Source organism: Deinococcus roseus (genome assembly GCF_014646895.1).
Lineage (GTDB): Bacteria > Deinococcota > Deinococci > Deinococcales > Deinococcaceae > Deinococcus_C > Deinococcus_C roseus.
This window is the reverse complement of record NZ_BMOD01000032.1, coordinates 1-45,980: the sequence shown is the minus strand read 5'-3', so window position 1 is coordinate 45,980 and position 45,980 is coordinate 1. Positions and strand designations below refer to the sequence as shown.

Genomic DNA, 45,980 nt, shown 5'->3' with positions numbered 1-45,980 from the left:
GGCAATGGCAGCCTGGTAGGTCTCAGCAGTGATGTCTTGACCTTCGATGAAAGCGTACCGACTGCCCGAGGAAGGGTGCTTGACCACTTCGACCTTCCAGGAGGTCTTTTGCAGGACCCAGTCTTGAAATTTTTCTCCGTTGTAGCCGTTGTCCACGAAGATGGTCTCTAGCCGGGGACATTTTTCTTTGGCGGCTTCGAGCAGGACTTTTCCCCCATCTCGTTCCTGGGTACTGGCAGCACAGACCATCACATGCAGGATATTTCCTAGCGTGTCACACAGCAAGAAACGCTTGCGGCCTTTGACCTTCTTGCCTGCATCAAAGCCTCTCTCTAGCCCCCTTTTTGAGTGGTTTTCACACTCTGAGAGTCCAGAACAGCGGCACTGGGGTCTTCATTTCGTCCATCCAAGCTGCGATAGGTCCTCACCAGTTTCTGGCTGGCCTTCTCCCACACGCCGGTTTTCTTCCAGAGTCGGAAGTACTCATAGACGGTCTTCCAGTGGGGAAAGTCGTGGGGTAAGGCCCGCCAGGAGGTGCCCTGACAGAGCACGTAGAGCAGAGCATTGACGATTTCTCGTCTGGGAATGCTTGCAGGCCGACCACCGGGTTTGGTGGAGGGAATGAGGGGTTCGAGCAGTGCCCATTCACGGTCAGTGAGGTCACTGGGGTAAGGCTTTCTCGTCACAGACAGCATTTTATCAATTCAATGCTGTTTTGTCATGCTCAGACGGTTTTCGGACGGTCTCTCAGAATGGAATGCAGAAGACCTCAAAATGTTTCAACAGTGGCAGGACTTCAGAAGAAACCGGGCCTCACGTTGGCAAGGTGTCGTGCACCAGCTGGAAAACCAGTTGCAGGTGACCCAGCTTCAGGCGGAGAAAGCCGAAAAGGTGGCAGAACTCTCTGGCCGCATCGGTGCCCTGACCCAGGGCATCGACAACCTTGCGTTGCACCTGATGCAAAATCCATCCCTCGGCGCAGAGCTCGCAGGGCTCTTCAGGGACCTCCAGACCAGTCAACAGGACCTTGAAGAAGCCCGCAGGGTGCCCATCTACCCGGCCTTGAGCCTGCATGAGGACGTCACAGTGCGGGATTTGCAGGACCTGTTGTTTTTGCTCACCGGCACAGCGTCCCAGGGCACCACAGACACCTCAGCCGAGTCAAGCGGCATCACCCGAGAGGTGGAAGTGTCTGAAAGGCAGGACCCCGAAATGGCAGACCCCTCCCTGCCTGCCGCTCCAGACGAGGGGCACACTGCGTCCACCTGGAGCGAACCTGCACCTGAAACCCCGGTGGAGCCCAATCAAAAAGATGAACCTGAACCTGCTCTCCCAGAAATCCCCGAGCAGCAGGTCGACCTGCAACACGCAGCCCTCCCCACCCCATCTTTGCAAGGGGAGGTGCAACGCCTGCTCGAAGCCTTGCTCCCCCAGCCCAGAAGTGAACTCCTTGCCCTGATGCCCAGAACAGCAGCAGACTGGGAGCAGGTGGACACCCACTTCAAACTGCGCACCCTGCTCAGCAAACTCCGGCTGGAACAACCCGATGAAGAAGCCACCGCCGGGCTCACCCGCTGGTACGCATCGTTCCGGCACCGTGACCTGCAGGTGCTGGAGCTCATCGACCCCGACCTGGGAAGTGAAAAAGAACTGGCCTGGCTGGTCCTGGCCGCTTTCCTGCACTCTTTGCACCGCTGGGAGTTGCCTGCAGGGACAGGCCGGTACCGGGTGTACTTCAAGAATCCCCGCACGTGTGAACGCATTGAGCAATTTCTCAAGCACGCCAGCACACCGGTGACGGTCCAGGAGCTCAACCGGGTTCTGATGCTCAGAGAAGACCAGCTGGAAGCGGCCCTCTTGGTGTTGCCTTTTGCGAAGCGGTTGGAGGATGGACGGTTCGTGCACCAGGACCATGTGGCCCCCATCTCGGAGACACCCTCCTTGACCGTAGCTCTGCCTGCCGCACCGATCCGGGACCCCAATTGGGACCTGATTCTGGAGGTGCTGGACCCCCGCTGGAACGTGCTGGCGGAATCCCTGGCCAGTGCAGGTCTCCCTGCCCCCGACGATTGCCATGTGGATTTGCATGACGGGGTGCAGGTGACCGGCAACCAGGCCCTGTTGCTGTGGACCGCACAGAAAGTGGCCGTGGTGGAAAATTCTGAGGTGACCTCTTCCGGCCACCAGACCTTTTCTGTGCAACTTCCAGACCTCGCAGGACACCTGCAAAAGGCCCTGCACGGATGAGCTACCAGTTCGTGGTGACCTCCACCTACTACCAGGCCCTGCAACACCTCGATCACCAGTCCCAGAAAATTGTGGGGCTGAGTGTGCAGGACTTCCAGAAGGACCTGATGCTTTTGAGCAGCAGCAAAAGCGGGGACCGGCTGCACCCCCTCAAACACACCCACACCCCCAATCTGTTCTCGATTTCCTGCAACATGGACCTCAGGGTGATCTTGCTGCGAGACAGCAACACCTTCGTTTACCTGCATGTGGGGCACCATGACGCGGCCTACCAGTGGGCGAAAAACAAGAAGTTCAAACTGGACTTTCAGCAGGGCAAGGTGCAGATGTTCACGGTGCAGGAAAAAGCACCTGACCCTGATGTGATGCAGAAGCCTCACACCCTTCCCGCAGAGGGTCCCAGGCCATTTGAATGGATCGACGACAAAACCCTGCAGGACCTGGGCATCCCGGAGGAACTGTGGCCTTTTGTGCGCAGCCTGCCAGAATCCCGGCTGCCAGAAATCATCGACCACCTGTCTGAAGATGCGGCAGATGCCTTGATTCGCATTCACTCCGGTGAAAAACTGCCGGACCTGAAAACCCTGGTCGGGATGCCCATCAAAGTTGCCGATGGTCAGATTGAAGGGGCACTGGGAAGTGACTTTCAGACCTGGATGGTGTTTTTGCACCCGGCTCAGGAAAGGCTGGCCCGTTCGACCCCATCTTCTTCCATGCGCATCACCGGGGGTCCCGGCACCGGCAAGACCGTGGTGGCCCTGCACTGGGCGGCGTTCCTCGCCCGCGAACACCCCGAGAAGTGTGTCCTGCTGACCTGTTTCAGCAAAACCCTGGCGGAGCGCCTCGAGCAGCAGCTTCCATTCGTGGTCCCCAGAAACGACCCGGCCTTCAAAAACATCGAGGTCATGAACCTGCACAAGGTCGCCCGGGAACTGTACAAGGGGAGTGAAAAAGGGACGGATTCCAGCCTGATCTATCCCCTGCTCGCAGAGGTGTACCACGAGCACGGCAGCACGTTTGATTTTCCTTTTGTGCTCAGCGAATGGCAACAGGTGGTTGAAGCGCAGGGCCTGTGGACCTTTGAAGCCTACCGCGGTGCCAGCCGCACCGGACGGGGCACCCCGCTCGGGGCCATGCAAAGAAAACACCTCTGGAGCCTTTTTGAACGGGTGCTCAAAAAACTCGAGCAGCAGGAAAAAATCAGCCACACGCACCTCTTGACCCGCACCGCAAGGCAGATCGCCGAGACAGGCAAGAGCGTTTATGACTTTGTGATCGCCGATGAAGCCCAGGACCTCGGACCCGCCGAGCTCGAATTCATCCGGGCCCTGGTGAAGAGAGGCCCCTCGGACATCACCCTGGTGGGAGACCCCCAGCAGCGCATCTTCAAAGCGGTGGGCACCTGGCTCTCACACTGCATCGACATCCGCAACAACACCTCAAAACTGAAAGTCAATTACCGCACCACCCGCCAGATCCAGCAGTTTGCCGAGCAGGCCATGGGCATGAGTGGAGAGATCACCCTCTCCAGCCTGCAAGGACCGGAACCCAGGGTGGTGCAGTGCATGGGGGATCAGGACCAGGTGGAGACCATTGCCCACTTTGTGCGGTCCCTGCTCAAAAAAGGCCACCATCCCTCCGATGTGGCGATCCTGGAACGCAACGCCCACCTCGCCATCGCCTCCAGGGTGGCCAGAGAGCTGGGCCTGGAAGTCTTTGACCTCAAGCAGCAGGGGAACGTGCCCAGAAACCGCCTGCCTGCAGGGTCCCTGCACCGGGCCAAGGGACTGGAATTCCGTGCGGTGGTGATCGCCTCCGCGGGAAAAAACCACCTGCCTTTGCCGGTGGCCATGAAAGAAGCCCAGGATGAAGCGGACCGCAACCGCATCCGTGACCTGGAACGTCAACTGCTGTACGTCGGCATCACCCGGGCCAGGGAACAACTCCTGATCACCCACACCGGGCAAGTCTCTCCCTTCCTGTCATTTGCTGTCGCACCCTGAACCTACACTGGAGGAACCATGCCTGAGCGCACCCTGCTGATCCACCGGGACGTCACCGCCCTCGCCGACTTTGTGCGGGAACACCACACCCACTTCCCCACGGTGGTCGCCACCAACCTGCTGTCCATGCGTTTTGTGCGCAAAACCTCCGGGACGGGCCTGCGCACCACCACCCTCAAGCAGCTGTCCCAGCGCATGCTGTCCCGGCAGGGGGTGCGGGTGATGTCCGAATTCGAACGCCGCAAAGTCCTGCAGCAGGTGGTGGAGGGGGTGCACCTGCATTACCTGCCGCTCAGTCGACCCACCTTCCGGCAGCTCATGAGGATCTTCTCGGAACTCATGCACGCCGCCACCCCCGCCGAGAAACCCGAACTCGTGGCCCGCACCGCACGGGAAAAAGATGTGGCCCATTGTTATGCAGCCTACCTCTCTCACCTCACCACCCACAAACTGGCGGACCCTTCTGCAGTGGAATTCTTTGCCCCTGAGCAGGGCAAATACCTGGTGTACGGCTACCCTTACTTCGACCAGGCGCAGGTGGAACTGCTGGGCAAGGTGTGTGAGCCGGGCAGTGTGGTCACCCTGACCAGCGAAGGGCACCGCACCTTCAGCCGGGCCAGAAAAGCCCAGTCTGCCCTGGAAAGTCAGGGCTGGAAGGTGCAGATGGCCCCTGACTCCGTGAGGGAAACGGTGGGCACCCGGGCGGTGGATCACCTGCTGGCCGGGACTGGCCCCGTTCCGGAACACATCACCCACACCCCACTTCCCGGCCCGGAGGCCGAGGTCCGTCACACCCTGGGCCACATCCACCACCTGCTGAAAGGGGGCGTCCCGCCTGAAGATGTGGTGGTGGTGGTGCGGGACCAGGACACCTACCTGCCCCTGATCCGGGAGGCCAGCAGACGCTACCAGTTGCCGATCCTGTGCGGACAGATGCTGCCGCTGATTTACACCCACCCGGCGAAACTGGTGCTGTCCCTGGTCCGGGCCAGCCAGAAAGGGTGGGAGCACCACATGGCCCTGGAGGTCTTGCAGCATCCCCTGAGCCGTTTTGTGGACGAAATCAGCCTGAAGCGCAAAACCCTCTCCCCACCCCCCCAGAAACTCAGCGACTGGAAACTCGGGGGGGAAGCAGGTGTGCTGGAACTGCCCCTGCAGGCAATCGGTGAGGTGTACGGGGCAAGGCTCCGGGAAGCCCTGGGTTTTCTGGGCCTCAGCCGCACGGTGCGCGGCACCCACCAGACGGCCGTGGCGGTCAGTCGGGTGCTGGACATTCTGGAGTCGCTTTCCATGATGGGCAACCTCACCCTGGAAGATTTGCGTCTGGAACTGATTGAGGACTTCATGGACATCGGTGTTCCCACCGTGTACTCCCGGCGGGGGGTGCGGATTGCCAGTCCCCTGGCCCTCAGTGGACGCAAGTACCCCATGTGTTCGTGCTGGGCCTCAGTGACACCCTCTTCCCCCAGCGCCCTTCTGCAGATGTGCTGCTGGACGACCACATCCGGGAACGCTGGGAGCGCTCCGGGGTGGCCCTGGTCCGTCAGGGAGAACGCATGCACACCGAACGGGCCTACCTGCACGCCTGCCTGAACGCGGCAGGCAGCCAGTTGCACCTTTCCCGGCCCCTGTTTGACCTGAAAGGAAAATCCCTGGAAGGCTCACCCCTCAGCCGGATGTTCCAGTCGGCACCGGCCCTCCCCCCACCCCTCCCGGTCACCGAAGTGGAAGCTGGACTCACAGGAGAGGTGGGAGAACACGTGCAAATGCGGGCCAGCCTGGAGCTTTCCCGACAAAAACTGCAGGTCTCCGGTCACCACGGACAGGTGCAGGTGAAGGTGCCCCAGAACCATTTGTGGAGCCCTTCACAACTGGTCAAATTTGGCAGCTGCCGGTTCCACTGGATGGCCGAGAAGGTCTTAAAACTCCTGCCTTTCCCCGAGGTGGAAAAAACCCTGCAGCGCGCCACCGAAGGGACCTTCTACCACAAGGTGCTGGAAGAACTGCTGCGGCCCCACCTGGGCATCCGACCCAACCCCAGAACCCTGCTGCTTGAACTGCCAGGAGCCTTCGAGCGGGCCGAAAACGTGCTGCTGGAAAATGGCGAGTTGCCTCCCCTCCCCCACTGGCCTTTCCAGCACCATGAGTTGCTGGAGAACCTGAAGAACTTCGTGAAAAGCCATTACTTCATGCTGCAAGGCACCCTCCCCCAGCAACTCGAAGTTCCCATTGAGCACACCCTGCAGCTGAAAAACGGGCCTTTTTCCTACCGGGGCATCGTGGACCGCATCGAACAGACCAAACACGGCACCACCGTGATCGATTACAAGAGCCGCAATTACATCAGTGAGCTGCGCAGACCGGACGGCAGCAAACTGGAACTGCAACTCCCCCTGTACCTGATGGCCGTGGGTGGCCAATTGGGACGCTACCTGAGCATCCTGAACCGCGAAAAACACCTGCTCAGAACGGTGGGACCCGCCCACACCGACAAAGGTTACGTGTGGGAAGACCACAAAAAAGAAGTGATGGATTTTCTGGAGGACACGGTGGAACAGCTCTCCCAGGGGAATTTTCAACCCACGCCCAGCGAGTCGGCCTGCAAGTACTGCGATTACGGATCCCTGTGCCGGGTCAGGGCAGGTCAGGCATGACCAACCTCACCCCCAGACAGCGCATGGCTGTCACTGCGCCCGGCAACGTGGTGATTCAGGCCGGGGCCGGCTCTGGCAAGACCCACGTGCTCGCCGAGCGCATCATTCACCTGCTTGAGCAGGGACTCAAACCCCGTGAACTGTGCGCGGTGACTTTCACCGAAGCTGCGGCCAGTGAACTGCGCAGCCGGGTGGAAACCTACCTGGAAAGAAAACTCCCCGAGAACGAAGGGTACTGGGGGGAGGTGCTTGACGATTTTCCGGAAGCGCAGATCTCCACCATTCACAGCCTGTGTGGCCGGATTGCCCGGGAGCACCCGCTGGAAAGCGACGCCAGTTTCAACATGCAGGTGCTGGAAGAGGGTGCGTTTCAGGCCTGGCTGGATGAGGTGTTCCCGGAAATCCTCACGGTGCTGCCCAGGGCCATTCACCGGGATCTGCCTTACTCCCTGCTTTCCCAGGCCCTGCGCCTCCTGCTGGGCGACCCCCTGACCGCAGAGCTTGCCCTGGGCAAGGTGGAGACCGTCACCCCGGAAGAAATTGAAAAGCTGCATGTGAAACGGCTTCAGGACCTGTGGGAAACCCACCTGGAATACCGACTGGGCCGACTGGAATTGCTGAGGTCGGCCAGCTGCAAGGACCTCACAGATCCCCTATACCCGATGTACAGCCTGCTGCTGGAAGGGCTGGGGGAGCAGGACGCGGTGGGTTTCAGTGAACGGTTCTTCAACCTGCCTTACTCCAAAAACTCGGGGAAATCCCCCAACTGGACCGGGAGCGGCAAAGTGCTGGTGCAGGACACGGTGGCCTGGCTGAAAGACACCTTTGAAGGGGCCAGACTCCGCCCGGAGGAACAGTGGCACCACCAGGCCCTGTACCAGCTGAAAACCGCTTACCGCCTGACCCTGAAAAAACGCTATGCCCTGTCGGTGCGGGACAACGTGATGGGCTTTGCAGACCTCGAGTACCACGCCCGCCAGGCCACACTCCACCCCCATGTGCAGCGCTACTACCAGGACCGCTGGAAGGTCATGCTGATCGACGAGTTCCAGGACACCAGTCCAGCCCAGTGGGCCATCCTGGGAAGCCTGCTGGGGGACCTCATCCTGTACACCGTGGTGGGCGACGAAAAACAGTCGATTTACGGCTTCAGGGGATCGGATGTGGGCCTGATCCAGCGCCTCTCCGAGAAAACCCGCAGCGTGGGAAGCGTGGTGGACCTCGACACCAGTTTCCGCACCCACCATCAACTGGTGGAGGTGGTGAACCAGGTCTTCAAGGTGCTGTTCTCAGACCAGACCCACCAGAGCAGCGTTCCCATGAGGCCACTTAAAGCCGCCCGGACCCAGAAACCGCAGGACACTCAGGCCAGTGTGGAGGTGCACGTGCTCGCCGGGGAACGCATCGGGAACCTCCGGGACGCAGAAGGACGGCTGATGGTCCTCAGGATTCAGGACCTGATCCGCAGCCAGATGCAGGTTTTTGACCGCACACAGCAAACCCACCGGCCGGTCAGGTACGAAGACATTGCCGTGCTGTACCGGGCCAAAACCAGCCTGGACACCTACCTGAAGTCCTTCAAGAAAGCGGGCATTCCTCACGTGGTGGAATCCGGCATGGGCCTCTTTGACCGTCCGGAGGTGCAAGACCAGATCACCTTCCTGCAATTTCTCGCCAATCCCTTTGATGACCTGTCCCTGGCTGCGGTGCTGCGGGGTCCCTGTTTCATGCTCAGTGACCCGGAACTTTACACCCTCTCCCGCAGCATGCAAGAAAGCCTGTGGCACTCCCTGCAAGCAGACCCGGCATTCCGGCACATCGTCACGGTGCTGCAAGAGGTGCTCTCCGAGCGCAAAGACGGAAGCCCGGTGGAAGTGCTGGAGGTGCTGCACGAAAAAACCCGTTATCCCCTGGTGCTCTCCTGCCTGCCTGAAGCCGAAAGAAGGCTGCTCAATGTCTCCCGTTTCAAAGAGGTTCTGCGGGACCTTTACCGGCAGGGCCACACCGACGTGTTCAGCGCCACAGAGCGCCTGAAAAGCATGGCTGAAGCAGGAATTGAGGTGTCTGAAGCCCTTCCACCCTCCCTGAACGCCGTGCGCTTCATGACCATCCACAAATCCAAAGGGCTGGAATTTCCCATTGTGATCCTGCTGGACAGCCTGCACACCGGCCCCAACTTCAAAGACGACGTGCTGATCGACAGTGACCTGGGGGTGGCCCTCCGGCACCCGGATGACACCCTGGACCTTCCAGAAAAGTATGTGAAGTTGCATGAAGAGCGGGTGCGCCGCAGCATCCTGGAAGAGATCCGGGTGAAATATGTGGCTTTCACCCGGGCGGCAGACCTGCTGATTCTGGGGATGCCCCTGACCAGAAAACAGGAATGGCCGTATTTTCAGCTGATGAAGGCCCTGTCCGGCACCGACCATGAGGTGTACAGTTGCGAAGCCCACCAGATTCCTTCCCTGGACCCCATTGCCCCCCTGCAGGTCTGGTCCGGTGGAGCCACAGAAACGGCCAGTGGTCCCCTTCCTTTCCTGCTTCCTGAAAGCCTGCCAGTCACCTCGGTGGGGGTGTACCTCAAATGCCCCAGGTCCTTTGAATACCAGCACCTGCAGGGCATTTCCGGGGTGAATTTGCAGTGGAAAACCAGAAGTGAAGGCCCACGCATCCTGAGGGGCAAAAACATCGGTGGACTGGTGCACACCGCCCTGGAAAACGGCTGGATCACCCTGGAGAAGTTGCAGCAGCACTTCACCGGAGAGCACCCCGCAGTGATCCATGAAGTGTTCCGCCTGGTCTCCAGCTTGCAAGACGAGGAATTTGAGACCCTCAAGGGGCTCAGCTTCACCCGGGAACAGGCTTACAGCATCACCTACGGGGACATGACCTTCGAGGGGGTGGTGGACGCTTTCACTGACGACTGGATCATCGACTACAAGACCGACTCGTTCATGGAACCTTTCCACCACCTGCCCCAGATGGCCCTGTACAGCCACCACCTGAAGATCCCGAAGGCCAGTCTGGTGTACCTCCGGCACAACACCCTGCACACGTTTGAAGCAAGGGATCTGCAACAGGGCCTGCAACACATTGACCTGATGCTTTCCAACCTGCGCTCAGGGAAACTGGAAGCGAGTCCGAGCCTCTTCAATTGTCGTTTCTGTCCGCACGTGACCCACTGCACGGACGCTGTGACCCTGGACAGCGATTCAGAAGTGTCATAGCGGGAAAAGAACTGATGAAAAACCGCTTGCCGAATCCAGATTGACCCTCAAGCAGACACCATTCAAATGAACCGGCGGACCACAAAACAGCGCTGACCGACTGCCTCATCCCCGAAGACCTGACCCCTTAAATCTTCAGAGCTGGACTTTACTGAGCTTCATGGATGGACGGTCTCCAGCCCTTCGCCACAGGTGTCTGGTGCCCGATCACCTGGAGCCGGCTGACCCCACCATCCCCATGGAATAGAGGGGGCCAGGGACAACACACCAGGCCATCATTGAAGAAACGCCTGGGTGGACATGGTTTTGTCCAGTCAATTTTGAAGGCGGGCATTCATTTCCAGCACCCAATCGCTGCCACTGGACGGCAAAAACACCTGATCGGTCTTCTGCTGGCTTTCCAGCAGTTGCTTGATGTCGAGCATGATGGGGTGACCCGACTCGATGCTGTAAAGGCGGGTGTTTTTGTCATAAACAATCTGAAACAGCCCCACATTTTCGGAAAGCTGGTGTTTGATCTGGTGAAAGTAATTCCGTGCCTTCTGTGGCTCAAGGTCCTGGAACACATGGCTGATGATGTTCTGCAAGGAAACTTTGCCATGCAGCAACAAGTACACCACCACTTCCATCGCCTTGCTCAGGGGCAACCGCACGTCCTCTCCATTGAACAAAATGCGCTCCTGCTCGAGGGTCAGAACCTGCACCTGGTTTTCATCGAGTGTGGGAATGAGGCCCGGATACCGGGTGTCCAGGTCTTTGCGGACCTCCGGCAAGAACACCCAGTCTTCAAAGCATTTGTGGGCACAGTCCTGTTCGGTGATGAATGTGGCAAGATCATCGACTCCATTGCTGAAGTTCGCAGGGGAGTGACGCAAAAGCATCCTGCAACGGTACATCAGGACCCGCATGATTTCCAGGTCGTCTCCGTACTCCCGCACGAAGTTCAGGGCTTGATCCACCAGGGCTGTGGCCTCTTCCTGGGTGAAGCGATCATCCATGTAACTCCGGTGCACATCCACAAAACTGCCATGCAAATCTGCACCGATGTGTAGTTGCATTCGTTTGAACATCCGTCTGGCTTTGTGATGCAGGCCAAGCCTTTGAAAAACCAGGAACAGGTACTCCTGGTTCATGTGGATGAAGTCGTGCATCACGGCTTTCTGAGCAAACAGCAGCGCCTGTTCAAAATACGGCTGGGCTTCAGCCAGACGACCCAGGCACAGATGGGTGCGGGCAATGGACATGTGGGACACCACCAGAATCTTGGTGTTGGTGGTGTTTTGAATCACCAGTTGCGCATCCTCGATCACCCCCTGAAGCACCATGTGATCCAGAGCCAGCACAATGCGGGTCATTTTGATGTGCCACAGGTAGGGGGTCTGACAAATCTCGTCCGCCCGGCCCAAATAATACAGCGCCTGTTCGACCCTTCCCGAGGTGGCGAGCAATCCACTGCAGGTCACCAGCACTTCTGGTGCGTAAAAATTAAACTCAGGAGCCGTCTGGATCACCCTCCAGGCTTTCTCCGCTTCCAGAACAGCATCATGGATGTTGTTGTGCAGGGCATGCACCACCGAAACATTCCGGTGCCAGATGGCCCTGTTCAGACGGTCCAGTTGTTCCACCTGCACCATTGCCATTTCCGCCTGCATCTGTTCGGGTTTGCCAATCAGGAGGTACAGGCGCACCAGGTCAATGCTGGCCCTTGCCTCTCCCATTGCCAGTGCCCTCAGGGCATGCTCAAGGGCCCTTTCCCGGTCCGCAAGTGCCAGACAGCACATCCCCATCCAGCGCTCATCGCCTGAAGTCGGGCGCTCCAGTGTGGCATACAGGGACTGTCCCAGAGCCACTTCATGCATGAGAAAGCACAATTGCAGGTCGCATTCTGGAATGTATTCCGCAGACATGCCCTGTGCTTTGCTTCGGAGGTTCAAGATCTCTTGATCAATGGGATTCATCGCTGTTCCTTTGCAATCTTTCTTGATCAGCAGCAAGGTTTAACCCTCCACCGCAATCCAGTTGTTCTCAGGATAAATCAGAGGTGCTGCAACATCAGAAAGATGTTTCAGCAAGCAGCACGCCTGTTGTGCTTCAAGTTGCCTGACCGTTGCATTTGCTCAAGGAGAAACCTGTGATGGCACTTGCCACACAGGGCTGCAGCATCTGTATCACTCCTCAACAGGTCCATGACACCACGGGAAGGACCAAAGCAAAGCCGCATGGCAGAGACCCCGGAGGTCACCCCGGCAAGAAAGCCTGCTGCAACAATTTCTGGAACAGCATGCCATCCGTTTTGGGTTTCCTCAGGCAGCCTGACCGAACTACAAGTCACAGATCTCATGGGTTTACTGCGTTTATCAGTGAAACAGGAGTGGTATACCCCCGAAAAAGTGGTCCAGTAGAAAATCGAGTGTTCGGCCTTCACCATAGGAGGAGAACATGAAAAAGTCCCGCTTCTTGCCCTGACTACGCACCTCGGGGACGGCCCCGTCGGTGCTGGGCGCTTCACCGAACAACAGATCCTGGACATCCTGCAAGAAGCCTAAAAGGGTGAGAGCCCTGTGGCTGAGCTGTGCCGCCAGCACAGCATCCACCAGGCTACCTTCTACAGCTGGAAGCAGAAATACACGGGCACCACCACTCCAGACCAGAAGCGCCTCAAGGAGTTGGAGAAGGAGAACGAAAAGCTGCTGAAGATGGTCGGAAAGCTGCAAATGGAAAATGCTGCCATGAAGACAGTGATCCGAAAAAAGTATTAAACCCGTCCCAGAAGCGAGAAGCAGCCAAAGATCTTCCGGAGGGTGGGGTCAGTGAGCGGCAAGCCAGCAGCCTGTTGCAGACCAGTCGCAGTGTGCTGAGATACCGCCAGAAATGTCATGTTGAGCGGCAAAGCCAACTGGTCAGGAAACTCCGGCAAGTCACCCTGGAGCACCCACAATATGGCTACCGCAAAGCCCATGCTGTGCTGGCGAGAGAGGGCTTGAAGGTCAATGCCAAGACAGTTCACCGACTGTGGAAGCTTCACCACCTGCAGCAAAAACCCCGCAGGCATCACCGGAAAGTCCGTTCTGGAGCCAGCCTGCCTGAGAAAGCGAACAAGGTAAACGAGGTGTGGGCACTGGATTTTGTCTTTGACCAGACGGTAGGCGGGCAAGCTCTGAAGTTCCTGAGGTTGACCGATGAGTACAGCAAAATGCTACTCTCCACCCATGTCAGCACCCGTTTTCGAGCGCAGCAGGTCATCCAGGTGTTAAATCAGGCTTTTGCTGAGCATGGACTGCCCCAGAAGCTCCGCTCAGACAATGGCAGTGAGTTCATGGCCCGTGACCTGGGGGTGTTTCTAGGCCTCAAGAGGGTTACGCCCGTAAGGATCGAACCTGGAAAACCCTGGCAAAATGGCTTCATTGAGAGCCTCAAAAGCCGTTTCAGAGAGGAGTTCTTGAATCAGCATGTCTTTCGTACCGTCAAGGAAGCTCAAGTGCTCAGCGTGTCCTACCGGCAGTATTCAACGCTGCGCGGATCCATTCCTCGTTGGGGTACCTCACGCCCTGTGAGTTTGTGCAGCGCACCCAGGCTGCTGGAGTAAATTGAACCTGGCCTCCATTCGATTTTCTCCTGGTACAGCCCACTGGGGCTCCTCAGTTTGAAGAGAGCCTGTACGGATTTTTGATCCCACTGGCTTACTCAGGCGACGCTGGCCAAAACACGCCCCAGTGAGGAAATCCGCGTTTCTGCACGGGGTCTTCCGGCCAGATGATCCGCAACTCTAAGTAAATTTAAAGATCAAATGCAGGATGAATGCACGGGCAAGGCACACCTCGCAGGCAGTGACGGCCTGTCATGCTGGAAAATGAAGTCCACTTGAATAATGCTGCAGTCCTCGCCTGGTGCGTGCTGATGCCCGTGGAGGTCCCTGAAGTTTTGATTGTGGGGTGTCAGAAAGGCCCATCCCTGCCGCACAGCTGGAACAGTCATTGTCCACAGACGAAACCCGTGTGCTCATGACTCCTGATCGGGTTGATGTCCATGCAGAGGTGGATGATGCCTCCGGGTTGCAGGTGGACTTTCACCACAGCTCGTTGCCCTGTGGGGTGTCCCAACTGGTTTCCTCATCCCGGTCATGTTCCGGCCAGTTTTCCAGGATCGAATCCAGGGTGATGGCAGCAGCCCCCATCACCCTGACCAGCAGTCGGTCTCCTACCACCTGGAGTACCACCTGGGTGCCTGCCTCGAGGTGCAGGCTGTGGGAGAGGGTTCTGGGGACCACCAGGCCGATGGCGTTGTCCCACTTTTTGGTTTCGGTTTTGAAGACCGGGTGTTTCATGTGCTTCTCCCTGGCTCTGGTGTGAAACGCCAGAGCGCATGACATTCAAAGAAATCCTGTGGTGCAGAAGGTCTTTCAACGCCTCGTGGCTGCAGGAAAACCCAAAAAGGTGGCGATTGTGGCTTGCATGCGCAAAATGCTGGTGATCCTCAATGCCATGATGAAATCGAATTCCATCTGGGAGCCTGGAATCACTGTGAAGACCTGTTAGCATGTGAGCACCATGTCAGACAAAACCATTGCCCTATGGGTGGGCGGCCAAATGACCGGGATCAAGAAAGGGTTCTGGCTGTCCGTCAAAGTCATTGAGGGCCACCTCCTGAAAGAAGATCACTTACATCAAGTGCTGCAGGTCGAAAGTGAATGGTTTGAGGACGGAAACGAAAAGTACCACAAGTCCCGTGTTGCACAGAGATGGGATGTTGGTGACTTTGTAGTGGTCCGAATCCAATGGCTTCGTAAAGAAACCAAAGAATTGGTGCTGGGTGAAAAGGGAATTGTCATGTTGGAAGGAGATTTCTCTAGACTCCAAGAGGTCCTGGGAGATGGAGAACAGCTGAATTTCATCCTTGCCAGCAGCACCTACCAGTTCAAAGAACGTTGATCCTTTTGGGCTTGACTTTCTTCACAGTTACTTTCAGGTCGAGCAGCCCCTGGATCGGGGACGGGATTTCATGGCCAGGGGCTTTCTCCCCTTTCCACTGGAAGAAAGCCAGCAGGTCCTGTTCCAGCACGTGTTCCTCAACACCTGGCGCGGCAAATTCTGCTCCCAGGGGTGCAGGGTGGCGAGCAGGATCAGCAGATGAGGGCACTTCAAGAGGAATTCACCTGCTGTCAGCAGGTCAGGCATGGGCTGTCGTGCAGGCTCGTACAGGGGGTGCGAAGGTCATCCGTTCACCATGGGCAGGAAACGCAGGAGGACGCGCACCACCTGCCTTCGTCCTTCCTGAGTTTGCAGCATCTCCAGGGGGCGTGTGTCCTCAAAAATCCCCTGGGGACAGTACAGCCACCTCAGGGCCAGGAACACATCCCCGAACACCAGCACGCTGAGGCTCAGCACCCTCAGCTGCCGCTTTTGGGTCCGCGGGTCCTGCGCTTGCCCCAGCACGGTCCACTGCCAGATCGGCAGGTCCTGCTGCAGCTCCTGGTGCACCTCCAGCCACGTTCGGCGCAACCCCTGAAGCGCGTCATTCACCCCGTCCCTCCCCGTCACCAGGGTGTTGGTGCAGGCACAAACTGGCATGCCACACCAGGTCCAGGTGCGCCAGCAGTTCCGGGTCTTCCCCCAGGGGTGGGGGAAGCAGCACCACACTGACCACATCTGAAGTCGACTGGATCCCCCGTGGGGTTGGTGTGGGAAGCAGACGGGCGGTGGTTTGCGCCCGGGGTGCGAGTTCAAGGATTTGTACGGTGAGGCCCTGGGAGAGCAGGTCTTGCAAGAAAGGTTCGAGCAACACCCTGAGAATGGAGGCATCCAGGCGGGCCTCGCAGGTGATGCCCAGCACTTTGCCTCCCAGGTCTGGCATTGACAAATCTGCATTCCATTCACGTTCAGGTCGGGTCATCCCTTCAGCCTGAACCCTGCAGCAACCGCCGGGTCAAGCCCTGATCGAGGGCAGGCTTTGCAAGAAATCAGGGGCTCTCTCTGGGAGGGAAATTTCCCCTCCTCCGGGGTTTGCGGGGTTGCTTTTTTCTTGCGAAATGGAGCCGTTCACCACGCGTGTTCAAGAAAAAAATTCCGCGTTTTGGGATGCACCACAAGGGTTTTCGCCGTCCCAGTTTGCATTGTCCACCCCGCACTTGACCCGGTGGTTACCGCGGGGTGGACAATGAGAATTTGCCTTTCGGCAAACAGGAGATGCACGTGAAAGAAAACCATCCCGTAACAGCACCCCCGACCGTCTCACCCCAGGCAAATTCGAATCCCGCAGGCCCCCAGGAAAAACTGCTTGCCTTGCGTGGCCAGCAGGCCGTGCTGCACGTCATGGGAGGGTGCAGCCCTGAACAGTACCAGCAGACCATCTTGCAGGTGGTGAACGCCCACCGGATTACAGGACACGAGATCTTGCACCTTGAATTCACCCGGTCTGAATTCGGAGTGCAGGTGATCCTCAAATCCCCCCTGGAGGAAATCCCCCCCAGTCAGGTCACCGAGAAAATCCAGGGGAAATTGCAGGAAAACGAAGTGGTGCTGTACACATTGCCGTACAGACACCGGCACGAGTGGGAATGGCTCTCACACCTGCCAGCCGTGCAGGTCCAGGTCGCAGAAAACACACCTGAGGAAAACCCAGCCCTGAAAAAACCCCTTCAAGACGACCGTTTGCAACCCCAGCAAGAAAAACCATGGGTGGGTGGTCGCAACGGGTTGCGGAGCAGGGCCACTGAAGAGTTCGGCAAGTGGGCGGGAAACCGGGTGGGTTTGCTGGTTCGGGATGATCCCGGAGAACACCTGTACTGGGCGGTGTTTGATCACCTTTTGCACCTGGGCTGGCTCACCCCGTTTCAGGTCAACCCCATCCTGGTTGTGCCGGACGGTGACGCATGCCGGCCTGTCGATCTGCGGGGTCACCTGAGCGAAGAAGCGCTGGGGGAATTGCAGCAGAAGCCGCCTGGTGAAGATGAAGTCGTGCTCTGTGTGCTGCCGTACCCTGCCCATACCCAGTGGGGACGCCTGAGTTTCTGTGATGACTTCCTGCTGTTGACGCCCCAGCACATGCAGGATTTCCTGGCACGCCTGTGATGGCACCAGTCCCTGGATGCAACGGCGCAGCTCAACTCACCGGAAAATCAGATTTTTGCAGGCCACCGGCCTGCTTTTCAATCCTCAGGAGACAAAATGAGTGAACCCACTGAAACCAGACTGCACCACTGCATTGGACGGAGCGTGGCTGTAATGGCCACACAATCCATCTCTGTAGAGGAATACCACAAGAGCCTGGACACCCTCACCGCGGCGCTCGTCGCCACCGGGGTTCCGGTGCTGAGCATTCAAATTGAAGTCTACAGCGCTGGCCTGCAATTCACTTTTCCTGAAGTCCTGCCGGCTGAAGTGCAGGAGCAGGTGGCTGGATTTTACCTGCAGGAGGACTTTCCCGTGGAGTCCATCGTGCTTTTTTATCTTGTCCACAACGACCTGGATTGTCACGTCTGGCTGGAGCACCTCTACCCACAATTCCACCTGGGCACCCTGAAGGAAGGTGAAGCACCAGAACACTGGATCATGTTGTGAGCCCTGCAGGAGGGATGTGGATGGAGGATGCCTGGTGAATGGGAGCTCTGACGCCGCTGAGCATGCAGGTGGAAGCCTTTCCTTTGCCTGCCTGCCGCCCTTGCCCTCTGTCTCCGCTGTGTTGCTGGGCTGGATGGAAAAAAACGTGAAAGGGAGGCCAGACTGTGCAGTCTGGCCTCCAGCAATGCGGGTGACATCCCGTTTGACGTGCCCGCTCCTTCTTCCCTGTGTCACGCAAGGGAACTTTGAAAGGGCCACAAAGCGGAAACGGATGGGTGAGGTCTTCCCCATCCCTGTCCCGACCCACGAAAGGTTTGGGGTCTGGGTCCCTTCCAGTGGGGTTTCTGCAGGCTGTGGTGGTCAGTCTGACCGTGGTTGTTTCAAAAAGGAGAGGCGCTGGAGGATGTTTTCGTGTGCCTTTTGCCGCTCTTCCGGGGACATCGGAACAAATTCTGGGTTTTCCCGGGGGAGTTCAGCCAGCCGGGCCAGTTCACGGTGGAGGTCAAAAGGGCGGTCCAGATTCTCCTGTTCTCCTGCTGCTCTGGTGTTGTTGGGGTGGTTTTCATCTGGGTCTGCTGACATGGGCGCCTCCAGTTCACTTAAAGGCAGGCTGGAGAGGGTCCTGGTTTTGCATGACCTGATCTCTCATTCCTGTTCTTTGAGTTGCTCAAGCTGGATTTCGAGGCCCAGCAGTTCCCCCAGCAGAAGGGTCAGGCGGTGCATTTGCCTCCTGCGCACCGTCTCCAGCATTTGCCCCTTTTCCTTTGGGTCCTGGCAGGTCAGGTAAATCTGGATTTCTGGCACAGTGAATGCATTTTTCCGCAGGCGCCTGATGGTGCGAACCCGCTCCACGGTGTCTGGCGGGTAGTGGTGGATTTTGTCCTCCGGGTGCAGTTGCCTGCGGGTGAGCAGGCCGACTTCGGTGTAGTGGCGGATGGTGGCTTGCGGCACCCGTGCCTTGTTGGCCACCTCCTGGATGGTGATCCACAGTGCTTTTTTTCCTGGCATTCGTTCCTCTGGGTTTTTGCAGGTGGGCATGAAAACCCACCTGGATCTCGCTGTGGGAAGGCGGAAGTTCTGTGGCGGTCAGTCGCGGGCTGCTTCCAGCGCTTGCAAGGCCTGGTCTTCGCACTCCACTGGGACGAACACCTCACAGGTGCCGTCCATCACCACCACCAGCAGGGGCAGGGTGCGGCTGCATTCAAGGATGGGTTTCAGGTCCCAGTCGCCAAGCGACAGGTAACCCGGAGGGATTTCCGGATCCAAGTTGGTTCCTCCAGTTGTGGTCCTGGGAGCAGGGTCAGATTTTGTGAAGTCAACTGACCTGCCTGCCATCTGAGGTTATGGGTGAACGGGCCCCCACCTGTAGGGGGCCACGTCCGCCCTCACGGACCGTCTGTGGACGGTCCCTTGTGCATCGATGTGGATGCTTCAATCCCCTGGGTGATCCACATGGGGGATCCTCCAGCCTGTGCAGGCCTCCACACCCTGGGTGGTGGATCCTGCCCCTGCATTATGCCTGATGCTGTTACACCACAGTCAATGGGTGACTCAAAATCAGCTCTTTACTTTCTGCGACGCATTTTCTCAACCATCTCTTCCTTGGATGGTGCTCAAAAAAGGGTGTGGTTGCACCAGTTGATGCACTGCAGGCAGTGCTCTTGCCTCTCTGACAGGAGACACCTGTCTGCCTGCCCCGTGCAGGTCTCTGAAGAGGACCCCACCATGTTGAGAAAAGACATCCTGCAGAAGACTGGCCTCACTCTTGCTGCCCTGCGCCACTACGAAAAGCGGGGCCTGCTCCACCCGCACCGCCATCCCGATGGAAAATTCAACCGTTACGACGAAACCCACATTGAGGTGATCGCACAGATCCTGATGCTGCAACGCCTTGGAATGAGCCTGGAAAAAATCCAGGCGTTTCAGGAGGCCAGTGTGGAAGAACAGCGCTCCAAACTCAGGGAAGCCATCAATGAGGGCTTCTCGCAGGTCAGCAACACCCAGCAGGCCCTGCAAAAAGCCTTCGGGAAGCTTCTCAGCCTGCATGGACTTGCCGAATGAGTTTTTGTCTCCCCTGAGCCTGTGCACCTATTGAACAGGAGGTCTGCCCAACTGGAAGGGCCGATGGCCTGAATCCGAAAGCGGACGTTTCATCAACGTCCGCTTTCTTTGCGCTTCCCGTTCCCGGTCATGCACAGGCGGGCACGCGGCACCACCGTCTGCACAGCCCGCGGTCCTGAGGCACCCTGCACAACCTTCATGCTCCAGCTTCTTTTGGGCCAAGCAGCAGACACTTCAGGGCCCCGCAGGCCTTGTTGTCCTGCTGCAGCCAGGCACCCTGAAAGTCAGCGCTTCAGGGTGACTTCCAGGGTGGAGGTGCCTTCATCTGGAATCACCGCGCGGGCTTTGAGGTCCGGGTAACCCTGCAGTTTGAAGGTGAACTCCTGGATGCCCTCGGGCAGGTTCCTCAGCGTGCAGGGGGTTTTCTCGCACACCTGTTCTTCCCCGACGAAGACCTGCGCGCCGGTGGGACGGCTGGTGATTTTGATGCCAGGTTTGAGCACCAGCGTGAAGTTCAATTCCGCGTTCTGGTCGCCTTGCACGGTGACCTGCTGGGTGAAGTCGCGGTGATCGTTCAGTTTCAGGGTCACGGTGTAGTCTCCGGCGTCCAGGCGGCTGAGTTTCAAGGGGGTTTTGCCTTTCTCTTCCCCGTTGATCCACACCGTTGCCCCCCTCGGGGTGGAGGTGAGGGTCAAAGCGCCACGCTCGCGTTCCAGCAAGACATTCAGGTTTTTCACCTCTCCTGCTCCCAGGTTCAGGGTGGTGGTGAAGGTCTTGAAGTAGGGTTTTGAGACCGTCACCTCCTGCGGCACCCCGGTGAAGATTTGCAGGGTGCCGTCCGGGTTCATGAAGGGCGGCTGTCCCGCAATGCGGATGTTGGCGTCGGTGGGCTCCACATTGACCTGCACGCGGCCGTCCAGGGGGTTCAGGCTTGAAGTGTCAAACACCCGGATCCCCTGGGTGACGCTGAGAAAGAGCGTCTTGCCGTCCCGGGTGAAGGTGGCACCGAGCTTGTCATGGTAATCCGTTTTGGGGCTGGGCACTTCCGTCCAGGTGGTGGTGTCAAAGGAGTTGATTTCTTCGGTGCTGTTGATGGTGTCCCCGAACAGCACATACCTGCCGTTGGGGGAGAACCGCACGAAGTTGGGTCGGAAGATCCCGGGGGTGGGCACCGTGCGTTCCAGGATGCCACCCTGCACCTGCCACACCAGGGCCTGGGATTGGCTGTTCACCCCCACCAGGGTTTTGCTGTCTGGGCTGAAAGACATTTGCAGCAAGGTGGCGTCTTTGGTGGGGATGGGCAGGGTGCCCACCACCTCCCCATGTTCGGGGTTCAGCAACAGCACCTGTCCATGGGTGGCCACCGCCAGGTGTTTTCCGTCCGGGGACAGACTGTAAGCACTGGCCTCGGCGGGGAGTTTCCACAGGGCGACCTGCAAGGTCTGGGTGTCCAGGACCCCCAGGTTGTCGCTGCCCAGTTTGGGATCGAACAGCAAGAAGGCTTTCCTTCCGTCTGGGGTGAGGACAATCTGCTTCCAGAGACTGCTGAGCACTTCCCTGGTGTTCTTGTCGTTGATGGGGATGTCATTCCAGGTGGTGGTGTCCAGCAGGGTCAGGGCCGGGCCGAACGGTGGGGCATCGTTCGCCACATAAAGGATTTTGCCGTCCGGACTGAGGGCCAGTCCGTTGTTGCCGTTGGTGCTGACCTTGAGGGTTTTTTGCACCTTCTGAGCAGTGAGGTCGTACACCACCACGTTCGGTCCAGCAAGGGCGTAAAGCAGGTGGTGGGCTTCGTCGAGCACCACAGATGAAGGCACCCCCCAGCCGTTTCCCTGGATCGGCAGGGTTTGCAGCAAGGGGACCTGCTGGGCCACGGCGTGGCTGAGGGTCAGGGAAATCAGGGGGATCAGATACGGTAAGTTTCTCATGGGTTTCTCCTTGAAAAAGCATTTCCAGGTTTTCCACAGAATACGACATTTATGTCGTGGAGTTGCGCGGGATTGTCCAGAAAGATACGGAGGTGAAAACGCGGCACGAGGTGACAGCAGAACAGCAGGCCTACCTGGCCCTGGTCCGCAAGCGCATCCGCGAAACCCGCAAGCAAACCCGGCTCACCCAGGAAGAAGTGGCCGACAAAATGGACATCTCGGTGCGCATGTACCAGCGTTTCGAAGCTGAAAACCCCAGAGAAGGCTTCAATCCCACCCTGCTGAATTTGCTGGCCTACTGTGAAGCCGTGGGCATCGAAATCACCTGGCTGCTCCGCAAACCTGAAACACCAGACCCTGACACCAGTGTGAAAACGGGTGGCAAACGCTCCTGAAAGAAACCCAATTCGAAAACGGTGGAAACGGAACGGGCACTGGCGTGCCAGACAATCCACTCTGCCAGAACCCCACTGCCCTGTGGTCTGAAGTGTTTTGACCACCAATCTTGATGCAAAAATGAATGCAAAAAACCGGGCAGTCATGGACAGGCTGGGCTTCTAGAGAAGTTCCAACCATGGGACCGAACGCGTTTTCAGCCTGACGGAAGTCATGAACACGCCACGCAACTCGGGCAGCAATGGTTTTTTTGCCCGACAACAGGTCCACTCAGGGCGAAGTGAGGGTCTCTGTTGCCTTGGAGTTTGAGAGGATGTCAGGTACAGCAGATGCAGACGTCAGCATCGGAGCTCACTCCAGGTTTCCTTTACGCAGGCATTTCCCTTGCATTTTCTTGCAATTTTCCCGGAGCCCTGTCCTGACTGTGGTGCCTGCCTCATACTCCCACTTCTGGTCAGAGAAACCCTGTGTCTCACCTTTTCCATAAAGTCCATTCAACTTTTTCGTTTCCAACAGTAAATATCATCTTTCAGGAAAATGTTTGTTCCATTTTTTCCAGCAGAAACCCGTTGGAAAGAATTTTACTTTCAAAGTGATCTACTGATTTTTCTCGTTTGACAAACATTTATTCATTTTATGCATTAAGTGCATCCAGCCGAGCCCCCGATGCTTATTACGTTAAGATCATAATATACATTGAGATTTAACAAATAACACCTCCAAAATCCCGATGAAAAAATTTCAGGTACGCAACATACCTAAGACTATTTATTTTGACGCAAATAGACCATTTCTGTTGTTCTGTTCGTGATATTTTTCATCGGATTGAAAAAAGTACTATGAAATTCATAGTGCCCTGACCATTTTCGATTTTTGACCCGTATGCAATGTCGATGCACTCGACAGCCCGCGAAATTCTGCCTGCATAAATTCGCACATGCACGGTTTCTTTCTTGGTACGGATCTGCGGGGACGCCAGTCAGAGTGGACTGTGGGAGGGAATCACCGATTGCAGGCGTTTGAAGGTCAGGACAGTGGGCGGACCTTCAAACCACCCTGAGAAACCCGTTTGCCTTCAGGTGCACATGGACGATGCTGCCTTGCTTCCTGAAAAGGGAGACGTGGTTGGCACGTGATTCTCTGCAAGGCCAGGGGGGAGTGGTCACCTGGATGCTTGATTGTGAAATGGTCCTGCCAGGATCTGGTGGCTGACAGGACCATTTCTCCTCTTCAGACAGTGTGGGTGTAGTGGTCAGTTCAGCGGATGCTTCAGGGGACCTTTCTGCCTGAGGTTTGCAGAGGATTCCTGCTCAAAGATGCAGGGTGTGTTTCCAGGCATTGGTCATGGCGATCTGTTGTTTTGAAGCCTGTGTGTTCAGTGGGATTCTCTTCTGGCCTGGTGCACCTGTCCGTCAAACGGGTTTATTTTTTGTCAGCAGAATCAAATTTTGTTTGATTTTCAGGCGTAAAAATAAACCCATGAAGCACCTGATGGCCCTGAGTGACCAGAGGACCTGCCGGTCGCCGCAGACCAACTGCACCTGCTGGGCATCACCAGTGCCCTGATCCACCTCGTGAAACTGGGCTGCATCAGCCAGCTGCCCTGTGAGGTCTGCCTGAGGACAGGCAACAGTGTCACACTGCGCGATCTTCTTTGCAGCGTGCAGGTCCCAGGAGCACCTGAACTGTCCTTGTGGCTTCTCTCCCCTCGAGCACCACGGCCTGACCCATCACTTCCCACCCCAGATGGCACCTTGATGCCCATGGGCACATCCCCCTGTGGCCAGACTCCACTGAAGCGTTGAACAGCCACTTCACGGCCCTCAAAGGGCAACTGGTGGTCAGGTCGCTGACGCGCCCACCATGACTCGAGGGGAAATTGAACACCACCCGGGTTGGCCCAGCACCCCGCTGTGGGGTCACTGCTGGGGCTCGTAGATCGGCAGCACCTGAAGGTTGCCGGCCTCCTGATTCAGCTCGAACTGCATGTCGGTGCCCGGGGGCAGCAGGCTGAGTTCACGGGTTTCCCCGGGCAGGTACACGGTGGTGTCCAGCACCGACTTCCCGGGCAACTGGCACAGGCTGCGGGCTTGCAGACCCTCCGCCCGGTTGTTGAGGACCTTTCCGCCCGGGTGGAGGTCTTTGAAGGTGGAAAACGAGCTGTCCTTGCTGGAAACCGTGACACTGGTGGTGGTCAGCCCCAGGACCCATGAGCCTTGCAGCATTCCCAGGTACCGGTAGGTGGTGCAGGACCCGGTGAGGCCACTGGCGGTGCGCTGGGCACTGACGATGTGGATCACTTCCTGTCCGGGGACACCCACCATGGACCAGGTGATGTAGGTGGCACTTTTGAGGTTGCTGCCCTGCTGGGAGACCGTCAAATCCAGTCCGGGAACCAGTGCCCAGTCTGAAGCATGTGCGGTGGTCAGCAGGGCCCCGAGGGTGACCAGGATTTTCTGGATCCTTTCGTGGAGACCCCTCCAGCATACCCTTTGCTCCCACCTCAGCCAGTTTGCTCTGGCCTGACTGGAGCCGGGCGAGGGTCTTGCACCTGACCTGTGAGGTGACCGAAAGCTTCGGGAGGGTCATTCCTCAGCCGCCCCAAAAACGAAAAACAAATGTGTGTTGAATGTCCGCCAATGGCCATATGTGATGGCACAGGGCACTGACAACATGCCCGGGACCATTGTGGCCGCTTCTTGGGCTTCTCAGCGCAAATCAGTCCGGCTTTCTTTGTTTTTCTGTGACAATCAACCGCACCGTAGAATACCTACCAATGCAAAATCCGGGAAGCAGGTAGTCCGCTGTGATGATCACGCACCCCTCAGGGCATGAAGTGGTGTGGCAAGCAATTCACCCAGGGTAAAAACCTGATCTGTCAGCCCCATCGCCATTGCTGGCGTTCTCTTCAGGTACTTCTGACGCCCCACCCTCTCGGGTAATTCCACCTTCAAACTGCGGCAGGTTTTTACCCAGTTGTAATCTAGTCGGACCAATTCCGCCAGTCCCACACGGGTGATTTGCTTGTGGGCAAAAGCCAGTCCTTTGCGGTGCATATGTGGGGTGTGTTGCCTGGCGGTGCCATTCTGGCGCTCCACAGCGGAAGTGTTGGGGGTGTTGTACCCCAGTCTCTCCAGCTCTAGTTTGATCCGACCCGTGGTGCCGTGCGTGTGGCGGATGTCCACGGTCTTGAGCCTCCTGCCTTCCCGCACCTTAATCAGCTGGACATGGGCCAGCATGCGGGGAATGCGGTACTTCACTTTGGGAGGTCGACCTTTCCCACCCTGCTTCTTGGTCCTGTATGGCACACCAAAAATCTCCGGGAACAGGGTGGCATAGCCGTGCCCCCCATCGGTCAGAAAAGCTAGATTTTGAGGATCGACCAGACGATTTCGAGCGTCCTGCAGCAGGCAGCGAACCAAAGGCTCATCTCTCACGCCCAGCCGCAGGGAGACCAGAAATTTGCTGTAAGGGTCGATCACCGTGGCTTCCCAGAGTTGCTGGCTCTTATTGCCGTAGAAGCCGTACCTTTCATCTGCCTGCAGGGCCGTGGTTTTCAGCCCCACCGCTTTGTGGTCATGCAGGTTCCTGGCGTGTTGACCGGTGACAAAGATGATTCGCTCTACGGTGTCGTGGTGGACCTTGCAGAGTCTGACCGTAGCAGAGATGGAGTTACCCTCACACAAGGTTTCTGCCACCTTGATGAATGTGTCTGGATCGATTTTGCTGTTCCACAGAGGGGTACCTTTGCGCTCACTGAACTCGCTACCACAGGTTTTGCATCTGAGGAGACGCAACTGGTGCTTGCCGTAGGTTTTGCGGAGGGTCAGGTTGTCTCGTCCAGGCTGGAGGTGGTCTTGGCACTGAGGGTTTGGACACGCTAAACTGCTGAGGGGCAGCTGTTTTTTTTGGTTCTCACAAGTCGAATTTTACTGCTGCCCTGCTTTTTGCCTGCCCCCTGCGGGATCATCGCAGCGGACGACCCAATCCTGTGAAGTTGTCCGAAAGAGGTTTGCAATTGCTCTCTGTGTTCAAACCGGCATTGCAATCCACACCGGATCAGGCTCACCCCACTCCAGAAAGACCTCTCCACCTCCATTCTCTTTTCAGGCGTCCTGCCCTTCCCCAGTTCAGCCTGAGCCTGCGAAACCAGCTTGCACGATTTCCGCAAAAGGACTTTGTCGAATGGAGGAAAGGGCAGACACAACAACAGATGAAACAGATGCTTGGAGAAGGCCTGCTTTCAATGATCAACCAAGCCCTCCAAAAATCGACCCTGGATGGCTCTGCCATGCTCATTGATGTTCTTTATGTGGACCTGATGGATCTGGGCCACAGGTGCATTCAACAAAACAGACGTCCAGGGGGTTTCAAACCCACAAACGTCACAGACCAGGAGTGGATGTTCTGGGTGCGGTACCGTTCCCTGGTGGTGGGCATGGAACGAGAACAGCACCTCGCAGTGTTCCTGATGCAGGAAATGTACTTCAACCGTCAGCGTCTGGGGGACATGGCCCTGAACCTTCTCAGAAAAAACATTCAGGACGTGATTGCCCATCCAGACTGGAAAATCTACCAGACAGGAGAACAATTGCTGCAGCAGGTGCTGGCACAGCACTCCCACAAAGGTGCCGGCTACAGGAAAATCATTCCCAAATTGAGAACCTTGCTGCAGCACAACTTGCAACTACCTCTGGTGCATGCCCTTGAAGCAGAAATTCGAAAGAGCATCCGAAACGGTTCACAGTCCCTTTCCATGCACCGTGTCTCAGAGGTGACCCTTGAATTGTACCGAACCCACATCTCCTCCTGAGCGTGATTCTCTGTCGCCACATCCCTGTAAGATCAGAACGGTAAGATAAACTGCAATGACCAGAGAACAGAGCCACCAGTCGATCACCCGGGGATTTTTGATGCAAGAAACTTTGAGTGTGGTGCGTTTTTTGCATGAAGGCAAAAGCTGGGAAGCCATCCAGAAGGCCGTGATGGAAGACGACCTGTTTGAGCAGTCCAACCGAACCACCCGCAACAATTCGCTCAGGGAGATCAGAAGGCGACTGAAAAACATCCCGGAGGCCTGGTGGGAAGAAATGCTTGATGCTTCGCTGGACAACAAGAAAATCATGAATTACCTGATCGTTTTGCGGGACAATCGTCTGATCCGTGAATTCATGCTGGAGGTGGTGAGGGAAAAAATGCTGACCTTGCAACAGGGGGTCACCCGTCAGGATGTGAGGGGCTTCATGGAACGCAAACGTCTGGAGTCCGAAGAGGTGCGGGGCTGGACCGAAAGCACGATTGTTCGGACCTCCCGCAACTTGCTGATGATGGCGGTGAGTGCCGGTGTGCTGGAGAAATCTGGCGATGAACACCGCATCACCCCTCCATACATCAGTGAAAACATCAGGAACCTGCTGCTGAAGCATCACATGAAACCGCTGTTGCTGGCTGTGCTGGACCGGGGGGAGGCATGACCCAGATCAAAAACCAGATCAGAGAGCGTCTGGAGAAACTGCCTGAAGTCCTCAGCGACCCTCAACTCCTGTCTGGAAAAGGCATTGGCAATGAAATTGGATTTTACATCTTCGATTATGACCCCGAAGACGAACCCACCGTGCAGCGCCACCTGAAGAGAGAGCTCCTGAAGAAACTGGATTTTCCTGTTCTGGAAATCCATCTGTACCAGCTGGTGATGGAGTACCTGCAAAACAATGAGCTTCTCGAAGCCTGTTTTGAACTGGAACAGACCGAGGGCACCCACGCCCTAGAAGAAGCCCTGAAAGACGCCCTGCAGATCGATGGACTGGCCGAACTGCTCCATTCCAGAGTGGAAAGCCACCACCAGATGGTGTTCATCACCGGGGTGGGGGCAGCGTGGCCCATGCTGCGCAGTCACACCGTGCTGAACAACCTGCACGACAAACTGGACCGCCTGCCTGTGATCATGTTCTTTCCTGGCACCTACACCGGGCAGGAACTGCAACTGTTCTCCACCTTCAAAGACGACAACTACTACCGGGCTTTCCGTCTGCTGCCTCGTGGAAGTTCACAGTAGACAGTTCACAGTAGACAGTTCACAACGGGCAGCACCTGACAGCACCAGAACAGTGGACTTCACAAAATGACCCTGGAAAAAGCAACAAGGAGACCCCAGAACATGACCCTGACGATCGAAGAGCTGTTCACCCGCAACATCAACCGCAACATCAATGGTGTGATCAAGGTCGGTCAAAAAGACCAGGAGAACGTCCATCAGGAACTCGATGAGTACGTGATCACGAGTGAGCTCAGTGGTTACTTTCACAAGTTCTTTGACTTCTATGCTGGCTCTTTTTCCCAGCCCACCGACAAGATCGGCATCTGGATCAGTGGTTTCTTTGGGAGCGGAAAATCCCACTTTCTGAAGATTCTTTCCTACCTGCTGGAAAACAAAGAGGTGGACCGCAAAAAAGCAGCAGACTTCTTTGATCTGGACAAGGTCAAAGACCCCATGCTGAAAGCGAACATTGACCGGGTGGCGCAGGCTGCCGGGCAGACGGACGTGCTTTTGTTCAACATCGATTCCAAATCGAGTGCCAGCAGCAAAACCGACAAGGAAGCCATCGTGAAGGTGCTGCAGAAAGTCCTGGACGACCACCTGGGTTACTTTGGCGCGAATCCCGGACTGGCACAGTTTGAACGGCAACTGGATCTGGATGGCAATTACCAGACCTTCAAATCCCATTACCAGCAGGTGGCCTCAAAAAGCTGGGAAGAAGACCGTCACGCCTTCAAGCTGCGTCCCGCCCAGTTCAGAAAAGCCCTCTCCCTGACGTTGCAGATCAGTGAAGAGGAAGCGAAGCAGGCCATTGACGGCATCAACACCACGTACTTCATCAGCATTGACACCTTTGCCAAAAACCTGAACGCCTACCTGAACCGCAAAGGCAAACAGAACCGCATCATTTTCATGATCGACGAGGTGGGCCAGTACATCGGGGACAACACCGACCTGATGCTGAACCTCCAGACTGTGGCCGAGGACCTCGGGGTATACTGCCATGGCCGGGCCTGGGTGATGGTCACCAGCCAGGAGGCCATTGACTCGATCACCAAACAGAGTGCCATGGCCGGACGGGACTTCAGCAAAATCCAGGGACGCTTCCGGCACCGGGTGAACCTCAGTTCCAGCAACTCTGACGAGGTGATCAAGCTGCGTCTGCTGGGCAAGACCCCAGAGGCAGAAGCGGCCCTGAAGGCCCTGTACGCAGACAAATCTGCCATTCTGAAAAACCAGATCTGGTTCAGCGACGGCACAGCAGACATGCCCACCTACACAGGTGAGACGGCTTTTGTGAGTGCCTATCCCTTTGTGCCGTACCAGTTCAAACTGCTGCAGCACTCCTTCACCCAGATCCGCACGATGGGTTCCAGCGGAAAACACCTTGCCAGTGGTGAACGCAGCATGCTGGATGCTTTTCAGGCCGCAGCGCAGCAGGTGGGCAACCAACCCCTGGGTGTGCTGGCTCCCTTTCACACTTTCTATGCTGCTGTGGAAGGTTTTCTGGACCACAACATCAAACAGGTCATTGAAGGGGCCAAACAGAACAGCAAACTGAAAAGCCTTGATGTGGACCTCTTAAAGACCCTTTTCCTGATCAAATACGTCAAGGAGATCAAGGGAACGCTCGAGAACCTGACCACCCTGAGCCTGTCCCACATCGATCAGGTGAGACTCGACCTGAAAAAACAGGTGGAAGCAGCCTTGCTGAGGCTGGAAAAAGAAACCCTGATTTCCCGCAACGGCGAGGAGTACAGCTTCCTCACCAACGAAGAGCAGGATGTCGGGCGTGAGATCAAGCAGGTGGATGTGACCAGCGGGGAAATCACCCAGGAACTGCAAAGCATCCTCTGGGATTCCCTCTTCATCCAGAAGCAGATCAAAATTGACAACCGCCCGGGATATCCCTTCACCCGCAAAGTGGATGGACTGAACCATGGCCAGGTGGCAGGGGATTTCAGCCTGCATGTGATCACCCCGGAATACCCACAGACCCACTTGCAAACGGATGCCGCAGCCATGTTGCACACCGGAAATGGCAGTGAAGTGCTGGTGCGTCTGCCAGAACAGGCCGACTACATCGAAGAAATCCGGGAGTGGTTGAAGACCAACAAGTACATCAAGCAGAAAAACACCTCTGCGCTCAGCCCTTCCATGCAAACCATCATCAACCAGCGGGCAGAGGCCAACAACCGCCGCAAGGCCCGCATTGAAACCCAGTTCAAAAACGCCCTGCAGGAAGCGGCTGTGTTCGCCTCTGGAAACAAAGTGCCCGTGGGTTCCAGCGATCCCAGAGAAATCCTGATGGCAGGCCTCAGAAGCCTGATCGAGAACACTTACACCAAGTACGGTTACGTGCAAAGCCACTACCAGAATGACAGCCAGTTGCAGACGGCCCTGAATCCACAGACCCAGCAGGATTTACAGGGTGAGGTGGCGAATGAACAGGCCCGCAAGGATCTGCTCAACTTCCTCAATCAGGAGCACAACAAAGGGGTCAAGACCACGGTGAAAACCGTGCTGGAACGCTTCAAGGTGCGTCCTTACGGCTGGAGTGAACTGGACGTGCTCGGGGTGATGCTGGAACTGTGGTGCGACAACAAGATTGAACTGCTGCACCAGATGCAGCCTGTGCAGATGCTGCCCGCCCAGAACAAGCAGCTGATCACCAACCTTCAACTGAGCAAAAAACAGGATGAATATGTGGTGCGGCCCTCTGAAGTCACCAACCCCTCCCACATCAAGGTGGCCCGTGAACTGGCCAAGGAAATCTCCGATTTCCCCAACCCTTCCATTGATGCCGGGATCCTCAGAACCCAGTTCCTGACGGTCCTGGGCCAGTTGCAGAAATCGCTGGAGACCTTCAAAACCACGGCAACCACTGGCAACTATCCTTTCCAGGAAGACATTGTTTGCCTTCTTGAGCGGGTGCGTGAGCTGCTCGACACCCCCAACCAGGCCCAGTTCTATTCCACCATCGCAGGGATGGAAGAAGACCTGCTGGATGATCTGGACGTGCTGCACAAGATCCAGACCTTCTTCAAGCCAGCCCAGCAGGGACTTTTTGACGCCACACGCAAGCACCTCTCAGAGATTGGCACCGACGAGCAATACATTCAGGACGAAGCACTGAAAAATCGGGTGCAAACCGCGAGAAAAGTCCTCTCTCTGAAAGACCCCACACCAGAGATCCCCAAACTGTCTGGCCTGCTCAGCCCGGTGCTCAACCACCTGAAAGAGGTGCTGGAAGAGGAACGCAAAGCTGCCCTGAAAACCTGCGACAACGAATCCAGAGGGGCCATCAACCTGATGGATGAACTCGCCAGTCACCGGGTGGACCCCTCCCCTCACACCAAACCGATGCTGGATCTGCGGGACCGCATCGAGAAAGCCCAGAGCATCACCGCCCTGAGGGCACAGCTCAGTGAAATCAAACCCACCAGTTACAAGGTCACCGACGCCCTGACGGAGCAGATCAACCTTGCCATGAGCAAAGGCACTGGAGGGAGCGGAGACTCTGTGGTGGTCGCAGCGAAACCCATCAAGACCCTCAAAGCCAACACCTACATCAAAAAGGCCATCATCGAAACCCCTGAAGATGTGGAGGATTACCTGGAAGGTCTGAGGAAGGCGATGCTGAAGGAACTGGCGGCGCAGAATCGGGTGCGGATTGAGTGACCTTGCGGTGCAGAAGGCAGAAGGCAGAAGGCAGAAGGCAGAAGGCAGAAGGCAGAAGGCAGAAGGCAGAAGGCAGAAGGCATGGTGTCTCGCACAATGAAAACTGTCAAGGGCATCTGTAGGGGCGAGGCATGCCTCGCCCTCCCAAAAACCAGAGGAAAAAATGAACAGAACAAAAATCAAAAATTTCGCGACCCTGGCCCGCAAGGAACTTCACGAGCAGACCGAGACCAGGCTTGCTGCGTTTGGCATCACCCGCAAAGGGATTGAAACGGCCAAAGACATCACCGGGGGTCTGGTGATGGGTGGGAAGACCGTCAACCTGAGTTCGCAGGAGAAAGCCCAGTACCAGGACCTGATCAGGCATGTGGCCCAGCATGGGTTTGAGGCCACCGTGACCGAGATTGCCTACACGTGGTTCAACCGCCTGTCTGCCCTGAGGTACATGGAAGTGAACGGCCTGATGGACCATGTGCTGTCCAGCAGCACTTCAGGGGCTTACCCGGATTTGCTGGAGCATGCCGACACCCTGATTGCTTCTGGTGAATTTGATGGCATCTCCGTGCAGGATCTGGAAGAGTGGCGCGGTCTGAATTTGCCCAACACCGAGGAGTTCATTTACCGGAGGCTGCTGGGGGCCAAAATCAGGCAACTGGCAAAAGGCCTCCCGAGCATTTTTGATTCCGGGGAGAAACCGCACCTTGAGCTGTTCATGCCGCCGAACCTGCTGCACACGGACAGCCTGCTGCGCAAACTGGTGGCTGACATTCCAGAGGAAGACTGGCGGGACATCGAGGTCATCGGGTGGCTCTACCAGTTCTACATTTCCGATAAAAAAGATCAGGTGATCGGGGCGAAAAGCAAGGTCAAGGCAGAGGACATCCCTGCGGCCACCCAGCTTTTCACCCCCCACTGGATTGTGCGTTACATGGTGGAAAACAGCCTGGGGAGGCTCTGGCTGGAGCACCACCCCGACAGCCAGCTCAGGACCGTGATGCCTTACTTTCTGGAAAACCCAGAGCAGGACCCCACCTCGCTGACGCTTTCCTCCCCTGAAAGGGGAGGCACGACAGGGTCCCCCCTCGGGGGGGACAGTGCAAGCGGAGTGGGCACAGGGGGGCTGACCCCGCAAGAGCTCAAAGTGCTGGACCCGGCCTGCGGAAGTGGGCACATTCTGGTGTACGCCTTTGACCTGCTGTTCGAGATTTACCGGGAGCAGGGCTACCCCGAGCGGGACATCCCGAAAATGATTCTGGAGCACAACCTGTACGGGCTGGACATTGATGAGCGGGCCGCGCAGCTTGCCAGTTTTGCCCTGGTGATGAAAGCCGCCCAGAAGAACCGCCGGATCTTGCGGAACCCCCCAGAGATGAACGTCTTGCAGGTGAAACCCACCCGCTTCTCTCCCCTGTTTGGGGCGCAGGCACCTGCACGGCCTGCGGTTCAGGGAAGTTTGTATGGGACGCCAGAGAAGGACAGCCAGAGCCTGTTCAGTGGGGCGATCAACCCGAAAGACTGGCAAGGCCTGCTGTACGCCTTCAAGGATGCCGACAACCTCGGGAGCCTGATCACCCCTCCAGAAGACGTGAATTACACCCTCTTGCATGAGCAGGTGCAGCGTCTGGAGCAGGAAGGAGGACTGGGGTCTGAGATGCTCCCGGAACTCAAACACTACCTCAAACAGGCTGACATATTAAGGTCCAAGTATCATGCTGTGGTGGCAAACCCTCCGTATATGGGAAATGGAAATTTTAACATGATTCTAAAAGATTATATTGATGCGAATTTCCCAAGTGCAAAAACCGACTTATATGCACCCTTTATAATGAAAACTATTAACATGCTTTTTCACAACGGCATTGGGGCAAATATAAATCAACAAAGTTGGATGTTTCTCTCTAGTTTTGAAGAATTACGGAACGAGATTTTAAACACAGTTCATATTTCGTCTCTAGTTCATTTAGGCTATGGCGCATTTGCAGAGTTAAACTCCAAGGTGATGCAAGCGGTTGCATTTACCTTCAGAAAAAAGAGACAACGCGCGAAGGGAGTATTCATTAAGGTAAACCATTATCCAAATCATAGAGATAAAGAAGCCCAATTTTACATTCTTGAAAATAGGCATTATTCAGATTCAGATAGATTCAAAGAAATTACTGGGTCTCCAATTGCTTATTGGATGAGCGAGACTGTATTTCAAATTTACAGAGATAGTAAATCTTTATCTAGCATCGCATTGCCGAGAAAAGGGAATACTACCACAAACAATGATCGTTTTCTTAGATATTGGTACGAACCTATTAACACAAGAATAGGAGGCCATGGAACGACATTTTATGCTCAAGATAAAAAATGGTATTTCTATAACAAAGGTGGGGGCTATCGCAGGTGGTATGGAATGGTAGATTTTGTGTGCAATTGGCAATCAAATGGTAGTGAAATAAAAAATATCCCTCATTCGGTTGTAGCAAATGAACAATATTTCTTCAAAATCGGCTGGACATGGTCAACAGTAACATCGGGATCTTTTGGTATTAGAAAATTTGCAGAGGGATTTCTTTTTGATAATGGTGGGTGCTGTCTATTTTTGCCGGAAAGCATCAGTAGATTAAACATTATTTCCTCACTAATGAACTCTAAGGTTTTCCAAAGTATATTTGAACAACTTAATCCTACTTTAAATTTCCAATCTGGCGAGGTGGCTAAGTTTCCTATTTTGCTCTCAAGTATCGAAAAATATGTTAATACTGATTCTATCTCCTTGATGATTAATATATCAAAAACCGATTGGGACAACTTCGAAACCTCCTGGGACTTCCAGACCCACCCCCTCCTGCGCTCCAGCCACCCCAGAATCAAAGACGCCTTTTCAGAGTGGGAAAAGCTGTCCAGCGATGCCTTTTATGAACTGAAGCGTCTGGAAGAGGAAAACAATCGTTACTGGATCGACGCTTACGGCCTGCAAGACGAACTCACGCCGGAGGTGCCAGAGGAGCAGATCACCATTCGCAAGGCGGATCTGGGGCGGGACGTGAAAAGCCTCTTGTCTTACGCGGTGGGGTGCATGATGGGCCGTTACAGCCTGGACACGCCCGGTCTGGTTCACGCAGGGCAGCCTTTTGACCCCGGCAGGCACCAGAAATTCCCGGCAGATGCAGACGCCATTTTGCCCGTCACCACAGAAGCGTACTTTCAGGACGATCTGGTGACCCGTTTTCAGGAATTTTTAAAGGTGGCTTACGGTCCTGACCACCTCTCTGAGAACCTGGAATTTATTGCAGACGCTCTGGGCCGCAAGGGGAACGAGAGTGCCCTGCAGACCATCAGGCGGTACTTCGTGACCGAGTTTGCCTCGGACCACATCCAGACCTACAAGAAACGCCCGATCTACTGGCTGTTCACCAGCGGGAAACGCCGGGCTTTCAATGCCTTCGTGTACCTGCACCGCTACACCCCGGACACCCTGGCAAGGCTCAGGACCGATTACGTGCTGGAACTGCAAACCCGCCTGGATGCCCAGCTGTCCCTGGCAGAAGCAGAAGCGGCCAGCAGCTCAGGGGCCCAGAAACGGAACGCAGAAACCCGCATCAAGAATTTGAAGCTGGACATCGAAGAGGTGCGGGCCTACCAGCTCAAAGTCCAGCAACTCGCAGACCAGCGCATTGCTCTGGACCTGGACGATGGGGTGGCCTACAACTACACCCGCTTCAAGGGCATCGTGTACGAGGGGAACGACCTCAAGATGGCAGACCTGGAGAAAAAAGCCCAGTGGAAACTGGACCTGCTGAAGGAACAGGGGCTGGGGTAAGGGAGCTGGAATATCTCTATCTTTAGTAGGGGCGAGGCATGCCTCGCCCTATACCGCGCCTGAGCACTGGGGAATGCTTTTGCAGGGGCGCAGCGTGCTGCACCTTCTAGACGCCATCTTGAGGGAGGTTATAGGTGCACATGCTTACCATTGATATTCCTTCGAAGGAATATTATAGTGAAGGTCAGGAGGTCCGGTCTTGACCACCTGGGTGTGGGAATTGTATCGCGATGCGAATGGAGACATTCCTCAGGAACTTCAAGAACATTTCTACCAATTGCTGAAGGAAAAACCTCAGGGAATAAAACCATCTCTTTCTGATAAACAGGCCAACATACTACGAACAGACATCAAGTTCTTGTGCGATTTTCATCCAGCATCTCTCTCGCACAAGATGATAGATTATTTTAAAGAGGATGGATTTTTTGAACTCAAATTTATTCATGATAATTTATGCTACAGGTATACTTTTACCATGAAAGACCCACAGACCTTTGTTTTTTTAGATGTTTTCGAGAAACGCTACAATGGAGCCACCAAAGATCGAGATAAAGCTCGAACCATTAAACGTCTGGGTGAACTAAGATCAAAAATCAAAGCAGAAAAAGCCGCACAAAAAGCAGTTCCCAAATCACAACCCAAATCTCAGCAAGGAAAAACCCCGCGCAAGAAAGGAAGATCATGAGCAACTATCAGGGTGATCTGATTCTCGATCAACACATCAGCGAAGATCCAGAAGTTATACTGGAAGGACGCCTTGAACATCTCAAGCTTTACTTGAGTTTTGCCATGCAATCTCTCCGCAAAAATCTCCAGAAGAACCAAGCTGAGATGGCAAAGATTTTGGGTGTAAAACAGTCTGCCATCTCAAAACTGGAAAATCCCTACAAACAGCACGATTTTGAAACAGTTATGCGCTATCTCCATGCGCTTGATGCAGAGCTTGTGGTGGGTATCAAGTCTAAGGACAGTTTTCAGCAGGTTTCTGATGATATTGATACTGTGATCGTAGATGTACCTGCCCATATTAGAGAGAAGGCAAAAGCACAAGATCAGGACATCAGAGAGTTTGTACACCATGGATGGCAAGAATACATTTGGACAGAGGAAAATCTGGAATACGAATCAGAATTCAAGACCATTCGGCTCGAAATCAGTGATTTCTATTGGGATGATCCTCTGAACACCAGTGATTCTGAAGCAACTTGGGCAATCTAAAATGACACAGAAAAGCAAAAAATCAGACCAAAAACTCTACAGTGAGTTCATTCGCACTCTGGAGTTGAAACACATTCGTCTTACCAGTTGCAAGGTGGAGAGTCATGTTTCAAGACCACAACCCAGAAAACTGCAGGTGGAATTGGATTTTGGTTCTGCGTTGGTCTCAGAACCCAGTGAAGGGCAGTTTGAAATCCAAACCCGGATGACTGTCAAATTTACGGAAAAGGAAAGCCAGAAAGAACATGCTGTTCTGGAAAGCAGCTTCGTGCTCACGTACACTGCGGAAGGCGAAATCACCCCAGAAATTCTGGATGTTTTCATTCAGCAAAACGTTCCAGTGAACGCTTGGCCTTACCATCGTGAATTCGTACAAAGCACCATGCAGCGCATGGAGTGGCCTTCGTTTGTATTGCCTCCTTTCAAAACTTCTGCTGCCCCAACAAAAAAAACCAGAAACAACAGACAAAAAACGGACCAATAAAATTAGCAAAGCTCATGAATCGGTTGTAGAGGCAAGGCATGCCTCGCCCTTTACCTCGCCTGAGCACTGGGGAATGCTTTTATAGGGGCGCAACGTACTACACCCTTTGCTGGGTATTATTGAGAAAAAGAACGTATTCCAAGAACCCTCAAGAACGTACCAGAGAGGACTTCAATGAAAAAAACTGCACCTGAAATCATCGAACACTTTCTGACTTTGCCCTATAAAATTGAACTCTACCCGGAACAGGACGGAGGATTCACTGCTCTCCATCCTGAACTTTCTGGGTGCATGACGCAGGGTGAGACTGCGGAGGAAGCTTTACGGATGCTGCAAGAAGCAAAAGAACTCTGGCTGGAAACGGCTCTGGAGCTGGGTTTGCAAATTCCAGAACCTGACCAAACACTTCAAACCACCAGAAAACAGGGATAATACACCCATGATCGAACGCCTGCACCTGCATAATTTCACAGCCTTTGAAGACTTGGAGCTGACCTTCAGCCCTGGGGTCAATGTTTTGATCGGAGGGAATGGGACGGGGAAAACCCATGTTCTGAAGGCGATCTATGGTCTTATTCGAGGACCAAGCAGAAGTGGATGGGGTGCTGATGGGATTCCAGACTCAGTCCTTAAAGTCTTTCTTCCACTCGACAACGATTTATCAAGACTTCAACGCACCCAGGACAATTCCACAATTGTAGAAACCACAATCTCTGGGTATGGTCAGCTGGATTTCCGTTTACCCCTTCCAGATGGATCAGCAAAACTGCGCTTCCCAAATGCAGCCCAAAAAATCACAGGTAAAAATGTTCTTTTCATGCCTGCAAAAGACCTCATTGGTCATGCCAAGGGTCTACGTTCAATTTTGAAGCTTTATCAAACTGCATTTGACCAGACTTATACAGATATTTTAGACATCGCTTTTTTACCAAGTTTGCAGGAAGAGAACCAATTGTTTCAGCCCATTCTGGAAAAATTAAAGCACTATATGGGTGGCGGTGTTCCCAAGGTAGAAGAAGATCAATATTTCTTGAATCACAACGGCAAGGAAATAGAGTTCAATCTGGTCGCTGAAGGCTGGAGAAAAATCGCTGTATTTTGGTATATCTTGCGAAATTATCCGCATCTCGTATCCGGTGATGTCATCCTCTGGGACGAACCGGAGGCCAACCTGAACCCTTCCACCCTTAAAGGTCTCGCAGAGTGCCTGTCTGACCTCTCCAAACTTGGTCTTCAAATCATTGTTGCCACGCACAGTTATGTGCTCCTGAAGGAATTGGAAATTCACGAGGCAAAAGATTTAAAGTTCATTTCCCTGTACACAACGGAGCAGCAAGGGGTCAAAGCTTCAGTCGCCACAAGCTATGAAGGCATTGAACACAACCTGATTGAGAAAGAGTTTGAACGCATTTACAGGCTTGACCTGGGTTCCTGGCTGGAGCGTGACAATGACGGTCATCAGGGAAGGTGATCTGGTTTTTGATTTTGGGAGCATCACAGCCCATCTGTTTGATGATTCCAAAGAAGAAGCCAAAACTCACGGAGTGCCTGAAATGTCCAGAGTGGACATCATTGCCGAATTTCCTGATCATCTGTTGCTCATTGAGGTCAAAGATCTTGATGACAGGACCATTTTGGAGGCCAGACGAGAGGAAATAGAGCGCAGTCAACTCAAAAAATACACAGAAAGAAACGATCTGGCGAACAAGTACAAAGAAAGTTACCTCTACTTGAGTCTGATGGACCGATACACGACTCTAAAAAAACGCTATGTCGTTCTGATTGCAAAAGAACAAATAGACAGTGCTTTGCTAAGGCAGGCCAGAGACAGGGTGATAAATCAGACCTTCATGGCCGGACCTTTTGGTCGTGGCTGGTCTGTCTCCACCTACCTGAATGATGCAGCAGTATTTGATCTTAAAACATGGCGAGAATTCTATCCCGGAATCACCATCACCAGAGTTCCCTGAATCCATCGAGGAGAAAAAGTGACCATCCCATCCAACCTCTCCACCCTTTTCACCGATGACCGCCGCTGGAAGCACGATGGCCGCCGGGTGATCTTCTGGTACGACCCCTCTAAAGAGTTCCAGCAGGAATTTGACGCTCTGGATTTGCCAAAAGTTCGCAAGTGGCAGGTGAAGGACAACTTCTTCACCACCAAGAATGAACTGTTTGCCCATGCAGACGAGGATTTTCTGCTGTATTTGCCTTTCCCTGAGCCTGCCGCCAGAGAAAACTGGTTGCTGGATGTGCAGAAGTCTGGTCTGACCTTCAGTGCAGACCGGGCAGGTTTGCTTTTCACAGCGTTGGGACTGCACGACAAGAACTTGCAGGATGTGCTGCGCAGGCAGGTGCGCTTTTTTGACAGCAAGACCCGCAAGGAGCGCCTGCTGGCCCTGAACATTGAGCCTTCCATCAATGAACAGAACCTGCTGCTTTCCATGATGTGTGTGCTCACGGACCTGAAGGTGCGAGATGAACAGCTCCTGATTCGCAAGGTGCTCTCTGCTGGCCTCAGTGAAGACAGCAATGAGCTCTGGAGCAGGCTGCAGAAGCATGGTCTGGAAGAAGCCTTCTGGGAACAGGTGAGACTCACGCTGGGTTACCAGAACAAAACCGTGAGCCTGCGTCGCCTGATGGTTTCCCTGCTGGCGACCCACCTGCAAAACGGCTGGACCACCGCACCTGCAGAAATCAGTTTCTTTGGGATTCAGCCTGCACACCGTGCAGTGGTCTTCATGGACCAGTGGAAGCAGCACAACCAGGACTCTGCCCTGTGGCAGACCTTCAGTGACCAGCTTTCAGAAGATCTGGATGTGAAAAAGTACCTGAAAGGGGTTGATCCTCGCAATTACCAGCAGGCGGACACCTTCCGGGCTCTGGATTTGCAGATCCTGCAGGAAGCAGCTCTGGGTCTCACTGGAACAGCACCGGATTTCCGCAAGTGGAGTGAACTCCTCACGGGGCGCAGCAGCAGCATCTGGTTTGAGGATTACCGGGCCGCTTACCTGGCTTTGCTGGCTGCTGTGGATTTTTTTCAGTCCCTTCATGGGCTGCCCAAAACCTACCCAGACCAACCCGAGGTGCTCTTCCAGCAATACACCGAAAAATACCACCGGGTGGACCGGGCGTATCGCACGTTCGTGGAGCATTTTCAGCAGGCAGAACTTGAGGAACTCAAGCCCCTCTCTGCAGCCATTGAAAACTTCTATACCAACCGTTTCCTGGCAGAACTGGGGAGCCGCTGGAGTGATGTTTTTGGTGCGGATGTCTCCAAAAAGCTGGGGTTCAAGATGCAACAGTGGAGTTTTTTCAAATCCCATGTGGAGCCTCTGCTTTCAGACCGGGTGTTCGTGCTGATTTCGGATGCCCTGCGTTATGAGATTGCCACGGAACTTTCCGAGGAAATTTCCCGTGAATTGCGCGGCACGGTGAACCTGCAGGCCGCCCTGAGCACCCTTCCCAGCAAGACCCACTGGGGGATGGCGGCACTGCTGCCAGGAGAAACCCTGAGTGTGGACGAGAAAGGGAGTGTGCTGAGGGATGGCAAATCCACCGAAGGGCTCGATGCACGCATCAAGGTGCTGCAGGCTTCTGGTGTGGAAGCCACCGCCTTCAAACTGCCAGAACTCCTGAACACCCCCACCGAAGAAATGCGAAACCGCATCAAGCCTTACCGCCTGATTTACGTGTACCACGACGTGATTGATGCCACTGGGGACCATGCCAGTTCTGAAAGTGGCACCTTTAAGGCAGCCAGGGAAGCCATCGGAGATCTGCTCAAGGCCATCAAACGCCTGGTGAACAGCCTCAATGCCCAGAAGGTGCTGGTCACCGCAGACCATGGTTTCCAGTACCAGCGCCGTCCCATCGAGGCTTCAGACAAGCTGCAGCTCCCCAAAGTGCCGGGAGTCTTCGAAACGGACCGCAGGTATGTGTTGTCCAGCACACCGCTGCAACTGGAAAGTGGCAATGTGGAGGTGGACCTGAATGCCTACCAGAAAGTGACTGGAGTCCAGTATTACAGCCCAAGAGGGCACCTGCGTTACAGCATCTCCGGGTCAGGGGTGCAGTATGTGCACGGGGGCATGAGCCTGCAGGAGATGGTTGTTCCCATTCTTTCTTACCAGCACCAGCGGGCCACCAAAGGGGACGGTGGGGTCAGCCGCAAGGTGAAGGCCCTGATCACCAGCACCGACCGCACCGTGCGCAACAACACCTTCACGGTGATGGTGGTGCAAGAAGAACCCGTGACCGACAAAATCAGGCCCAGACGTGTGAGAATCGGTCTTTACGAGAAAGAAGGCAGGGTGGCCGTCACCAACGAAGTGCTGCTTGATCTTGCCAGTGAATCCACGTATGCCACCGAGCGGGAATTTCCGGTGAAACTGATCATCGGTTCACGCAAAACCAGCAGCAACACCCTTTACCTGCTCGAGGTGCGGGACGCTGAAGATGATACGGTGGTGACCAGCGAAGAGTGGCGGGTCAACATCCTCTTCTCGAATGATTTTGATGCCTTCTGATTCCCGGTGAGGAGCACTCCATGAACCACGACCTGAACCACAAACTCAACTACGCTTTCCCCGGCAAAGTGGTGCGCAAGGACCTCACCCAGTCCATCAAGGAAGGGGCCAACGTTCCGGTGTACGTGCTGGAATACCTGCTGGGGATGTACTGTGCCACCAACGATGATCTGGCCATCCAGGAAGGGGTGGGCCGGGTCAAGAAAATCCTCTCGGACAATTACGTGCGTCCCGACGAGGCCGAGAAGGTCAAAAGCAAAATCCGGGAGCTGGGCCGTTACACCATCATTGACCGGGTGACCGTCAAGCTCAACGAGAAAGCCGACATCTACCAGGCGGAACTGATGAGCCTGGGGGTGTCAGGCATTCAGGTGGACCCGGATTATGTGCTCAAGTACGAGAAGCTGCTGGCCGGGGGCATCTGGTGCATCCTGCGCATCACCTATGAGGCGGGTTCTCTCCCCAGTCCTTTTGTGCTGGAAGAACTCAAACCCATCCAGATGCCAGCCATCGACATGCAGGAACTCTTTGAGGGTCGACGGTTTTTTGACCGGGCAGAGTGGATGGATGTGCTGCTCAGAAGCGTGGGTCTGGAGCCCACTGCATTTGAGGAAAACGCCAAGTGGCACCTGATCGCCCGCATGATTCCCCTGATCGAGAACAACTACAACTCCTGCGAACTCGGTCCCCGTTCTACAGGCAAGAGCCACCTGTACAAGGAGGTCAGCCCCAATGCCGTGCTGATTTCCGGGGGTCAGACCACCGTGGCGAACCTCTTTTACAACCTCTCCCAGAGGCAGGTGGGGCTGGTGGGACTCTGGGATGTGGTGGCGTTTGATGAGGTGGCCGGAATCAACTTCAAGGACAAAGACGCCATCCAGATCATGAAAGACTACATGAATTCGGGCTCTTTTGCCCGTGGCAAGGTGGAAATCACCGGTTCTGCTTCGATGGTCTTTGTGGGGAACATCGACCAGAGTGTGGAGGTGCTGCAGAAAACCAGCCACCTGCTCTCCCCTTTCCCCAGCGTCATGATCGATGCGGCTTTCTTTGACCGCTTCCATGCCTACATCCCTGGCTGGGAAATCCCCAAGTTCTACCCCCAGAGCTTTACAAAGCAGTACGGCATGATCGTGGATTACCTGGCCGAGTGGTTCCGGGAGATGCGCAAACGCACCTTTGCCGACAGCATCGAAAAGCACTTCAAGCTGGGCAACAACCTCAACCAGAGGGACACAGTTGCAGTCAGAAAAACCGTTTCCGGGTTGCTGAAACTGCTGTTCCCGGATGGCAGTTACACCAGAGAAGACGTCAGGGACTGCCTGGTGTATGCCCTGAAAGTGCGCAGGCGCATCAAGGAACAACTCAAGAAAATCGGTGGGATGGAGTTTTACGCTGTGCACTTCAGCTACATCGATCAGGACACCCTGGAAGAGCACTTTGTCTCGATTCCCGAGATGGGCGGGACCAGCCTGATTCCCGATGGTCCTTCTGCTCCAGGGCACGCTTTTTCGGTGCAGCTCGGAGATGGGGGCTTGCAGGGGGTCTACCGCATTGAACTGCAGACAGCACAGGGGAATGGAAAACTGGTCAAGACTGGACTGGCCAACCATGCCAGCCTCAGTGATGCTGCAAGGGTGGCTTTCACCTATTTCAAGGCCAACAGCAACCGCATCAGCGGAACCATCTTTCCAGAAGGCAGTGATTACCTGCTGCACCTCTCAGACCTGCAAGGCACCGGGGCTGCCAGGGCACTGGCGTTGCCGCTTTTCATCAGCCTTTGCAGTGCAGCCCTGGGACGCAGCATCCAGAGCCAGATGGTGGTTCTGGGAGACATGACGGTGGGGGGAACCATCACCAGGGTGGAAAATTTTGCCACCACCCTGCAGGTGGCTTTTGACGCTGGAGCCAAACGCATCCTGATCCCGATGTCCAGTGCTGTGGACATTGCCAGTGTCCCACCAGAGCTTTTTGCCAAATTTCAGGTGTCTTTTTACAGCGATCCGGTGGACGCGGTGTTCAAGGCACTTGGTGTGCAGTGAGAAGCAAAAAAGCACGGCCCGGGCCGTGCTTTTGTTGTTGTGGTGCTGAGGTTCAGCAGCCGTCTCCCTTGCCATCATAAATGGCCAGAAATGGACCTGTGTAACCGGCTTTTGTGGCGTCCAGAATGCCCAGACGGTGCTTGACCCCTTTGTAGCTGAACGTCTTCTCGGCATTCACCACCAGCGCACCTTCAATTTTCCACTTGCCCACCGACACCCAGCCGTACTTCTTTGCCGCCGCGTCAATTTTCTGGGTGAGTTCTTTGACCTTGAAACCACTGGTGTCCGCAATGTAACTGCCCACCTCGGGCCTCCAGCCCAGCTCAAGGCCGATCGACCCAAGCCACTTTCGGGCTGCAGGCATGTCACAGGCAGCCTGGGCACACTGAAAGCAAAAAAGAGAAACCAGCAACACAACAGTTCTCAGCATGTTGATCTCCTTGTTTACTGCACACAGATGGCGTAGGTGAGCCAGGCTGCAAGTTCGATGTCTGCGAGGTAGGCTTTCAAAAGCTCTGGGCTGGGTGCCTTTTCACACCAGAAGATGCGCCGCACCACCATGTCTCCGTCCGGATCGAGCTGGGCCGAAAGGTTGCGTCCCTGGTTGAGGAGGTGTTCCAGGTGTTGCAGGTGCCCCTCCAGAAGTTTCTCGGTCTTGTGGGGGACCTTTGGCGCTTCGGTGTAAGCCCGGAAATACAGGCATCCCCAGTCGTGTTCGTCTTTGCTCCAGCGCAAATGAACATGCAGGCCCACCTCGTCCAGATTCGGAAAGGCCCCATGCAACTCCTCGGGCGGGAGGTACAGGGTGGACAGTTCATTGATGCGCGTCATGCTCCAGTTCTCTGAGCCTGGGAGCAGGCTTTGCAGGTGTCCGGCGGTCATCCACTCGGTGCCATCCTCTTCAGGACGTTGCTGCCAGGGCTGCAGTGGGGTGGTTTCTTTGCGCACCTGGCTGAAATACACCTGGATCTTCTGGTCCATGGCTTCCAGCAGACGCAAAAAATATCCCTTCGAAGAAATGCCTTCCAGGATTTTGCTGTCCAGGAACAGGGTTGCGGAACCGGCGTTCCAGATCAGGGGTGGAATCTTGGCATGGTTGACCCAGGCTGAGTTGAGAAAAGACAGATCCAGTCCTGCATCTGCACGGGTTTGCACACTGCGCATGAACATGTCTGTGCAGGCGTGCTCGGTGAGGATCTGCCAGTGCTCTTCCCTGAGGGGCCGCTCCGGGTAAGCCAGCAGCAACTGGCCCAGACCGTCTTCCCTCGCTTCAGCACGCAAAAGGTGATGCGTGCCCTGATGCTCGACTTCCAGGAAGTCCCCCAAGTTCTTGAAGGGGATTTGCCAGGTTTGCAGCAGGTGAATCAGGTCGAACTGGTCGAGGAGGGGCATGGGGGCAGACGATGTCAAACGGTGCTGGCTGGGATTCATCTCTCACCTCAAAAGCATTGTTTCATCTGCCTGCGACAGGGAATGACGTGGATCTTTTTTGAGCAGAGCCCAGAAACAGGCAACACAACCTCTGGTCCTTCTGAACAAACGTTATTGAATAAGGCATTTCCCCATTGACAAGATGGGTTTCCCAGATATCAGACACGCTTGATCCTCAGAAATTCGCATTGTTGATTCCTCTGCGCGACAGGATTTGACGCACTGATTTTGACATCACATGTATGATTTTTGTAACTGTAAACCAATTTGGAGAATGATTTTTACAGCAGTGTAGTGGAGTTCGGTATAATGCAAACACCCATGACCACATCAAACCTGCAACATGTGACGTCCCGTTCAGAGACCGTCCGAAAAGGCTATCAGGCAGCATTCTTTAACGCTTCATGATCTGAATGCTGTGCCAGACGGCGAATCAGTAAGCGGATGTTGACCAGATAGATCCAGGCTTCGGTGGTTTCCGGCAAATATTCGTAATCTACCCGCAGACGACGGTGGCTGAGCACCCAGGCATTGGTCCGCTCCACCACCCAGCGCTTTTTCAGCACCACAAAGCCTTTCTTGCCACTTTTCCATTGGGCAATGGCAGCCTGGTAGGTCTCAGCAGTGATGTCTTGACCTTCGATGAAAGCGTACCGACTGCCCGAGGAAGGGTGCTTG

General features: G+C 55.3%; 38 protein-coding genes and 3 pseudogenes. 26 read left to right on the top strand and 15 right to left on the bottom strand.

Translation table 11 applies throughout. The features are described from left to right. Together IEY52_RS23420 and IEY52_RS23415 are read right to left on the bottom strand one after the other, a co-directional pair. On the bottom strand, window positions 1–285 hold a 285-nt coding region (locus tag IEY52_RS23420), incomplete at its 3' end, for a transposase (protein ID WP_373289916.1). Window positions 286–332: 47 nt separating this feature from the next. Continuing rightward, on the bottom strand, window positions 333–686 hold the full coding sequence (locus tag IEY52_RS23415; RefSeq protein ID WP_189007903.1) for an IS5 family transposase: 354 nt from the start codon (window positions 684–686) through the stop codon (window positions 333–335). Between the two features lie 145 nt (window positions 687–831). On the opposite strand from IEY52_RS23415, the gene IEY52_RS23410 reads away from it, so the two are divergent. The 5 genes from IEY52_RS23410 to IEY52_RS23395 are packed head-to-tail and all read left to right on the top strand — an operon-like array spanning window position 832 to window position 10,131. Beyond that, a complete protein-coding gene (locus IEY52_RS23410; RefSeq protein WP_189007900.1) occupies window positions 832–2,247 on the top strand; it encodes a hypothetical protein in 1,416 nt (471 codons plus the stop codon). Continuing rightward, window positions 2,244–4,250, top strand: coding sequence for a 3'-5' exonuclease (locus tag IEY52_RS23405; protein WP_189007897.1), 2,007 nt, complete (start codon window positions 2,244–2,246; stop codon window positions 4,248–4,250). The genes IEY52_RS23410 and IEY52_RS23405 overlap by 4 nt, the downstream gene beginning before the upstream one ends. Before the next feature lie 18 nt (window positions 4,251–4,268). Continuing rightward, complete coding sequence (locus IEY52_RS26835; RefSeq protein ID WP_229684935.1) at window positions 4,269–5,843, top strand: hypothetical protein; 1,575 nt, start codon at window positions 4,269–4,271, stop codon at window positions 5,841–5,843. After that, the gene (locus IEY52_RS26830; RefSeq protein WP_308425028.1) at window positions 5,807–6,904 is read left to right on the top strand and encodes a PD-(D/E)XK nuclease family protein; all 1,098 of its coding nucleotides are present in this window, start codon (window positions 5,807–5,809) and stop codon (window positions 6,902–6,904) included. Before IEY52_RS26835 ends, IEY52_RS26830 begins: the two co-directional genes overlap by 37 nt. Beyond that, entirely contained in the window at window positions 6,901–10,131 is a 3,231-nt protein-coding gene (locus IEY52_RS23395) for a UvrD-helicase domain-containing protein (RefSeq protein ID WP_189007890.1), read from the top strand. The genes IEY52_RS26830 and IEY52_RS23395 overlap by 4 nt, the downstream gene beginning before the upstream one ends. A 314-nt stretch (window positions 10,132–10,445) precedes the next feature. On the opposite strand, the gene IEY52_RS23390 is transcribed toward IEY52_RS23395, so the two are convergent. Beyond that, window positions 10,446–11,990 carry a tetratricopeptide repeat protein gene (locus IEY52_RS23390; RefSeq protein ID WP_189007887.1) on the bottom strand — a complete coding sequence of 515 codons (1,545 nt, stop codon included), beginning with the start codon at window positions 11,988–11,990 and terminating at the stop codon, window positions 10,446–10,448. Window positions 11,991–12,692: 702 nt separating this feature from the next. Between IEY52_RS23390 and IEY52_RS27135 the strand changes: the two are divergent. Next, a pseudogene (locus IEY52_RS27135) lies at window positions 12,693–12,773 on the top strand (transposase); the annotation flags it as partial. Continuing rightward, window positions 12,743–13,717, top strand: a complete 975-nt coding sequence (locus tag IEY52_RS23380) for an IS3 family transposase (RefSeq protein WP_229684936.1) — start codon at window positions 12,743–12,745, stop codon at window positions 13,715–13,717. The pseudogene IEY52_RS27135 and the gene IEY52_RS23380, both read left to right, overlap by 31 nt. A 480-nt stretch (window positions 13,718–14,197) precedes the next feature. Here the strand turns inward: IEY52_RS23380 and IEY52_RS23375 are convergent, their stop codons facing one another. After that, window positions 14,198–14,455, bottom strand: a complete 258-nt coding sequence (locus IEY52_RS23375) for an AbrB/MazE/SpoVT family DNA-binding domain-containing protein (protein WP_189007881.1) — start codon at window positions 14,453–14,455, stop codon at window positions 14,198–14,200. Between the two features lie 43 nt (window positions 14,456–14,498). On the opposite strand from IEY52_RS23375, the pseudogene IEY52_RS26820 reads away from it, so the two are divergent. Next, a pseudogene (locus IEY52_RS26820) lies at window positions 14,499–14,666 on the top strand (IS110 family transposase); the annotation flags it as partial. Between the two features lie 12 nt (window positions 14,667–14,678). Further along, window positions 14,679–15,059, top strand: coding sequence for a hypothetical protein (locus IEY52_RS23370; RefSeq protein ID WP_189007878.1), 381 nt, complete (start codon window positions 14,679–14,681; stop codon window positions 15,057–15,059). A 282-nt stretch (window positions 15,060–15,341) separates the two neighbouring features. Here IEY52_RS23370 and IEY52_RS23365 read toward each other — a convergent pair whose 3' ends face one another. Together IEY52_RS23365 and IEY52_RS23360 are read right to left on the bottom strand one after the other, a co-directional pair. After that, window positions 15,342–15,650, bottom strand: coding sequence for an MbcA/ParS/Xre antitoxin family protein (locus IEY52_RS23365; protein ID WP_189007875.1), 309 nt, complete (start codon window positions 15,648–15,650; stop codon window positions 15,342–15,344). After that, complete coding sequence (locus IEY52_RS23360) at window positions 15,643–16,020, bottom strand: hypothetical protein (protein ID WP_189007872.1); 378 nt, start codon at window positions 16,018–16,020, stop codon at window positions 15,643–15,645. The genes IEY52_RS23365 and IEY52_RS23360 overlap by 8 nt, the downstream gene beginning before the upstream one ends. A 299-nt stretch (window positions 16,021–16,319) precedes the next feature. On the opposite strand from IEY52_RS23360, the gene IEY52_RS23355 reads away from it, so the two are divergent. Together IEY52_RS23355 and IEY52_RS23350 are read left to right on the top strand one after the other, a co-directional pair. Then, the gene (locus IEY52_RS23355) at window positions 16,320–17,198 is read left to right on the top strand and encodes a hypothetical protein (RefSeq protein ID WP_189007869.1); all 879 of its coding nucleotides are present in this window, start codon (window positions 16,320–16,322) and stop codon (window positions 17,196–17,198) included. 96 nt (window positions 17,199–17,294) lie between these two features. After that, entirely contained in the window at window positions 17,295–17,687 is a 393-nt protein-coding gene (locus IEY52_RS23350) for a hypothetical protein (RefSeq protein ID WP_189007866.1), read from the top strand. Window positions 17,688–18,047: 360 nt separating this feature from the next. On the opposite strand, the gene IEY52_RS23345 is transcribed toward IEY52_RS23350, so the two are convergent. The 3 genes from IEY52_RS23345 to IEY52_RS23335 all read right to left on the bottom strand — a co-directional run bounded on the left by IEY52_RS23345 (window position 18,048) and on the right by IEY52_RS23335 (window position 18,953). Then, window positions 18,048–18,269 (bottom strand): hypothetical protein, encoded by a 222-nt coding sequence (locus tag IEY52_RS23345; protein ID WP_189007862.1) that lies wholly within the window; start codon window positions 18,267–18,269, stop codon window positions 18,048–18,050. A gap of 63 nt (window positions 18,270–18,332) precedes the next feature. Next, window positions 18,333–18,695 (bottom strand): helix-turn-helix domain-containing protein, encoded by a 363-nt coding sequence (locus tag IEY52_RS23340; protein WP_189007860.1) that lies wholly within the window; start codon window positions 18,693–18,695, stop codon window positions 18,333–18,335. A gap of 78 nt (window positions 18,696–18,773) precedes the next feature. Further along, window positions 18,774–18,953, bottom strand: a complete 180-nt coding sequence (locus IEY52_RS23335; RefSeq protein ID WP_189007858.1) for a hypothetical protein — start codon at window positions 18,951–18,953, stop codon at window positions 18,774–18,776. Window positions 18,954–19,412: 459 nt separating this feature from the next. Between IEY52_RS23335 and IEY52_RS23330 the strand changes: the two genes are divergently transcribed. After that, the gene (locus tag IEY52_RS23330; protein WP_189007856.1) at window positions 19,413–19,748 is read left to right on the top strand and encodes a MerR family transcriptional regulator; all 336 of its coding nucleotides are present in this window, start codon (window positions 19,413–19,415) and stop codon (window positions 19,746–19,748) included. Window positions 19,749–20,032: 284 nt separating this feature from the next. Here the strand turns inward: IEY52_RS23330 and IEY52_RS23325 are convergent, their stop codons facing one another. Next, the gene (locus tag IEY52_RS23325; protein ID WP_189007854.1) at window positions 20,033–21,676 is read right to left on the bottom strand and encodes a PEGA domain-containing protein; all 1,644 of its coding nucleotides are present in this window, start codon (window positions 21,674–21,676) and stop codon (window positions 20,033–20,035) included. 92 nt (window positions 21,677–21,768) lie between these two features. On the opposite strand from IEY52_RS23325, the gene IEY52_RS23320 reads away from it, so the two are divergent. Further along, window positions 21,769–22,071 carry a helix-turn-helix domain-containing protein gene (locus IEY52_RS23320; protein WP_189007852.1) on the top strand — a complete coding sequence of 101 codons (303 nt, stop codon included), beginning with the start codon at window positions 21,769–21,771 and terminating at the stop codon, window positions 22,069–22,071. A 1,920-nt stretch (window positions 22,072–23,991) separates the two neighbouring features. Here the strand turns inward: IEY52_RS23320 and IEY52_RS23315 are convergent. Together IEY52_RS23315 and IEY52_RS23310 are read right to left on the bottom strand one after the other, a co-directional pair. Then, window positions 23,992–24,453, bottom strand: coding sequence for a hypothetical protein (locus IEY52_RS23315; protein WP_189007850.1), 462 nt, complete (start codon window positions 24,451–24,453; stop codon window positions 23,992–23,994). A 432-nt stretch (window positions 24,454–24,885) separates the two neighbouring features. Further along, the gene (locus IEY52_RS23310) at window positions 24,886–25,758 is read right to left on the bottom strand and encodes an IS1 transposase (RefSeq protein WP_229684934.1); all 873 of its coding nucleotides are present in this window, start codon (window positions 25,756–25,758) and stop codon (window positions 24,886–24,888) included. Window positions 25,759–26,363: 605 nt separating this feature from the next. Between IEY52_RS23310 and IEY52_RS23305 the strand changes: the two genes are divergently transcribed. The 13 genes from IEY52_RS23305 to brxL all read left to right on the top strand — a co-directional run bounded on the left by IEY52_RS23305 (window position 26,364) and on the right by brxL (window position 43,871). Beyond that, window positions 26,364–26,885, top strand: a complete 522-nt coding sequence (locus IEY52_RS23305) for a hypothetical protein (RefSeq protein WP_189007848.1) — start codon at window positions 26,364–26,366, stop codon at window positions 26,883–26,885. Between the two features lie 55 nt (window positions 26,886–26,940). Further along, window positions 26,941–27,546, top strand: coding sequence for a DUF1819 family protein (locus tag IEY52_RS23300; RefSeq protein WP_189007845.1), 606 nt, complete (start codon window positions 26,941–26,943; stop codon window positions 27,544–27,546). Then, window positions 27,543–28,127: a DUF1788 domain-containing protein gene (locus IEY52_RS23295; RefSeq protein ID WP_189007842.1), complete on the top strand. Its 585-nt coding sequence runs from the start codon at window positions 27,543–27,545 to the stop codon at window positions 28,125–28,127. Before IEY52_RS23300 ends, IEY52_RS23295 begins: the two co-directional genes overlap by 4 nt. A gap of 102 nt (window positions 28,128–28,229) precedes the next feature. Beyond that, window positions 28,230–31,790 carry a BREX system P-loop protein BrxC gene (gene brxC / locus IEY52_RS23290; protein ID WP_189007839.1) on the top strand — a complete coding sequence of 1,187 codons (3,561 nt, stop codon included), beginning with the start codon at window positions 28,230–28,232 and terminating at the stop codon, window positions 31,788–31,790. A 163-nt stretch (window positions 31,791–31,953) separates the two neighbouring features. Further along, a complete protein-coding gene (gene pglX / locus IEY52_RS23285) occupies window positions 31,954–35,598 on the top strand; it encodes a BREX-1 system adenine-specific DNA-methyltransferase PglX (protein ID WP_189007836.1) in 3,645 nt (1,214 codons plus the stop codon). A 199-nt stretch (window positions 35,599–35,797) separates the two neighbouring features. After that, entirely contained in the window at window positions 35,798–36,283 is a 486-nt protein-coding gene (locus tag IEY52_RS23280) for a type II toxin-antitoxin system RelE/ParE family toxin (RefSeq protein WP_189007832.1), read from the top strand. Beyond that, window positions 36,280–36,816 (top strand): helix-turn-helix domain-containing protein, encoded by a 537-nt coding sequence (locus IEY52_RS23275; RefSeq protein WP_189007829.1) that lies wholly within the window; start codon window positions 36,280–36,282, stop codon window positions 36,814–36,816. Before IEY52_RS23280 ends, IEY52_RS23275 begins: the two co-directional genes overlap by 4 nt. A 1-nt stretch (window position 36,817) precedes the next feature. Beyond that, window positions 36,818–37,300: a protein-export chaperone SecB gene (locus tag IEY52_RS23270; RefSeq protein ID WP_189007826.1), complete on the top strand. Its 483-nt coding sequence runs from the start codon at window positions 36,818–36,820 to the stop codon at window positions 37,298–37,300. Window positions 37,301–37,474: 174 nt separating this feature from the next. After that, the gene (locus tag IEY52_RS23265; RefSeq protein WP_189007823.1) at window positions 37,475–37,732 is read left to right on the top strand and encodes a type II toxin-antitoxin system HicB family antitoxin; all 258 of its coding nucleotides are present in this window, start codon (window positions 37,475–37,477) and stop codon (window positions 37,730–37,732) included. Between the two features lie 7 nt (window positions 37,733–37,739). Further along, window positions 37,740–38,771, top strand: coding sequence for an AAA family ATPase (locus tag IEY52_RS23260; RefSeq protein ID WP_189007821.1), 1,032 nt, complete (start codon window positions 37,740–37,742; stop codon window positions 38,769–38,771). Continuing rightward, window positions 38,749–39,270 carry a hypothetical protein gene (locus tag IEY52_RS23255; RefSeq protein WP_189007819.1) on the top strand — a complete coding sequence of 174 codons (522 nt, stop codon included), beginning with the start codon at window positions 38,749–38,751 and terminating at the stop codon, window positions 39,268–39,270. Before IEY52_RS23260 ends, IEY52_RS23255 begins: the two co-directional genes overlap by 23 nt. An 18-nt stretch (window positions 39,271–39,288) precedes the next feature. Then, window positions 39,289–41,829 carry a BREX-1 system phosphatase PglZ type A gene (pglZ, locus tag IEY52_RS23250; RefSeq protein ID WP_189007817.1) on the top strand — a complete coding sequence of 847 codons (2,541 nt, stop codon included), beginning with the start codon at window positions 39,289–39,291 and terminating at the stop codon, window positions 41,827–41,829. A 20-nt stretch (window positions 41,830–41,849) separates the two neighbouring features. Further along, a complete protein-coding gene (gene brxL / locus IEY52_RS23245; protein ID WP_189007815.1) occupies window positions 41,850–43,871 on the top strand; it encodes a protease Lon-related BREX system protein BrxL in 2,022 nt (673 codons plus the stop codon). Between the two features lie 52 nt (window positions 43,872–43,923). Here brxL and IEY52_RS23240 read toward each other — a convergent pair whose 3' ends face one another. The 3 genes and pseudogenes from IEY52_RS23240 to IEY52_RS23230 all read right to left on the bottom strand — a co-directional run. After that, a complete protein-coding gene (locus IEY52_RS23240) occupies window positions 43,924–44,301 on the bottom strand; it encodes a hypothetical protein (protein ID WP_189007813.1) in 378 nt (125 codons plus the stop codon). 14 nt (window positions 44,302–44,315) lie between these two features. After that, window positions 44,316–45,263, bottom strand: a complete 948-nt coding sequence (locus tag IEY52_RS23235; RefSeq protein ID WP_189007811.1) for a hypothetical protein — start codon at window positions 45,261–45,263, stop codon at window positions 44,316–44,318. A gap of 419 nt (window positions 45,264–45,682) precedes the next feature. After that, window positions 45,683–45,980: pseudogene (locus IEY52_RS23230) on the bottom strand (hypothetical protein); the annotation flags it as partial.

Coding starts and splice junctions, on each gene's coding strand:
- IEY52_RS23305 (WP_189007848.1), top strand. CDS start 26,364: ATGCTCATTGATGTTCTTTATGTGGACCTGATGGATCTGGGCCACAGG.
- IEY52_RS23360 (WP_189007872.1), bottom strand. CDS start 16,020: ATGACCCGACCTGAACGTGAATGGAATGCAGATTTGTCAATGCCAGAC.
- IEY52_RS23260 (WP_189007821.1), top strand. CDS start 37,740: ATGATCGAACGCCTGCACCTGCATAATTTCACAGCCTTTGAAGACTTG.
- brxL (WP_189007815.1), top strand. CDS start 41,850: ATGAACCACGACCTGAACCACAAACTCAACTACGCTTTCCCCGGCAAA.
- IEY52_RS23270 (WP_189007826.1), top strand. CDS start 36,818: ATGACACAGAAAAGCAAAAAATCAGACCAAAAACTCTACAGTGAGTTC.
- IEY52_RS23350 (WP_189007866.1), top strand. CDS start 17,295: ATGAGTGAACCCACTGAAACCAGACTGCACCACTGCATTGGACGGAGC.
- IEY52_RS26830 (WP_308425028.1), top strand. CDS start 5,807: ATGCACACCGAACGGGCCTACCTGCACGCCTGCCTGAACGCGGCAGGC.
- IEY52_RS23375 (WP_189007881.1), bottom strand. CDS start 14,455: ATGAAACACCCGGTCTTCAAAACCGAAACCAAAAAGTGGGACAACGCC.
- IEY52_RS23255 (WP_189007819.1), top strand. CDS start 38,749: ATGACGGTCATCAGGGAAGGTGATCTGGTTTTTGATTTTGGGAGCATC.
- IEY52_RS23275 (WP_189007829.1), top strand. CDS start 36,280: ATGAGCAACTATCAGGGTGATCTGATTCTCGATCAACACATCAGCGAA.
- IEY52_RS23240 (WP_189007813.1), bottom strand. CDS start 44,301: ATGCTGAGAACTGTTGTGTTGCTGGTTTCTCTTTTTTGCTTTCAGTGT.
- IEY52_RS23265 (WP_189007823.1), top strand. CDS start 37,475: ATGAAAAAAACTGCACCTGAAATCATCGAACACTTTCTGACTTTGCCC.
- pglX (WP_189007836.1), top strand. CDS start 31,954: ATGAACAGAACAAAAATCAAAAATTTCGCGACCCTGGCCCGCAAGGAA.
- IEY52_RS23235 (WP_189007811.1), bottom strand. CDS start 45,263: ATGCCCCTCCTCGACCAGTTCGACCTGATTCACCTGCTGCAAACCTGG.
- IEY52_RS23330 (WP_189007856.1), top strand. CDS start 19,413: ATGTTGAGAAAAGACATCCTGCAGAAGACTGGCCTCACTCTTGCTGCC.
- IEY52_RS23325 (WP_189007854.1), bottom strand. CDS start 21,676: ATGAGAAACTTACCGTATCTGATCCCCCTGATTTCCCTGACCCTCAGC.
- IEY52_RS26835 (WP_229684935.1), top strand. CDS start 4,269: ATGCCTGAGCGCACCCTGCTGATCCACCGGGACGTCACCGCCCTCGCC.
- IEY52_RS23370 (WP_189007878.1), top strand. CDS start 14,679: ATGTCAGACAAAACCATTGCCCTATGGGTGGGCGGCCAAATGACCGGG.
- brxC (WP_189007839.1), top strand. CDS start 28,230: ATGACCCTGACGATCGAAGAGCTGTTCACCCGCAACATCAACCGCAAC.
- IEY52_RS23300 (WP_189007845.1), top strand. CDS start 26,941: ATGACCAGAGAACAGAGCCACCAGTCGATCACCCGGGGATTTTTGATG.
- IEY52_RS23405 (WP_189007897.1), top strand. CDS start 2,244: ATGAGCTACCAGTTCGTGGTGACCTCCACCTACTACCAGGCCCTGCAA.
- IEY52_RS23345 (WP_189007862.1), bottom strand. CDS start 18,269: ATGTCAGCAGACCCAGATGAAAACCACCCCAACAACACCAGAGCAGCA.
- IEY52_RS23340 (WP_189007860.1), bottom strand. CDS start 18,695: ATGCCAGGAAAAAAAGCACTGTGGATCACCATCCAGGAGGTGGCCAAC.
- IEY52_RS23395 (WP_189007890.1), top strand. CDS start 6,901: ATGACCAACCTCACCCCCAGACAGCGCATGGCTGTCACTGCGCCCGGC.
- IEY52_RS23295 (WP_189007842.1), top strand. CDS start 27,543: ATGACCCAGATCAAAAACCAGATCAGAGAGCGTCTGGAGAAACTGCCT.
- IEY52_RS23390 (WP_189007887.1), bottom strand. CDS start 11,990: ATGCATGAAGTGGCTCTGGGACAGTCCCTGTATGCCACACTGGAGCGC.